The organism is Erythrobacter colymbi, assembly GCF_002155685.1.
GTDB lineage: Bacteria > Pseudomonadota > Alphaproteobacteria > Sphingomonadales > Sphingomonadaceae > Erythrobacter > Erythrobacter colymbi.
Map to the genome: position 1 here is coordinate 55,422 of NZ_MUYK01000007.1, position 45,510 is coordinate 100,931.

The window sequence follows — 45,510 nt, forward strand, 5'->3', positions numbered from 1 at the left end:
CTTCGAATCGGACGATGTCCCCGCGATCCGCCCCGCCGCCATGCCCGCACCCGTCGCCCAGCCGCGCCCGGCCGAGCTCGAAGGTGTGATGCCCGCGGTCGAGCGTGCGCTGCGCGAGATCGCCGCGGCCGACAGCAAGTTCAACCTCGTGCAGTTCCTCGACGGGGCCAAGGGCGCCTATCGCATGATCCTCGAAGCCTTCTGGAAGGGCGACCGCGAGACCCTGCGCGAGCTGTGCGACGATGATGTCTATGCCGGCTTCACCGCCGCGCTCGACGCGCGCGAGGCGGCGGGCGAGACGCTCGAGAACACGCTGATCCGGATCGAGGAAGTGCGCATCCATTCGGCAGTGCTCGATGGCCGCATCGCGCGCATCGCACTGCTGTTCGTGGCCGATATCGCCGCGGTCACCCGCGACAAGGACGGCACCGTCATCGCCGGATCGCTCGACGACGCGATCGAGAGCCGCGACGTGTGGACCTTCTCGCGCAATGTTGGCGCGCGCGATCCCAACTGGCTGCTCGACGAGACTGACGAAGGTTGATCTCGGGGGGCGCTGCCCCTCCGCCGATAAGGAGCTGACCCATGCGCGCGCTGCTTGCTCTGGCGATGCTGCTGGCGCTGGCGGCCTGTGGCCGCGTGATCCCGCCGCCTGCCGTGACCACGCCGGTCGCGCCGGTTGCTGCCAATGCCGCGATGGCGGGCGTGGCGCTCGGCCCGGCGCTGGCAGGGCTGGGCCTCGCCGATCCGGACGCACGCGGCGCGCTGGCGAGTTTCATCGAATCCTGCCCCAAACTCCTCGCCCGCGACGATGCCAGCGGGCTGACGCGGCGCGAGGACTGGCAACCCGCCTGCACCGCCGCGCGCGGCTGGGACGCCGGGCGGGCGCGCGCCTTCTTCGCCGAGCACTTCACCCCCGTGCAGGTGGGTGACGGCAAGGCCTTCGCGACCGGCTATTTCGAGCCCGAGATCGCCGGCAGCCGCACGCGCCGTCCGGGATACGAGGTGCCGGTCTATGGCATGCCTACCGACCTCGTGCGCGGCTGGCCGGACGATGTCGCCGCCTCGGAGCGCACCGGTCGCCCGCCGCTCGGGCGCTATGACGAGAGCGGCAAGTTCGTGCTCTACCACGACCGCGCGGCGATCGAGGACGGGGCGCTCGCGGGCAAGGCGCCGGTGATCGCTTACGCCGCCGATCCGGTCGAATTCTTCTTCCTCCAGATCCAGGGCTCCGGCCGCTTGCGCACGCCCGAGGGCGAGGTGATCCGCATCGGTTATGCCGGGCAGAACGGGCGCGAATATACCGGGATCGGCGGCCTGATGCGCGAGCGCGGGCTTCTGGGGAGCGGGCCGGGGCAATATCCGGGCTCGATGCAGGGCATCATGGCCTATATCCGCGAGAACCCGGCGGAAGGCCGCGCGCTGATGCGCGAGAACAAGAGCTGGGTGTTCTTCGCCGAGCTGAAGGGTGACGGGCCGCTGGGCGCGCTGGGCGTGCCGGTGCGGCGCGAAGCCTCCGTCGCCGCCGACCCCGCCTTCGTGCCGCTCGGCGCGCCGGTGTTCCTCGACCTCGACCGCACGGAAGCTACGGGCTTGTGGATCGCGCAGGACACCGGCGGGGCGATCAAGGGCGCGAACCGCTTCGACACCTTCTGGGGCGCGGGCGAAGACGCGCGCCGCATCGCGGGCGGGATGAGCGGGCGCGGGCGCGCCTTCATTCTGCTGCCCAAGGACGCGGCCGCGCGGCTGACCCGCAGATGAGAACGCCGCGGGGGCTATCGGTGGGTGAACAGGCGGCCTGGGCGCACCTTGCCTCGAGCGTGAAGCCGCTGCCGGGGAAGCGCCGTCCCGATCCTCCCGCTGTCGCCAAGCCTGCGCCGGTCGAGACGGCCAAGCCCGCTCCGCCGAGCAAGTTCGTCAAGCCGGTGAAGACTGCCACCAAACCCTCCACCCCCTTAAGAGAGGGGCAGGGGGTGGGGGCCCGGCGCCCGAAGACCGCACCTGCTCCGCCTCCCGCTCCCGCCCCTCCGGGCCTCGATTCCCACTGGGACCGCCGCGTGAAGGCGGGGCGGCTCGAGCCCGATCTGACGCTCGATCTCCACGGCCACACGCTCGACACCGCCTATGACCGGATCATGGCGGGGATCGATCAGGCCCGGGCGATGAACGCGCGGGTGGTGCTGGTGGTGGCGGGGCGCGAGCGGCCGGTCGATCCCGCCGACCGCATGGCCAAGCGCGGGGCGATCCGCGCCAAGCTGCTCGACTGGCTCGCCGCGAGCCGCCATGCCGATGCCATCACCGCCGTGCGCCGCGCCCATATCCGTCACGGGGGCGAGGGCGCGCTCTACCTGATCCTCAGGCGCCGCTGAGCGCCGCGCGCCATGCCCGGTCGAGCTCGGCGGGGGTGCCGGTGCCGAAGACATGGCGGTCGGGCCGCACCAGCACCGCCTCGACCCCGTGCGCATCGAGCCACCGGGCGATCTGCGCGCCGAAGGGGCCGAGCCGCGCGGTGGAGGTGTCGCGCCGGTCGATCAGCCACACGCCGTCGCCCAGCACATCGTCGAGCCGCGCGCCATCGGCGGCGATGAACTGCGGGAAATAGCTGCCCGCCCCCGGTGCGCCCCTCAGGATCACCCCGCCACCCAGCGGCGGATAGGCGGGCGGGCCGGAAGGCAGCTTGCCGAGCGCCTTCGCCAGACCGAGCTTCGCATCGCGCATCCACGCCCCAATCCGGCTGGTGGTGCACACCATCCGCCCCATCAGACACGCCATGTCGATCGTCGCCCTGAGGTGCGGCGCGCGTTCGGGCTGGTAGCTGTCGAGCAGCGCCTCCCCCGCCTCGCCCCGGCACACCGCCGCGAGCTTCCACGCGAGGTTCGCCGCATCCCTCAGCCCCGAGCACATCCCTTGTCCTGCAAAGGGCGGGGTCTGGTGTGCGGCGTCTCCGGCGAGCAGCACGCGGCCCTTGCGCCATTCCTCGGCAATGCGCGCACGGAAAGTGTAGACGGCGGTGCGCTCGATCCTGACCGCGCCTTCCACACCCCACGGCGCGAGCAGGCGTTCGACATTGGCGGGCGCGCTGACCGCCTCGGGAGTCTCGCCGGGCAGGATCATGAACTCCCAGCGGTGGCGGCCTTCGCCCATCAGCACGCAGGTGGTGGGCCGCGCGGGGTCGCAGATCTGCAAATTGGCGGTGGGGAGCTTCGACGGATCATCCACCAGCACGTCGACCACCAGCCACGGCTCCTCGAAGCCCAGATCCTCGAAGGTGATGCCGCAAGCCTTCCGCACCGGACTGCGCGCCCCGTCCGCGCCGACGAGCCAGCGGGCGCGCAGCGAGCGCTCGCCTTCGGGCGTGGCGAAGGTGGCGGTGACCCCGTCGGGCTCCGCGAAGAAGCCCTGCATGTGCCACCCGCTGCGCAAGGCATCCGGTGCGCGCGCGGCCATTGCCTGCCGCAGCGCCGCCTCGACCGAGGGCTGGTGGATCATGTTGGCGACCGGCCAGCCGCCCGGCCCGATCCCGCTCGCGCCGGTGAAGGCCATCAGCACCTTGCCGCGCGCGTTGCGGAACTCGTAGGCATCGGCGCGGCGGCTGGTCGCCATCACCGCTTCGGCCGCGCCGGCCTCTTGCAGGATGCGCATCCCCTCGTGATCGATATGCGCCGCGCGGGGGAGGGGGAAGATCGCCGCTTCCTTCTCGGCGACGATCACGCTGACTCCGCGCCGCGCGAGCAGCCCCGCGAGCGTCACCCCCGTCGGCCCGCCGCCGACGATCAGGACGTCGCACTCATTTGGGCAGTCGAACTCGCCCCCCGCGCCCACAGGATCAGCCCTCGGCGACCATCGTGCCCTCGATATGGCCGATGCGATCAATCTCGGTCCGCACCACATCGCCCGCTTTCAGGAACCGCTTCGGCTCCATCGCCGCCCCGATCCCGCCCGGGGTGCCGGTGAACAGGCAGTCGCCCGGCTCCAGCGTCATGCCGACCGAGAGGTGCTCGACCTGCTGCCACACATCGTAGACGAGGTGCTGCGTGTTCGAGTTCTGCCGCTCCTCGCCATTCACATAGCAGCGGATGCCCAGATCATGCGGATCGCCGATCTCGTCGGCGGTGACGATCCACGGCCCCATCGGCGCGTGGGTGTCGAAGCTCTTGCCGAGCGCCCATTGCGGCACGGCGTGCTGCCACATCCGCTCGGTCACGTCATTGCCGACGGTATAGCCGAAGATCGCGGCGGGCGCGTCGGCGGCGGCGATATGCTTGCCGCCCTTGCCGATCACGGCGACCAGCTCCGCCTCGTAATCGGGCGTCATGGTGCCGCGGGCGATCAGGATCGGATCATAGGGGCCGTTCACCGAGGTCTGCGCCTTGGTGAACCACACCTGCCGCTCGGGCGTGCCGAGGCCGCTTTCGGCGATGTGGTCGGCATAGTTGAGGCCGATGGCGAAGATCTTGCCCGGGCGCGGGACGGGGGCCTCCAGCTTGACCTCGGCAAGCGGGATGCCTGTGCCGGTGGCGGCCTTGGCTTCGAGGCCGGGCTTCAGCGCATCCCAGTCGCGGATCAGGTCGATCATCGTTCCGGCGACGCCGGTCTCGACGACGCTATCGCCGACAACGATCCCGGTGCGGGTCTTGCCGGCGTGGGTGAAGGTGCAGAGTTTCATCGGTCAGGCTTCCTTGGGGGTGCGGGAGAACAGGCGCTTCAAACGCAGCTGCATGGCGGTGACGAAGGCGACGAGGCCGGGGGGCGGGGCCATGCGCCCTGCAAACATCGGGTGCGGCGCCCCCCATTGCACGGCTAATAGCGCCTGCATGGTCTGCCTGGCGGGCGGATCGGCGGCGGTGAACAGGTCGCCGTCGGTCCAGTGCTCGAGCTCGTTGCCGAAGGGATCTTTCCAGTAGTCGAAAATCTGGCTGCCCATGATGTGACGGCCCACGCCCCATGCGGCCTCGCGTTCGCGCGATTTGAGCCATTCGTGCCCGCACATCAGGTCATCGAGGCTCTCGACCTCGAAGGCGGCGTGGAGCAGCCCGAGCGCGCCGGGAAGCTGGGCGAGGAAGATCGTGTGGTGATCGGAGGGCAGATCGCCCCGGTCGCAGCGCATGAAGGCGCCGAGCGGCACGTCCGGCGCGGCCTCGATCTCGTCGGAGGTGAGGAAGCCGAAGCGGTCCTTCCACCACGCCTCCGACCGGCGGAAATCGCTGACCTTGAGCACAGCGTGGCCGATGCGGCGGACGTGGGCGGGGGCGGGTTCGAGGCGGATCGTGGCGCGCTGGCGGGGCTTGTCGGCAGCCGAGTTGAAGCGGGGCGCGGTGCAGGGGGCGGGAGCCTCGCAGTGCTGGCCCGCGACGACCTCGACCGCGTAGCCGTCAGGATCGGTGAGTCGCACCACCATGCCGCCGCCCGGTTCGCCGAAGGGCTCGACCGGCAGGCCCTCGTGCGCGGCGAGGCGTTCGAGATCGGCGATGCTGCCCGCGCGCAGGCCCACGGCGAGGAACTTCGCCTCGCCCTTTTCGGTGACGTGGACGAAGGGCCGCCCGTCGCTGCCCTTGCCGTAGAGCCGGCCGGCGTCCTCGAAGCATGTGAGGCCGAAATCCTCGAGAAAGCCGCGCATCAGCGCGAGATCGGGCGCGGCGAAGCGGACATGGGCGATGTCCTCGACCCGGATGATGGCCATGATCCCCTCCCCTGCGCGGCGCCCGTGTTTTGCGCCGAATCAATTCTGACTATTTGGTCAATCTGCTTGAAACTGACCAATTGGTCAAGTATGCGTGAGGCATGGCCACTGCCGCTGTCCCTCCACCCAAGGCTTCGCGCCCGTCCCGCACCCGCGCCGCGCTGATCGAGGCCGGGCTCGACCTGCTGGTGGAGCGCCCGATCGATGCCATCGCGATCGACGAGCTGGTGGCGCGCGCAGGCGTCGCCAAGGGGAGCTTCTTCAACCACTTCGCCGACAAGCACGCCTTCGCCGAGGCGGTCGCGGGCGAGGTGCGCGCGGGGCTTGAGGAAGAGGTGACACGCGCCAATGCCGGGCTCGCCGATCCAGTCGCGCGGATCGCGGGGGGGATGGCGGTCGCGGCGGGCTTTGCGCTGAGGGAGCCGCGCCGGGCGGCGGTGCTGCTGCGCCACCAGAGCGTCGCCGCGCAGGCCGACAATCCGCTCAACCGGGGACTGCGTGCGGATCTCGAGGCGGCGATCGCGGCGGGGCTGCTGCGGCCCGAGGCGGCGGCGGCGGGGCTGCCCTACTGGCTCGGCCTGTGCCAGGTGATGATGGTGCTGATGCTCGAAGCGCGCGCGCCCCGCGATGAAGCGGCCGCCCGGCTCGCGGCGATGCTGGCGATGGGGCTGGCAGGGCTGGGGGTGGGCGATGAACACGCCCGCGCGGCGATCGCCGATGCGATGGCGCGGTTCGGGGGCGGTTGAGAGGGCACACGGGTGCAGGGTGGGTCCAGACCCCTGCCAGACCCCCTCCAGACCCCCGCCAGACCCTGCTCGCTCCGTTTCGGCGCGCGTCAGGTGCGCTCTAGCGGGGCGTTTCGGGCGATGTTTCACATGAAACACGCCGGTTCGGTTCATACCCCGCTTCCAGCTGCGATCAGCAACCGTCCGGCCGCATCGGGCGCCTCGCGGGACACCGCCAATGGCCCCGAGGTCTGCCCCGCGGCCTCGGCGCGGTAGGTGCCGAAGGCCAGCCCTTCGAACAGCACGAAGCCCTCGAAGTCCGTCACCGCCCGCGCCGCCTCGCGCCCCGCCGCATCGCGCAGGATCACCCGCACGCCCGAGCGCGGGGCGCGCTGGTCTCCGGCGACCAGGATGACCTGCATCTCGATACTGCCGGTGGGACGCAAGCCTATGGGAACATGGCGGATTTCCCCCGCGCGCAGAGTCACGCGGTCGCCGGCGCGGGGCGGGCGGAGGGTGAAGTCGGTGAGGCTCGACATCTGGGTTTCGATGTCGACCGAGGGCCCCGGCGCGATCCCCCCGATGAGGACCCGGCCCGCGCTGTCGGTCGCCTCGCGCCGCAGCGCCGCGCCGACGATGAAGCGCCCGCCCTCGACCGCCGCTTCGGTAGGATCGCGGGTGCCGTCGCCGTCGTCGTCGACGAACATCTCCATCAACACGGCGCCCGAGCGGGCGATCCCGGCGGGGGCGGTGCGCCAGCGGTCGGGGCCGCGGAACAGGCCGAGGGTGAGGCCGATCCCCGCCCGCCAGCCCCCCTCGCTCCGCCCCGCCGAAGCGCTGAGGCCGAGCGGGCCGAACTGGTGCGCGAAAGTTACGCCGCCGCCGAGCCGCCCGCCCTGCGCCTGCCAGTCGAGATCGAGCGCGACATTGCCGCCTTTGCCGAGCCGCCGCGCGGCGCTGATGGTGGCGCTGTCGATCGCCCATGAACCTGCGTTGTTAGAGGCACTTACGCCGCTCCTCAGGCGCCAGTCGCCGTGCCTTGCGGTGAGCCCGAACGCGGCGGTGCCGGTCCACCCGGTGCCCCCCTCGCGCACCGCGCCGAGCGCGAGGTTGGCCTGCCAGTCGGCCATCGGCAGCACCACCCGCGCCGCGGCGACCTCGCGGGTGCCGCCGCTGCGCCGCTCTCCGCTCTGGAAGCGCGCCTGCCAGGGGAGGCTCAGGCGCCCGAGGCCGATGCGGCCCTGTCCGGCGAGGCCAAGAACCTGTGCGAATTCGCGTACTTGCGGGGGAAGGCCGGGGGCATCGTCGCGGCCGTGGCGGGCAAGGTCGAAGGTCAGATCCTGCGCTCCGATCCGCCGTGCAAAGCGCACCGCGCCGCCCAGGCCGCCCTCGCGGTCGCGCGCGCCGGTGAGCGCCCACAGCCCGCCGCCGAGCGCCCCGTTGAAGCCGAGCGCGACAGCGGGCTGCCCCCGCATCCCCGCGCGGACATCGAGCCGCGCAGTGACGCTGCTCGCCACCCCCCAGTCGAGGCTGGCGAAAGCGGCGGGGCCGGCGGGCTCGCCCGCGAGCGTGGTGCCGATCAGCGGGCGCCCGCCCTCGACGATGCCGAAGCTGTAGCCGATCTCGTTCTCGGCGTTCATCTCGGTGCCCACTAGCCGCGTGAAGACCTGCTCGTCGCTCTCGCCATTGGGGCCGTAGAGGCGCACGGTCCAGCGGTTTTCCCCAATGCGCACAGGGACTTCGCCGAAGCGCCACTGGCCTGCGGCATCGGCCTCGCGGGTGACGGCGACGAGGCGTTCCTCGTGCCACAGCTCGGCCTCCCAGCCCTGCGGGAGCGGGCCGGAGAGGGTAAGGGTGTCGACCAGATCGGCCCGCCACGGCGCGCGGCTGGAGACCACCAGCCCGCGGCCCGAGAGGCTGTCGGCGATCAGCGGCTGCGCGGGCGCGCCGATGTCGCCGAGGGCAAGGCTGCGGGCGGCGAGCGGCCCGAGGAGATCAGGGGTATCGCGCGCCTCGGAGAGGGTGACGCCCGCGGTCATCCGGCCCTCGCTCGAGAAAGCCGCACCGACCCGCCCGGCCAGACCGAACACCCCGCCACTCGTGAGGAGGCTCGCTGAAAGCTGGCGGCCCTGGGGGGCGATGTTTGCCCCCGCGGAAAGGTCGGCGCTCCACAATTCCACCGCGCGTTCGGGGCGGGCGAGGAGGGGGTAGGCCGGGCGCACCGTCTCGGGCCGCAGCTGCGCCTGCCGCTCCTCGCGCGCAAGGCGCATCAGCACCGGCAGCGCGGCGGTGGCAGAAAGAACAAGGCGCTGGCCGGCCTTGTCGTGGGTGAGGGTGAGGGGGAGGAAATCCGGCACATCGCCAAGCGGCAGGCACTCGCCCGAGGGGCTCGGCAGCAGGGCTGCGGCGGGGATCGTCACCGTGCGGCGCGGCTCGGGCAGGGTGAGGGCGATGCCGTCCGCCCCCTCGTCATGCGCCAGCTCCAGCGCATCGAGCAGCGGAAGGATCGCGACGCAGGCCCCGCCGCCCGCGCCCAGATCGTGCAGCGGCAAGGCGTCGACGATCAGCTTGCGCTGGGCAAACAGGGCCGGAAGGGCGAGCCCGTCAGCGGCCTGACCGGCGCGCTCGGCGGCGGGGTCGCTGCCGAACAGCCGGTTGAATACCCCGCCGTCGGCGTCGCCATCCTGCGCCCGAACTGGGGCAGCGACGGCTCCCACCAGACCGGCTGCGCACAGCAGTGCGGCCAGCCAGCGCAGGGGCCTGATCGGTCGGCGGGACATGAGCGATTGCCGGGGCGGGTCATGCGATCAAAGCGCTGCGGTCAGGCTGGCGAGCAGCTTGCCCGCGTTCGCCGGATCGGCCGCATCGGTCGAGGTGTAGTCGATCCGCACCCGCCTGCCGACGAGCTTCGCGCGCACTTCGGCGGGCAGCGGCACGATCACGTCGCGCGCGGTGTTGGGGGTGTAGATCGCGACCCCGCGCACCACCCAGGCGGGCTCCTTCGCGCCTTCCGGGGTGAGACTGACATCGCCATAGACCGAGCGCGTGCCCGCGCGGGTGAGGCGCAGCACCAGCTGGTCAGGCGCATCGCTCGCCATCGCGGCGGCGTCCATCGTGACGCTCGCATCGAGCTTGCCGACGCGCAGGATCACCGGGATGGTGAGCGAACGGATCGCGACGAGTTCGATCGAGAGGCTGTTGTCGGCGGGCTGCTGGCCGGCGACAGTCGCGGCGCCGGCGCTGACGGGCGCCGACATCAGGCGCAGGTGCGAACGGTATTCGCCCGGAGCCAGATCGGCAGGCGCGCTCGCCATGATGCGCACGACCTGGCGCGCGCCGGGCTCGAGCACCAGCTGGCGCGGGGAATAGCGCAGCTTGTCGTCGGCGAAGAGCTCGCCTTCCTGCGCGGTGGGGGCATCGGCGAGGCTGCCGTCCTCGTTCATCCGGCGGTTCTCGATGCTGATGCGGAAGGCGGCGGTTTCGGTGCCCTTGTTGACGAGCACCAGCTCGGAGGCGCGCGTCTCGGGAGTCAGCACGACGCGGGTGGGGGCGACCAGCAGTTCGGCGGCGGCAGGCACAGGGGCGGCAAGCGCCGCGACCAACGCGGCGGCGAGGGGAAAGCGGAGCATGGGAAAGACCTCACATTGGCAGGGAGGGGTCTCGATCGTGACGGGGTAAACGGGGCCGCGCGCCGGGGGAGTGCGCGGCCCCGTCCCCTGCCACGGAGGGCTTACTGGTATTCCACCGCGACGGTGAAGCTACCGGTGTACTTGCCGGCTTCCTGACGGACGCCGACGTCGAGCGTGCCGCCGACGGTGAAGCTGTCTTCACCCTTCAGGAGCTGGCCCTTGCTCTTCGAGCCGGTGAAGTCCGAGACCAGCATGGCGTTGCCGCGCTCGTTGACGATCTTGATCGCCTTGGGCAGCGACACGGTGTAGATCGCGTCCGCCTCGCCGGTCACCTTGAAGGCGGCGGCGGTGTGGTCGGCGGTGAGGCAGGTCAGCGCCGGGCCGCACTTGCGCTCGCCTTCGGCGGTAACGACGACCTTGTCGGCGACCGTGGTCGAGGGGGCGATCGTGCCGAAGTAGAGATCGGTCACGTTGCTGATTTCGAGCGGTGCGATGATCTTCGCGCCGGCGCCAGCGTCAGCCGACTGGGCCTGCGCCGAAGTGGCGGCCGCGAACGAAGCGAGCACGGTGGCGATAGCAAACATCTTGTTCATTTCATTGGTCCTTCTGGTCTCTTGTTCAGTCCAGCGGCAGTCGTGCCGTGGCTGAACCTCAGATGCCGGATCGCCCCGGACCTGTCCTGATCGCGCAAGGCTAATCGCGGGCGCGGAAGGGTTAAGACCGTTCTCCTGCGGGATAGGGTCATCGCCGGAGGGATGTGCTCACCTATACGAAAGGATAAGGTTTCCGCCGTATGGACGGATTGAGCGCACCACGCGCGCGCGTCACCCAGGGCTCCAGTTTGACACCCCATTCCGACCGGACTGCATACCGCCATGCTCGAGCCTGATTTCACCCTTCCGCCGATTCCCCATGACGAGCCCGAGCGGCTCGCCGCGCTGCACCGGCTCAACGTGCTCGACACGCCGCCCGAGGACGAACTCGACGTCATCACGCGGCTTGCGGCGGACCGCTTCGATACGGCGATCGCGCTCGTCAGCCTCGTCGATGCCGACCGGCAGTGGTTCAAGGCGCGCTACGGGCTGGCGGCGGACGAGACCTGCCGGCGGGACTCTTTCTGCGGGCACACGATCTGCGACGACGGGGTGATGGTGGTGACCGACGCCGCCGAAGATCCGCGCTTCGCCCGCAACCCGCTCGTCACCGGCGAGCCCAACATCCGTTTCTATGCGGGCGCGCCGCTGGTGCTGGCCGATGGCTACCGCGTCGGCACGCTGTGCGTCATCGACCCCGCCCCGCGCGAGAGCTTCTCCTCCCGCGAGGCCGAGGTGCTCCAGCTGATGGCGCGGCAGGTCGTCGCGCTGCTCGAGGGGCGGCAGGCGCGGCAGGAGCGGCGCATCGCCCAGCTGATCGCCGAGACCACCACCGATGCCTTCGTCTGCGCCGATGCGATGAGCCGCATCATCCTGTGGAACCGCGCCGCCGAGGCGATGTTCGGGTGGAGCGCCGCCGAGGCGCTCGGCCAGAGCCTCGATCTCATCATCCCCCATGTCCACCGCCAGGGGCACCATGCGGGCGTGGCGCGGCTGCGCGCGAAGGGGCCGGTCAAGCTGGTCGGCCGCACGGTCGAGGTGCCCGCGCTGTGCAAGGCGGGGCACGAGTTTCCGGTCGAACTCTCGCTCGCCATGTGGCCCGACGACACCGACGGCGAGGCCCCGGCGGGCTTTGCCGCGATCATCCGCGACATCTCCGCCCGCAAGCTCGCCGAGGCCGAGCGCGAGGCGACCGAGGCGCGGCTCGCGCGGCAGGTCGCCGCGATCGAGGCTTCGGACGACGGTATCGCGCTGACAGATCCGCAGGGCGTCTTCATCTTCATGAACCGCGCCCATGCCGCGATGTTCGGCTATCCCGATCCGTCGGCGCTGATCGGTCGGCCGTGGAGTGTGCTCTACGCGCCCGACGAGGCGCAGCGCATCAACGAGGAGGCGATGCCGGTTCTGTTCGAACAGGGCCAGTGGCGCGGCGAGACCCAGGGGCGCCGCGCCGAAGGGACGCCGATCGAACAGGAAATCGCGCTCTCGCTTGCGCCGCAGGGCGGGATCATGTGCATCACTCGTGACGTCAGCGACCGGCGGGCGATGGAACGCGAGAAAGGCCGGTTGCGCGAACAGCTGATGCTGGCTCAGCGGCAGGAGGTCGTCGGCCAGCTTGCGAGCGGGATCGCGCATGATTTCAACAATCTGATTGCCGCCATTTCCGGCACAGCCGAGCTGCTGCGGCATATCGAGGACAACCGCGTCCGCCACCATGCACTGCGCATCCAGTCGGCAGCAACCACGGCGGCGGGGCTGACCGAGAAGCTGCTGACGCTCGGCCGCCGTGTGCCGCATCCGCGCCTTGTCGACCTGCGCCGCACGATCTGGGACGTGCGCGATCTGGTTGCGCCGAGCCTCACCGATCCGCTCCACCGGATCGAGCTGGAGCTGCCGCCTGCACCGCTGATGGCGTTGACCGACGATACCGAACTCAACCAGGTGGTGCTCAACCTCGTGCTCAACGCCCGCGATGCGCTGCGCCCGGGCGGGACGGCGCGAATCAAGCTCGAGGTGCTCAAGGCGGACGGCTATCAGCCCACCGGCAAGCTGGTGCTTGGCACGCTGCCACAGGTGCCCGCCGCGCTGATCCGGGTGAGCGACACGGGCATCGGCATCCGTCCGGAAGAACTGGAGCAGGTGTTCGAGCCGTTCTTCACCCACAAGGGCGAGGCCGGGACGGGGCTGGGCCTCGCGGTCGTGGCCGGCATCATCGCCAGCAACAACGGGGCGCTGGCGATCCAGAGCTGGCCCGATTGCGGGACGGTGTTCGAAATCTGGTGGCCGCTCGAACCCGGCACGGCGCCCGATCCGGCCCATGATGGGGAGGCCATCGCACGACCCGGCCCCGGCCTACTCGGCAAGGCGATCCTCGTGATCGATGACAATCCGGCCGTGGTCGATACCGTCACCGCTATGCTCGAACAGGTCGGCGCCGAGGTCGGCCCCTGTCTCGATCCGGCCGACGCGATCGCGGTGCTGCGCGAGGATCCGGCGGCGTGGGATCTCGTCATCACCGATTACGATATGCCGCGCATGAACGGGGCCGGCCTTGCCAAGGCCTTGCGCAAGCTGCGCGCCGATCTGCCGATCCTGCTGCTGACCGCCCTGCCGCGGGTGCACCAGCTGCATCAGGGACCCGATGGCGTGTTCGACGGCGTGCTCGGCAAGCCCACCAGTGCCGCGCGGCTGGCCGGTGCTGCGGCCGCGGCCATCTCCGCCGCCAGACAGAGGAAAGCGTGATGCGTATCCTGATTGCCGACGATCACGAACTGCTGCGCGATGTGCTGCGCTCCTATCTCGAGGCTGAGGGCGGGTTCGCCGTCGATACGGTCGCCGATCTGCCGCAGGCGCTCGCCGCGATTGCCGAGGCCGCGCCGCCCTATGACCTCGTGGTGCTCGATTACGGGATGCCGGGGATGGACGGCTATGCCGGGCTCGACAAGGCGCTGGCGGCGAGCTTCGGGCGGCCGGTCGCGCTGATGAGCGGGCTCGCCCCGCCGGGCGTGACCGAGCGGGTGCTCGACAGCGGCGCGGCGGGCTATCTGCCCAAGACGCTCCCCGCGCGCTCGCTGGTCAACGCGATCCGCTTCATGGCGGCGGGCGAGACCTACATGCCTATCGACCTCCACCGCCCCGCGCAGGCAGCGCCCGCGGACTCCGGCGGGCTCTCCCCGCGCGAACGGCAGGTGCTGGCGGGGCTGTGCGCCGGGCAGGCGAACAAGGAGATCGCCCGCGACCTCGACCTGCGCGAGCCGACGATCAAGCTCCACGTGAAGCTCATCTGCCGCAAGCTCGGCGCCAAGAACCGCACCCACGCCGCGATGATCGCGCGCGAAAGGGCGCTGTGCTGAGACGCCGCGGCGCGATCAGTCGCGGCACTTGAGCTGGATCACCTCCCACGCGAGGCGCGAGGGGTTGCCGCCTTCGCGGCGCACCTCGTCGTCGACGCAGCGCTGGCGGACCGTGCGGGTGTCGAGGTAATCGCCGCGCAGCTGGCGCTCGAAATCGATCACGTCCTGCAATTCCTCCGCAGTAAGATCGCGCACCGCGCGCCGGCCTTCGCGCAGGGCGAGCAGATTGTCTCGGGCGCGGGTGTAGCGGTCGAGGGCAGCCGGCGCCTGCGGATCGACTTGCGCCTGCGGGTCGGGAGCCTTGCGCACCACCGCCACCTGCGCATGCGCGGGCATGGTCAGAGCCATTGCCACCAGAGTTATCGCGATCCGCCGCATTACCACTCTCCCCGTGCCATCGCCTCCTGCCGGGCCGTCTCGCGCGCGCTGTCCATCCGCGGGGGCGAGACCTCGGCCATCGAGGGCAGGGGGCCTCTTTGTTCATAGGTGACAATGAGCGTGCCCTGAACGCTCGCGCGCTGCTCCACCAGCGCCAGCAGGCCGGGCTGCATTCCCTCTCCGAACAGGCGCTTGCCGGGGCCCAGCACCAGCGGGAAGATCATCAGCGTCAGCCGGTCGATCAGCCCGGCGGCAAGCAGCGGCGGGTAGAGCGTGCTCGACCCCTGGATCACCAGATCGGGGCCATCGGTCTGCTTCAATGCCGCGACCTCGTCGATCCCGCGCAGCTGGTGGCTGTTCGCCCAATCGAGCTGAGGCTCCCCGCGCGAAAGGACGTATTTGCGGCAGGCCGTGAAGGCGCGGGCCATGTCGCCGCCATTGGGGTCATCGGCGTCGATAAAGGGCCAGTAGCCCGCGAAGATGTCATAGGTGCGCCGCCCGAGCAGCAGGTCGTAATTGCGCCCGAACAGGCGGTCGACCTCCTCGCCGACGGCCGGGTCCCACAGGCCGAACACCCACCCGCCGGAAGCAAAGCCGCCGGTGGTATCCTCCTCTACCCCGCCGGGGCCCTGAATGACCCCATCGAGCGAGACGAAGGCGGCAGCATGGATCTTGCGCATCACGCCTCTCCCCGCCGGGCCGCGTCGATTGCGGCCACATCGATCTTGTGCATCGTCATCATCGCCGCAAAGGCCCGCGCCGCCTCGTCACCGCCCGCTGCGAGCGCCTCGGTGAGGGTGCGCGGGGTGATCTGCCAGTTGAGGCCCCAGCGATCCTTGCACCATCCGCAGGCGCTCTCCTGCCCGCCATTGCCGGTGATCGCGTTCCAGTAGCGGTCGGTTTCCTCCTGATCCTCGGTCATCACCTGGAAGCTGAAGGCCTCGGTGTGCGGGAAGATCGGTCCGCCATTGAGGCCGAGACAGGGGATGCCGAGCACGGTGAACTGCACGGTCAGCACATCGCCCGCCTTGCCGCCGGGAAAATCTCCCGGCGCGCGGTGGACGGAATCGACGCGGCTGTCGGGGAAGGTTGCGGCATAGAAGCGCGCGGCCTCCTCCGCCGTGCCGTCATACCACAGGCAGATGGTGTTCTTGGCGGTCATGTCTCGTCTCCCATGTCGACCACGGGGACGAAGCCGCCGAAGATCATGCGCTTGCCGTCGAAGGGCATGCGGTTGGTCGCCTGATCGATGCGCGGATCGTTGAAATCCTCGCTCATCATCTTTGCGAAGGCGGCATCGCGGGTCGCCTTGTCGGGCCATTCGACCCAGCTGAAGGCGACCGTCTCCTGCGCGCTCGCATCGACCGCGCGGCGAAAGTCTGTGACCTTGCCTTCGGGCACGTCGTCGCCCCAGCATTCGACAACGCGGAGCGCGCCAAGCTCCATGAACAGACTGTCCGCAGTGGTGGCATGGTCGATGAAGGCCTGCCGGTTCTCCGTCGGCACGGGGATCACGAAACCGTCGACATACATGATGTTTTCCTCTCCTCAGCAGGCTTGATTCGGCCCGCTCCCTTGCGCCTTGTCCGGGCCGAGGTTACTTTCGTCAACGATGATGTTACCAAAAGAAACCAAAAACGGGACGAACCGAGCCGCCGAAGCCGCGACCGGACAGGCTGTCGGGCACGGGCGCTGGTACAACGACGCCTGCGGCACGGCCTTCGGGCTCGAGGTGATCGGCGAGCGCTGGGCGCTGCTGGTGGTGCGCGAGCTGATGCTGGGCGCACGGCGCTTTTCCGACCTGCGCGCGGCGCTCCCGGGCATTTCTGCCAAGGTGCTGACCGAGCGGCTGATCGCGCTCGAGGGGGCCGGCGTGCTTGCGCGCCGCACCCTGCCGCCGCCGGGCAAGGCGCAGGTCTATGAGCTTACCCCCTGGGGTCTCGCCGCCGAGCCGCTGATCCAGGAGCTGGGTCGCTGGGCCGCGCAGTCGAGCGCCCACGACCCCCGCCTGCCGCTCTCGGCGGTGTCGCTGATGCTCAGCTTGCGCTCCATGCTCGACCGCGAGGCCTGCGCGGCCTTCACCGGCCAGATCGGCTTCGTCATCGGCGAGGATAGCTTCATCGCCGAGCCGCAGGGCCGCGAACTGCCGATCCGGCGCGGGGAGGTGGACGGGGCGGACGCAGTGTTTCGCGCGCCCTCTGCCGATGTAATCGCGGGCGGCATCTATGCGGGCGTTCCGTGGGACGAGCTCGAAGCCTCGGGGGCGCTCGTCATCGAAGGAGATCGCACCCGCGCGCTGGCCTTTGCGGCGATGTTCGGACTGCCCCCGCCGCTCGTCTGACCCCGCAGCAACACGGCCCAAGGCTGTGTTGCATCTCCTACAACATAGGTGAGGGTGAAAACCGCTCACCCTGCCACGCATGGGCCTGTCGAAGCCATCCTCCAACGGCCGCGAAGCGGTCGGGGCGGGTGGCAGATCCTTTCGACAAAGGAGAAAGCTCATGAATCTCGTCCTGATAATCATCATCGGCGGCATCCTCGGATGGTTGGCCAGCATGGTGATGCGCACCGATGCCCAGCAGGGCATTTTCCTCAACATCGTCGTCGGCATCGTCGGCGCGCTGCTGGCCGGCTTCCTCCTCAATCCGCTGATCGGCGGGGGCAACATCACGGCGGGCGATTTCTCGATCAGCGCGCTGTTCGTCTCGTTCCTCGGTGCGCTGGTGCTGCTGGCGATCGTGAACCTCTTCCGTCGCGGCTCGGTCCGCTAAGAAACTCCAAGGAGATCAATCCATGAAGAAATTCGTCACTCTCGCCGCGATCGCCGTCGCATTCCCGGGTCTCGTCGCGTGCGATTCGGCCGCTGAGGAGCAGCGCGAAGAGCAGGCCGACGCGATCCGCGCCGACGCTGATGCCACCGCCGATGCGATGGAAGACCGCGCCGACACGCTCGACAAGACTGTCGACGGGGTGGATTCGACCGCCGAACAGAACCTCGAGAACAAGGCTGACGACGTGCGCGAGAAGGCCGAAGCGACTGCCGATGCCGTCGAGGACGGCACCAAGAAGCCGCAGTAAGACTTGCGAAATCCGGGCAGCGCGAAGGAAGAGGCACACCCTTCGCGCTGCCTGCATGCGGGCCTGTCATCGCGACAGGCCCGCATGGCTCCTGCGACGATCAGGCTTCCGGCAGAGCCTCGCCGCTTTCGATGATGGCGCGCATCGCCGCGCGGCCGCGATTGATCCGGCTCTTGACCGTGCCGAGCTTGCAGTCCGCCGCCACCGCCGCTTCCTCATAGCTCAGACCCGCCCCTGCGATCAGCAGCAGCATCTCGCGCTGGTTGTCGGGCAGCTGGCCGAGCGCGCCTTCGATGTCGGCGACATGGATGCGCGTTTCCTGTTCGGGCTCCTGCACCAGCAGCCGCTCGGCCGCCTCTGGCTCCCACGCGACCAGCCGGCCCTGCTTCCTCACCGCATTGTAGAACTGGTTGCGCAGGATCGTGAACAGCCACGGGCGGAAATTGCTGCCCGGCAGGAAGGTGTGGCGCGACGACCAGGCGCGCACCATCGTCTCCTGCACCAGATCGTCGACCATATCGCGCTGGCGGCACAGCGAGCGGGCGAAACTGCGCAGCGCGGGGAGCGAGGCGGTCATCTCGGCAGAGAAGCAGGGGGGCGGGGTTTCGCGGGCTGGGATCGGGGCTTGGTCTGGCATTGCACCTTGTCCGTTGGATTCCTCCCCCGGTCTGTCATCCCCCCTTTGAGACCCGCGTTCCCTATACTCGGCAAGGATTTGCGCGGTGCGGGCGCTGTCCGGCTCACCGCTAAAACGGGTCAGTGGCCTATGTGAATTCGCCCCCCGCGAGCCGCTCCTACCATCGCGCGCACTACGCCCTCCCGGGTGCTGATGCGAAAGGAAAGACGATGCGGATTGCACTCCTTATGGCGGCGAGCCTGCTGGCGACCACCGCCTGCGACAACCGCGACACGCCCGAGGGGCAGGCGGGGGCGGGCGCGACTGCCGCCGCCGGAAGCGATGCGGCCGGCGCCTTTGCCGAGGCAGCGCCCAGTGCGCAGGATTTCGCCCAGACCGTCGCCATCTCCGACATGTACGAAATCGCCGCGGCCAACATCGCGCTGAAGCGTGCAGCGGGCGCGCCGACCAAGGAATTCGCGCGGATGATGATCGCCGATCACACCAAGTCTTCGCAGGCGCTCAAGGACGCGATTGCCGCGTCGGGCCAGAGCCTTGCCATTCCGACCGAGCTCGACACCGAGCATCAGGCGCAGGTAGATATCCTGAACAGCCTCAACGGTCCGGATTTCGACCGCGAATACATGAGCCAGCAGCTGGCCGCGCACCGCAAGGCACTCGGCCTGCTCAAGAGCTATGGCGGCAGCGGCGATGTCGCCGAGCTGCGCCAGTTCGCGCAGGTGACCATTCCCACGGTGCAGAAGCATCACGACTGGCTCGATAAGAATTCGCCGAGCCCGGGCGCGACAGGCGAAACTCCGGGTGCGGGCGTGGAGGCGACTCCCGCGCCATAGGCGGGCGATCGTCTCCTCCGCGAACAGGCCCCGCACGCATGCCCCTGCGTGCGGGGCCTGTTTCGTCAGGGCCTAGTGTTTACTCCCGGTAGCCTCGGCAAGGCGCAGCACGGTGCGGGCCTCGGGCTCGCCCGTCAGTGCTTGCAGAAACACTTCCGACCACCAGCGCACGTCCTGCGTGTTGACGCAATCCAGCAGCGCGCGGTGCCGCTCGATGCGCTCGGCCAGCGGCATGGCGAGCGCGCGGGCGATCCCGTCGGCGACATCCTCGGCCGAATGCGGGTTGACGATCACCGCCTCCTTGAGCTGCGCGGCGGCTCCGGCGAAGCACGAAAGTACCAGCACGCCCGGGTCTTCGGGGTTTTGCGCTGCGACGTATTCCTTGGCGACGAGGTTCATCCCGTCGCGCAGCGGCGTGACCAGTCCGACCTTAGCGGCGCGATAAATCCCGAACAGCTCGTCGCGCGAATAGCCCTGGTTGACGTAGCGGATCGGTACCCAGTCGACCGAGGCGAATTCGCCGTTGATCCGGCCCGAGATGGCGCCCAGATCGGCGCGGATCTGCTGGTAGCTCGGCACGTCGCCGCGGGTCGGCGGGGCGATCTGGAGCAGGAACACTTTCTCGCGCAGCTCGGGCCGGTTGGCGAGCAGCAGCTCATAGGCGGCAAAGCGTTCGGCGAGCCCCTTGGAATAGTCGAGCCGGTCGACGCCGACGATCATGTCGCGCCCCACCGCGCTCACCGCGAGGCGCGTTTCGGCCTGCCTGGCCGCGATGGTGTGGACCGCGCCGCCGAAGTCGGCCGCATCGAGCCCGATGGGGCACACCAGCAGCCGCGTGCGCCGCTCGCCAAGGCACAGGCAGTCGCCGTCGATCACAGCCTCGAACTGGACGGTGACGTAATCGAGGAAGGCCTGCCGCCATTCCTCCGTCTGGAAACCGATCACGTCGTAATCGAGCATGCTGCAGGCAAGCTCCCTGTGCCCGGGGAGCGACATCAGCAGGCTCGGCGGGGGCCAGGGGATGTGGAGGAAGAACCCGATCCGGTTGCCAATGCCGCGCGCCCGCAGGTGCGAGCTCAGCGGCATCAGGTGGTAGTCATGCACCCAGATAAGGTCGTCCGAGGCGATCAGCGGCTCCAGCGTCTCGGCAAAGCGGCGGTTGACCCGCGCATAGCCACCGGCGAAATCGCGCGCGATCTCGGTCAGGTCGAGCCGGTAATGGAACAGCGGCCACAGGGTGCGATTGGCATAGCCGTTGTAGTATTCGTCGATGTCCTGCGCTTCGAGATCGATGGTCGCCGTCGCCACCCCGTCGGTGCGGCGGAAGCTGATCTGGCCGGAGAATTCGTCGGTCGCCTCGCCTGACCAGCCGAACCACATGCCTTTGCTGGCGCGGAGCGCAGCGGCGAGCGCGACCGCCAGTCCGCCGCGGTTGGCGTTTTCTCCATCGGTGTCCACCTGGACGCGGTTCGATACAGCAATGAGGCGGGGCATCGTGGCCCTCCAGTTTGGCGGGCAACGGCATGGGGCACCGGCGCGCGCGAGGTGCCGCCGCTGTTGCCCAGACAGGCGCGACAAAAAACCGCCTATGTCATGAATGCGCCGGTCGAGCCGCCGATCAGCGCGCGGATGCGGCGGAGGAGATCGGCGGGGTCATCCAGCACCCCGTCCGCATGTTCCGCGATCCGCGGGCCCACCGCGATCCCGCGCCCGCCGAGATCACGCGCGGCGGCGATTGCGGCGATGTCGGTCAGATCGTCACCGACATAGACGGGCGTGCTGCCTGCAAACGGCGCGCGTTGCATGATCGCGCGCACGGCATCGCCCTTGTCCGCGCCGGGCATCCGCAGTTCGAACACCATGTCGCCCTGCTGAATGACGAGATCATGCTCGGCCGCACATTCCTCCGCCCAGTCGCGCACCGCTGCGGACAGGCGCGGGGCGAGGCGGTAGTGCATGCCGAGGCCAAAGCTCTTGAGTTCGATCACCACGCCCTGCGCGGCGCCGAAGCGGGCGTTTGTCGCGCGGGCGAGGTGGGGGAAGATGCCGGTCTCGGGCGGTGCGCGCAGGCGGCCGTCGTGGCGCAGTTCCTGCCCGTGGCTGGCCGCGATCGTGACGTGCCACAGGCTCCGCCCCCACAGCGCATCGAGCTGTTCGAGCGAGCGACCGCTGACGATCGCCAGCCGCCCGTCCAGATGCCGGAGCGCCGCCGCGACCAGCGCCCGCAGATCATCGCTCACCGCCACCGCATCGGGCGTGGCAGCGGTGGGCACCAGCGTCCCGTCGAAATCGAGCAGCAGGGCGAGGAGGGCGGGTGAGGTCATCGGGCCGGCTCTGGCTGCGCATTGCCGTCGGCCCGGATATGCGAGAGCACCGCCCCTGCGGTGAGGCCGTGGACTACGGCGGACATCGCGATCGTCACCAGCACCACCATCCACAGCTCCGCCACCGCCGGGATCGACGCCAGCCCTGCGGCAAAGGCGAGGTAGTAGATGCTCCCGATCCCGCGCACGCCGAAGGCGGCGGTAACGAAGCGTTCGCGCGGGGAAAGACCAGTGCCCGCCAGCGTCACCCAGCCGATCAGCGGGCGGATCACGAAGACCAGCGCGGCGGCGATCGCGGCATGCTCCCAGCGCACCCAGCCCGCATAGGTGCCGAGCGCCGCGCCCACCATCAGCAGCAGCACCGCCGTCAATGCGTGTTCGATCGCGAGGTTGAACAGGTGGAGATTGCCATGAAAATCATGCTCCACCTCGATCCGGCGGAACACCAGGCCGCCGACGAAACAGGCGATGAAGCCATAGCCGTGGATCAATTCCGCCGCGCCATAGCACACCAGCACGCCCGCCAGCGCCAGCACCCCTGAGCCCGTGGCGGCGAGGATGTTTCTGGCTGGCCAGCGGAACACCACCTGCCCCAGCAGCCAGCCGACCACCCCTCCGGCGAGCGTGCCCGCGACGATGCGATACACCAGATCGCGCAGCAGCCAGTCGCTCGCCTCGGTCATCGTCAGCCCCGCAACTGCGGCCAACGCCAGATAAACGAAGGGAAAGGCGAGGCCATCGTTGAGCCCCGCCTCGGTCGTCAGGGCGAAGCGGACGGGATGCTCGCCGCCTTCGGTGGGCGGGCCGACCTGCACATCGCCCGCCAGCACCGGATCGGTGGGTGCCAGCACCGCGCCCAGCAGCAACGCGCTCGCCAGCGGCCAGCCCGCCGCGAGGCCCACCAGCATCATCGCCCCGATGGTGAGCGGCATCGCCACCACCAGCAGCCGCCAGGTCGCCCGCCAGCGCGAGAGCGGGCCCACCACATCGAGCCGCATGCCGGTGGCGAACAGGGCCACGATCACGGTCAGCTCGCTGAGGATCTCCCACCATTCGGGATCGGCAATCGGCATGAACAGCGGCGGCGGTTCGGCGATCGCTAGGGCGCAGACCAGCCCTGCGAGGATCAGCAGGGCCGACGCCGCCGGCTCTCGGCCCGAGACGAAGCGGGGCAGCCAGAAGGCCAGCACGATCGCGAGACCGGCGAACAGCAGGAACTGGTGATAGGACATTGCGGAGGCCTGCTGCTGGATCGGAACAAGGGCGAGCGCCCGCATCGCGTCCGCGCGGAGGGGCGGCACTAAAGACGGTTAGGAACGCAGGCAAAGGCTCCCCCGCGGCGCCGCTCTAGACTGCCCGGACCCACATCCTTCCCCCCTTCAAGGAGAGGTCACCATGTCGTTTCTCGACCGCATCGCCGCCGCCATTGCACCCGCCGCCACCGACCAGCAGCGGGCCGAGGCGCGCGCGCAGCTCGAACAGCTCGCCGCAAACGAGCCCTTTGCCGAGGATATCCTCGCGCAGCACCGCCGGATCGAGGCGCTGTTTGCCGAAGCGCGCGAAGGCAATGGCGCGGGTGCGCAGGCGACCATCACCGAGCTGGCCATGCTGCTCAACGCGCATTCGATGGCCGAAGAGGCGGTGGTCTACCCGGAAGTCTCCGCCCACAGCGGCAAGGCCCATGCCGGCATGGCCTACGAGGAACACGCCATGACCAAGGTGCAGCTCGCCGAACTCCAGAAGCTCGCCCCCGGCACGCAGGAATGGCGCGAGAAGCTCGACCACATCGAGAGCGCGGTGCAGCAGCACGTCTATCAGGAAGAAGGCAGCTGGCTGCCCGATGTGATCCGCTATGCTCCTGTCGATGCCCGCCAGCGGATGAGCGCCGAGTTCAAGGCCTATTTCGAGCGCTTCGACCGCAGCTGACCCGGATACCGGCAGACGCGGCTCGCGATCCGCCGCAAGGCTGCCGGACAACGCCCGCAGGACTCCCGCGCCGATCCCTCCTCGCAAACGGAGCCGCGCGAGGTCTTGCGGGCGTTTTTGTGTCTGTCGCCCGCAGATCGGAGCCGAGGTGCTGCCTCCAACAAAAAACCCCGCCCGTCACCGGGCGGGGAGTTGTTGGGGCAATGACCGAACGAAAGTGGAAACCTAACGCGCGTCCGGTCACCGAGTCACCAGGGGGATCGGGATACCCCGAGGTTGCCTAATTCTGCCTGACTGATTCCCCGCACGCCCTAACCTGAATTATATCTGCTGCTATTGTAAGATACTGGTATCGGTGGGCCGGCAGGCGCAGAAAACCGCGCCCCGGCCGGGGAGGCCGGAGCGCGGCAAGGGGGCGGCAGCAGAGGGGGGCGTGTCCGGTGCCGCTACCGATCAGCTGGCGGACGACCCCGATTTTCCGGTGGCCTGGCTGCCCGCGCTGCTCGAGGACGACTGGCCTTCGCTGCCACGCTTCTTGCGCCATTCGTCGAACTTGCTGTCGAACTCGTCCTGCTGGGTCTGGCGGAACTCGTGGTAGTCGTTGTCGAACTGGTCCATCTGGCGCTGGCGCCACTGGCTGTAGCTGTGGTCATGGTGATGACCCGGCTGGCCCTGTCCGTAGGAGCCCTGGCCCTGCTGGCTCTGCCCGGACTGGCCCTGACCATACTGGCCCTGACCATATTGGCTCTGTCCGTGCTGCGAGCTGCCCATCAGGGCATCCTGCCCGCCCTGACCGCTGAAGCCGTAGCCACCCTGACCGCCTCCGCCGCTCTGGCCGCCATAGCCGCCATAATTGCTCTGGTTGCCGTAGCCGCCCTGCGAGCCCGACGGACCCTGACCCTGCCCGAAATTGCCCTGCTGGCTCTGGCCATAGCGGCTGTCGCTGTCCTGCTGGCGGTTCCAGTCCGATCCGTTCTGGCCCTCGCCCTGTCCATAGCCGCTCTTGCTGCGCTGGCTGTCGCTGCCCTGCTGCATCTGGCCGTCGCGGCTGTTGTCCTGACCGTGGCTCTCGCGGTTCTGATTGCGCTCGTTCGCCATGTTTCATTCCTTTCCGGTTGAAGAACGCCGGCCGGCGGCTGGCCCGCCTCCCGGGTTCGAACCTGATAGTGGCAGGGGGCCAGCCAAGACCCCTTATCCTGTATTACCCACGCCTCGCGTCCCGTCTGCCCGCTGTGCCGTCCCGTCGCGCCGACCGAGGCGCATATTTCTCGCCTGCACGCGAAGGGAACCGGCGGCCCTGGCGTTGCGAAAAGTGCGGCGAAACGCCCGCGTTATCGGACGTTGCTGCGCTGCCCGGAGCGTGCTGCGATTGATTCGCGGAACCAATCGTTCGACAGTGCGCTGCATATACAGGATGAGCCGTCTGTGATTCGTCAGGCGGTACAACTTTTGATCAAGAGTTGGCGGAGTTGATCGGGGAAAGTGCAAATCCCGCAACACTCCAAAGGAGCAAGTCAGTGTCCAATGCCTTCCTGATGCGACTGATGCATGCTGCCGAACTGGGTGAAGATGAAATCCAGGCGATCGAGGAACTGTGCCGCCAGCCCAGGGAAATCGGCGCGAAGAAGTACCTGTCGCGTGACGGGGACGAGATGCACTCCTTCCCGGTGGTGCTGAGCGGCTGGGCCGCGCGGTACCAGATCCTGCGCAACGGCGCGCGCCAGATCACCCGCCTGCTGCTGCCGGGCGATGCCTTCTATTTCGATTGCTCGCCCAACGGGATCGCGATCGAGGAAGTGATCACGCTCAGCCCCTGCAAGATCGTCAACATCCTGCATTCCGACATGCGCCGCCTGATCGACCGCTTCCCGGCGATCGGCGAGGCAATGCGCAGCTATGGCTGCATGGAAAATGCGGTGCTGGCCTCGTGGGTCGTCAATGTCGGTCGCCGCGACGCACTGGAGCGGATGGCGCACCTCGTGTGCGAGGCGCATTACCGCCTCTCGCTGGTCGATGCGAACCAGAACAACCAGATCTATTTCCCGCTGACGCAGGATGATCTGGCCGACGTGCTCGGCCTCACGCCGGTGCACATCAACCGCAAGCTCCAGCAACTGCGGCAGGACGGGCTGATCACGCTGCGCTCCAAACAGCTGACGATCCACGACCTGCGCACGCTCCAGCAGATTGCTGGCTTCGACAGCGCCTATCTCGCCCCGCGGGTCCAGACCGCACCGGAAAGGCTGTGGGTGATCGCCGCCTGATCCGCCGTCAGACGGCACCCTTCGTCATCTCGGCCAGCATGGCCACGATGCGGGTGCCGTCGGCCGGCTTGCTCAGATAGGCGCTACCCGCGAGATCATCGGGCAGCATCGCCGCATCGTAGCCGGTCAGGAAGACGAAGGGGATCGCCTGGCCCTTCAGCTCGCGGGCGAAATCGAACGACAATCCGTAGCCGAGGTTGATGTCGATCAGCACGACATCGATCCGCCCCTGCGCAAGCAGTGCCGAGAGATCCGGAATACGCGAGGTGACCGCGACCACATGCGCGCCTTCCTGTTCGAGGATGAAGCGGCAATCGGAGGCCTGGTAGTAATCATCCTCGAGGATGACGATGCGGCAGCCGGAAAGCGTTCTGTCGGTCATGGCGATGGCTCGTTTGTCAGGATCGGGTGTCGAGGATGCTGCCCGCATCGGACAGCGGGAATTCGAGTTCGACGAGGACGCCGGTGTCGTGCAGGGCAAAGCGCCCCTCGCCCTGCAATTCGTAGGGCACGCGTTCCTCGATCAGCTTGCGGCCGAAGCCCTTGCGGGTCTGCTTGGTCTTGCGCACGGGCGCGGTTTCCTGCCAGCGCAGGCTGACCCACGGCTTTCCGTCCTTGCGGCCGCGCGTCCAGACGATGCGGATGTGTCCGGTATCCCCCAGCGCGCCGTACTTGATCGAATTGGTCGCGAGCTCGTGGATCGCGAGCGTCACGATTTCCGCCGCGTGGGGGGACAGCGCGACCTCCGGCCCGTCGACGTGGCATTTGTCGTCCTGCACGGCGTGGACCAGCAGTTCCTCGCGGACCAGCTCCGACAGGTCGACGCTGCGCCCGGGGGAACGGGTGAGGGTGCTCTGGGTGCGCCCCATCGCCTGAAGGCGGCCGATCAGATGATCGACATATTCGTCGACGTGGCGGTGGCTCGGTGCCGATAGCCGCGCGACCGACCGCACCATGCCGATGAGGTTCCTCACGCGGTGCTGCAATTCTGCGACCAGCAGCTTCTGCCATTCCTCCTCGCGCCGGCGCTGGGTGGTGTCGATCATCGCGCCGAGCATCCGCACCGGCTGGCCGCGCTCGTCATAGAGGAAGCGCCCGCGCGCCGAGACCCACACGATCTCGCCGTCGGGATGGCGCACGCGGTATTCGTTGACGTAATCCTCGCCGCTTTCCATCGCCTTGGCGATCTTGGCTTCCGCGTCGGCGCGGTCATCGGGGTGGACGCGTTCGGCCCAGACGTCGAAGTTCGGGACGACCTCGCCCGGCTCGTAGCCTTCCATGCGATAATGCTCGTCCGACCAGTAGATCTCGCCGGTCTCGACATTCCAGTCCCACAGCCCGACCTTGCCGATCTCGCTCGCGACGCGCAGCATCTGGGCGCCGTGCACCAGCTGGCGCTCGGTCAGGCGGCGGTTGGTGATGTCGGTCGACATGCCGAACCATTCGGTGATGGTACGGTTCTCGTCGAACACCGGCACGGCGCGCGAATAGAGCCAGCCGACCTTGCCGTCGGGCCGGACATAGCCGTGCTCGATCTCGATCGGCGTGCGCGCGGCGACCGCCGCATCGACCGCCTCGCGCACCGCGGCGCGGTCGGCGGCGACGACGAAGCCCTCGATCCAGTCGCTCTCGCCTTCCACATCGCCCAAGAGGTCGTTCCCGCCGACCTGCTCCATCAGCGTGCCTTCCGGGTTCATGCGGAAGATCAGGTCCGAGGTCGCCTCGATCAGCGAATGCAGGCGGTTCTCGCTGTGGCGCAGGGCGAGCTCCATCACTTTGCGCTTGCCGATGTCCTCGAACAGGATGCCGACCTGATAGGGGCGGCGTCGCCGACGGGGAAAGCGAAGACGTCGAACCAGCGGTCCATCGCCGCGGATTCGCTCTCGAACCTTTCGGGCACGCCGGTCAGAGCGACGCGGCCATAGGCGGCGATCCACTTGTCCTCGATGTCGGGCTGGAGCGAGCGCATCGTCTTGCCGAGCGGTTTGTCGAGCCCGGACTGCTCCAGAAAGGCCTCGTTGCCCTCGAGGAAAAGGTAGTCGACTGCCGTGCCGTCGGCGCCAAACAGCACCTCGACGATGCAGAAGCCCTCGTCGATCGCTTCGAACAGCAGTTTGTAGCGCGCGTCAGCCTCGCGCCGTTTCTCGCGGGCGAGATGCTCGCCGCTGACATCGCGCACGCGGGCCATGATCGCTGACCGCCCGCCAAAATGGAGCGGCGAGAGGACAACCTCGAAAATCTGGTCGCTCTGCGAGCCCTTGCGCACCAGCACCTCGGGCGTGCCGCGCGCGAGGACCCGTTCGAAATCCTGCGACCATACCTCTGCCGCTTCGGGAAAGCGCTGGCCGAGGGTCTTGCCGGTCGGATCCTCGACATCGAGCAGGCGGCACAGCGCCGCATTGGCCGCAAGATAGCGCCAGTCGCGCAGGGCTTCGCCCGGCTCGCCGACGGGCTCTGCAATGCAGGCGGCATCCGGCAGCGCCTGGAAGGCGGCGCCGAACAGTGTTTCTTCGGGATCGAGTGGAAAATCCGCCATGCGCTCATCTTTGTGAAGCCACCACCATAGAGATCACGGCGGCAATTCCGCTTAACATAAGTTGCCGCAGGCGGGCAGTCCCGTTGCGGCGTAACGCAGGATAGGGACGCGAGGGTTCCGGGCGCGCAGGTTCGGGCCTGCCTGCCACAACAATGCGGCGATCAATGGAGCCTTCCGCCATGCGCATGATCCTCACCCTCTTCGCCATCGGAGCGGGCGCCTATGTGCTCTCGCGCCGGACATCGCAGCCGCGCGCCGCGGGCCGCGCCGCCTTTGCCGAGGGGCAGCCGGACAGCGGACACAGCCCCGTGCGCGATGCCGGGCCTGACGCGATGCGCGATCCGCCCAAGGGCCACTGGTCGCCGGTCGACGAGGCCAGCGACCAGAGCTTCCCCGCCAGCGATCCGCCCGCCACCTATTGACCCCTCGGGCGTGCGCATTTTGACGCAAATGCTCGCAATATCGGTATTTTTACCCGCATAGTCGCAGGTTGGCTGTGCATGAGGGTGCCACAGGTTAGTGTCCCACTTCGCGTGTTCGCCTTCACCCTGGTCAAGGACCAAACAGGGAGCCACGACCATGCCGACACTGACCGCCGGGGGTATCGAACCCCTGTTCCGATTGCTTGCGCGCTACATGCCGCTGGAGGAAGCCGATCGCGAGGCTCTCCTGCGCCTGGAGACGGGGCCGCCCTGCACCGCCGAAGCGCGCACCGATATCGCACGCGAGGGCGAAAATCCGACTGTGATCCGTCTGCTCGTGTCGGGCTGGGCGTGCCGCTACAAGGATCTGCCTGACGGCCGCCGCCAGATCGTGGGCTTCTTCCTGCCCGGCGATTTCTGCGATCTCAACGTCTACATCCTGTCCGAGCTCGACCATTCCATCGGCGCGCTAACGGCAGTGCGGTATTACGAGATCGAGCCGCACCAGTTCCACGAGGTGATCGAACAGCGCCCGCACCTGCTGCGCGCGCTGTTGTGGCACGAGATGGTTTCGGCCGGGATCCAGCGCGAATGGCTGCTGTCGATCGGCCAGCGCTCTCCGCTGGAGCGGCTCGGCCACCTGTTCATCGAACTCTATTATCGCCTCAAGGCAGTGGGGCTGACGACGGGGACGAGTTTCGATCTGCCCATCACCCAGAACCATCTGGCCGAGGCCAACGGGCTGAGCCTCGTTCACCTCAACCGCACGATCCAGGAAATGCGGCGCGAGGCGCTGATCGAACTGTCCGACCGCCAGCTGCGGATCGTCGATCTCGACCGGCTGAAGCGGGTGACGATGTTCAACGACAACTACCTGCACTTCAACCGCTGACCCCGGGGTGAGCGGGGTGTGACCTTGTTGCGGCCGTTCCCCGAGGGGCGGGCCGAGTGCCCCGCGCGCTGTGCCGCGACCGGGGGCAGTCCCCTCTAACATAGGCGTGTGCCCCTACGGCGGGCGGGGCCGACAAGGGTGTGGCGGCCACGAGTGACTCGTGAAGCCGCCCCACAAGGAGAGACCCCATGACCCGCTCCCACGCCCGCCGGACGCACCAGACCGACCACGGCAGCGTCCTCGGCTCCGCCGCCAGAAGCGTGCTGGTGACCGCCGGTGTCGTCGCGCTCGCCAATATCGGGCGCAAGGTCGCCAGCCAGGCCCCGACCGCGATGGCGAGCGACTGGTGCGAGGGCCTCGCGCGCGAACACGACGCCGTGCTCACCGCGATCGACAAGCTCGCCGCCACCCCTGCCGAACACCCCCAGCGCCGCACGGTGCAGCTTGGCATGATCAAGCAGATGATCGGCAAGCACGCACTGGAGGAAGAGAACGTGATCTACCCGATGCTCCGCCGCGGCGGGGAAGGGGATGCGTTCGGCAAGCTCCACAAGGAGCACGGCGAGGTCAAGGCGATGCTCTACGAGCTGACCCAGATGGACAAGGCCGATCCCGGCTTCGACGTCACGCTCGAGCAACTGCGTGAAGCCCTCGAGACGCACATGCGCGAAGAGGAGGACGTGCTGTTCCCGGCCCTGCGCGAGCGGCTTTCGGCCGAAGAGAACCGCAAGCTTACCCGCACCATGAACCTTGCCGGCGTGATGGTCGCCTGACCGCCTGCCCCCTCCCGCCAGCCCCGCAGAAAGGAACACCCCATGGCCAAGCAGCCCCAGCCCAGACGTGATGCCATCCAGATGCTCGCCGACGATCACCGCACGGTCGAGGATCTGTTCGAGAAATACGACAACGCCCGAAGCACCTCGGTTCAGGCTAAGATCGTGCGCCAGATCTGCGAGGAGCTGACGATCCATGCGATGGTCGAGGAGCAGGTCTTCTACCCCGCCGTACGCGACATCGTGGAGCACGACATGATGGACGAGGCTCAGGTCGAACACGACAGCGCCAAGGCCCTGATCCTCTCGCTTCAGCAGGCCGAGCCGGGCGATCCCTATTACGACGCCAAGGTCAGCGTGCTGAAGGAGCAGATCGAGCACCACGTCTACGAGGAGGAGCGCCAGCGCGGCAGCATCTTCGCGCAGGTGCGCAAGGCCGATATCGACCTCGAGACGCTGGGCGAGGAGATGCTCGCGCTCAAGCAGCAGTTGCAGGAACAGGCAAAGGCCGGCGGCCTGCCCAAGCCCGAGAAGGTCGCGATCAAGGCCTGATACACGACGTCCGGAATGGGCATGGTGCGCCGTTCCGGACATCAACTCGCTACGCCGGACGTGGCGAGACGCGCGCTAGCAGGCGTCGGGCGCGGGGGTGATCGCGATGGCGAGATCCTGCCCGGCGCACATGGCCAGCACCACCAGAGTCCCGTCCTGATGGGTGTGCACCGCGCTTTCTTCGCGCGCGCCGGTGACGGTGTTGACCTGGATGACGCTGTAGCAGCCGTGCTCCAGCCCCGCGATCTCGATCCGGCTCGCGGTCGGCCCTTGGGTCTCGTGCGGCATCAGGGCGATCACCGCCTGGCGCGCGTCCCCGCAGCCGCAGGCTAGGCCCGAGAAGTCGTGGACCGTCAGGCGCTCCTCCAGCGCAGCGCGGTCGAAATGGCGCCAGTCGATCAGCGGCAGGAACGATGCGAGCACGCGCTGCGCCACGTGCATCGCAGGCAGCAGCACATGCGGGTGGCGATAGGGCCAGCGCATCCCGCCGCCCGCACCGCCGCTCGCCAGATGCGCCCATTGGGTGCGGCGGAAGCAGGCGGTGTCGAAGCTTTCGGGCAGGGTCGTGCCGCGATCGGCGAAGGTGTGGACGGGGCCGTGCTCGCTGTCCATCAGCGGCCGCCCCGGCGGGCATTGTGCCGCTGCCTCGCGCATCAGCCTCGCCGTGGCTTCGGCAGGCGCAAGCGAGTGTCCGGGCGCGTCGATCGTCTCCGGCTCGTAGAGGTGGATGCTGGCGAAATCGAGCGCAGGGTGGCGGAAGATCACCTCGCCAAGCGACGGATCGGCGAGCAGATTGGGGTGGAACACCGAGACCGTCTGCAAGTGCGATCGGCCATGCAGCCGCAGCTCCTCGGCGCGCAGAGTCTCCGATACCTCGGTGACGAAAGCGTGGGTCACGGCCATGTCGCGCCCGGCGTAGAAGCTGTCGATCTCGTTCCACAGGTCCCACGCGAAGACCGCGGGGCTATGCCCCCAGCGGCGGGTGGCGAACAGCAGGCGGTTGATGATCGCCGCGCGGGTCTGCGGGCAGGTGAACATCGTCTCCGGCGAGGTGGCAGGCCCGCCGGTGTGGTGCGAATAGGGGTGCCACTTCCAGCGCAGCGCCATGAAGAAGGTATCGAAGGGGGTGAGCAGATAGCGAATGCCATACTGCTCCCCCAAGGTGATCAGATCGTCCCACAGCCGCACCATCGCCGGGCTGAAGCCGCCGACACGGTGTTCGAGGTGGCGGTGGCGCACCTGACTGTAATCGAGCATCAGCCTGAGGCAGGTGACGCCATGCGCGGCAAGCTCGGCGAAATGGCGCTCCACAGCTTCCGGATCGCGGCGGCGGTAGAGCGGGGCGATGTTAGGCCAGGTGATCGCCTCGTTATGGCCGACAGGCGTCCACACCTCGCCCGCTCCGGTGACGAAGTACGGCGCACCCTCGGCGCAGCGGATCCAGTCGCTGCCGGGCGGGGCAGCGGGCGGACCGACACGGCGCAGGGTCTCGCCCTGCCGCATGACGGCGCCGCTGTTCATTCCGCCGCCACCGCTCCCGGCCCCGCCAGCGCCTCGCTGCGCCAGCGCGCATCGAGCCGCCGCCAGGTCGCGAGGGCCTGTCCGACGATCTGGTCCATGTTGTAGTAGCGGTAGGTCGCTAGCCGCCCGACGAAGGTGACATCCTGCGCCGTCCGCGCCAGCGCGTCATAGCGCTTGTACATCGCCTGCGCCTGCGGATTGGGGATGGGGTAGTACGGATCGCCCTCGTCCGCCGGAAACTCGCGGGTGATGCTGGTGACGGGGGCGTGCTGGCCGGTGAGGTGCTTGTATTCGGTGATCCGGGTATAGGGCACGGCTACATCCGGATAGTTCACCACCGCCACCGGCTGCGCACGCTCGCACGGCAGGGTCTGGTGCTCGAACCTGAGCGAGCGGTAGGGGAGCTTGCCCAGCCGGTATCCGAAATATTCGTCCACCGGCCCCGTCCATACGAGGTGATCCCAGGTGATGTCGGCGGGCAGATCCGTGAAGGACTGGCCGGTCAGCACCGTGATGCGCGGCTCGTCGAGCATCGCGGCGAACATCGCGGTGTAGCCCGCTGCCGGCATGCACTGGTAGGTGTCAGTGAAGTAGCGGTCGTCGGTGTTGGTCCGCGCAGGCACCCGCGCGGCGACGGACTTGTCGAGCGCGCTCGGATCGACGCCCCATTGCTTGGTGGTGTAGCCTTCGAAGAACTTCTCGTAGAGGTCCTCGCCCACCTGCGCGACGACCTGATCGCGCGAGCTGCGCACCTCGGGCACATCGACCGCGACCGACTTCAGATAGGCCTCGGCCTCGGCATCGGTGGCGAGATCGAGTCCGTAGAGCACGTTCAGCGTCGTACGGTTGATCGGCATCGGCACCAGCTTGCCATCGACCTGCGCGAGCACACGGTGCTCGTAGGGCCGCCAGCGGGTGAAGCGCGACAGGTAATCGAGGATGTCGCGGCTGTTGGTGTGGAAGATGTGCGGCCCGTATTTGTGCACGAGGATGCCGGCGGCGTCATTGTGGTCATAGGCATTGCCCGCGATGTGCGGGCGCTTGTCGATCACGAGGACCGAGCGGCCCGATCCGGCGGCGATGCGTTCGGCCATGACCGATCCGGCAAAGCCAGCGCCGACGACCAGCACATCGTAATGGCGCGGGGCTGTGCGCGGGCCGTTGGCGACGATCCGCGCGACCTGACGCGTGGCGAGCGCATTGTCGAGCTTGCGGGCGATGCGCGCGGCGATTCCGTCCCAGCTCTTGTCGGCAAGGCAATCGCGCGCCTCGGCCCGCCATACGGCGCGCACGGTGTCGGGCGCGGCGAGGAGGTCTTCGCAGGCCTCGATGAAGGCGGGGGCATCGGCGGCAATCCGGATCGCGCCAAGCCCGCCATAGCCGCTCACCACATCGCGCACCGGGGTCGAGACCACGGGCAAACCGCTCGCCATGTATTCGGGCGTCTTGGTGGGGCTGATGAACTCGGTCGAGGCGTTGAGCGCGAAGGGCATCAGCGCGATGTCCCACCCGGCGGCATAGGCGGGCAGCTCGGCATAGTCCTTGCGGCCGAGCCAGTGGATGTTGTCGGCGCGCGGGAGATCATCGGCGGCGATCTTCACCACCGGGCCGACCATCACGAACTGCCAGTCGGGCCGCGCGGCGGCGACGGCGGAGAGCAGGGCTAAGTCCATCCGCTCGTCGATCACGCCGTAGAAGCCGAGGCGCGGGCGGGGGAGCGCGGCCTGATCGGCAGGATCGGGGTGGCCGTCCGCCCCGCGCGCGAAGTGCGCGACATCGACGCCCGAGGGGACGCAGTGGATGTTGTGGTGGCGGTGACTGCGCGCCTCGTAGAGGCTCTTGCCGCCGCACAGCACGATGTCGGCGCGCGCCATCAGCGCGGCCTCGCGCGCGGCGATGTCTGCGGGGGCGAAGGCGAAATTGGCGAGCTCGTCCATGCAGTCATAGACGACAAGGTCGGCGGCGCTCGCGGCGGCTGCGGCGGTGAAGCCGAGCATCATCGGGGTGTAGTACCAGAACACCCGCGGCCCCGATCCGCGCGCCAGCACGTCATCGAGCAGCGTGCCCAGCATGATGTCGCGCGCCGCTTCACCGAGGCCTTCCGGCAGCACCGGGACAAGCCGCTCGAGCCCGCGGGCGAGCGTCTCGCGCTCCAAGCGCGGCTCGGTGCAACCCGCTTCCTCGCGCGGTTCCTCCCAGTAGAGAACATCGAAGCTGTCGGCGAGGCGGGTCATGATGTGCTGCGGCCGCTGGAAGACGAGGTTCCAGCGCAGATGCGCAAAGCAGAGGATCGCCGGGCGGGCGGTGGTGGGGCGGTGCATGGCGTTTTGCCTTCGGTTCGGAGTGGCCAAGCCCTGAGAACCGGGCTGAGGCATCGCCACGGGGCGACCTGATCCGCCTAGCCTGTGAAACACTTTTCATTTTTTACTTATGTGAAGTTCTCCGGAGTTCATCGTGAATCCGTGTCGTTTGGAACCCATGTTATGGAGTAACATGCATACTTCACGCAGTCATACCGAAAAGCGACAATCAAAACTCAAGAAGCACTTTCAATATTTTTTATAAGCATACATTCACTCTGAGCGACGTGACGTTCGGATTGGCCGATATGTCGATTGCTCATAACATCATTAGTTATATTCACCTGAACAAAGGGCGTCATCCTTGCCAGTGAACACTCGCGACCCTTGTGCGCCCCGAAGAAGAGGATCCCCAATGTCCAGCACCGTCTCGCCGCTTGAAGACACTCAGCAGCCCGGCCTTGAAGCGGAGCTCGAGCCCAAGCCCGATTACGAGCCCCGCTATCCAGGCTCCGGGCGGCTCCAAGGCAAAGTCGCGATCGTCACCGGCGGCGACAGCGGCATCGGCCGCGCGGTCGCGGTGCTGTTCGCGCGCGAGGGCGCGGACGTTGTGATTTCGCATCTCGATGAAGAGGAAGATGCGATGGCCACCGCCGAAATGGTCGAGGACGAAGGCGCGCGCGCCGTCACCATCGCGGGCGACATCGGCGAGCGCGATCATTGCAAGGAGATCGTCGACCTCGCGATCCGCAAGTTCGGCCGCATCGACATTCTGGTGAACAACGCGGGCGAACAGCACCCCGAAAAGGACGTGACCGGGATCAGCAAGAAGCAGCTCAAGCGCACCTTCCAGACCAATGTCTTCGGCATGTTCTACATGGTGCAGGCGGCGATGCCCTACCTCGGCAAGGGCGCGGCGATCATCAACTGCACCTCGGTGACGATGTACCAGGGCGCCGAGGAGCTGCTGGACTATTCCGCGACCAAGGGGGCGATCACCGCCTTCACCCGCTCGCTCTCGCAGAACCTTGCGGGCAAGGGCATCCGCGTGAACGGCGTCGCGCCCGGGCCGATTTGGACGCCGCTCAACCCGATGGGCGGGGCGAGCAAAGAGAAGCTCGCGACCTTCGGCGAGGACACCCCGATGGGCCGCCCCGGCCAGCCGAACGAGGTCGCGCCCAGCTTCCTGTTCCTTGCCTGCGAGGATTCGAGCTACATGACCGGGCAGGTGCTGCATCCCAATGGCGGGATCATCACGGGCAGCTGAGGCATGGCGATCGACTGGATCACCGTCGTGGGCACCATCGGTGCCTGCGCCTCGGTTGCGAGCTTCACGCCGCAGGCCTGGAAGATCATCCGCGGACGCTCGACCGAGGGGCTCTCGCTCGCCATGTTCGCGCTGACCTGCCTCGCCTTCGCGGCGTGGACGACCTTCGGGCTGCTGCAGGGGGAATGGACACTGATCGTGCCCAACGCGATCTGCCTCGTCTTCGCGCTGTTCATCCTCGGGATGATTGCCTTGCCTTCGCGCAAGACGGCGGAGGTCGCCGAGGCGCTCGATCCGGAAAGCTGAGAGGAAGAGAAAGGGCGGCCCCGCCACGGGGGCGGAGCGGGGCCGCCTACGCCGTGCCTCAGTAGGCGACGCCGTAATAGGAATAGACCTGGCTGTTGTAGGCCTGGTCATATTCGGGTTCGTTGTTGTTGTCGGCGTAGCGCGGGGCGTCCTCGAGAATATCCTTGTCGAGATCGACCACATAGCCGCCATGATCGGTGCTGTAGGTCAGCATCGACCACGGGATCGGGTAGTAATCGGCGCCGATGCCGAGAAACCCGCCGAACTGCATCACGGCGTATTCTGCCTTGCCCGAACGCTTGTCGACCATGAAGTTGGTGATCGAGCCAAGCCGTTCGCCATCCATGTCGTAGACGGCGGTGCCTTCGACCTTGTTCGAGGCGATCAGCTCGCTCGTTTCGTCAGTGTTGATTGCGTCAGCCATCGCTTGTTCCTCCTGTGATGGGCGAGGAGGAGGCTGGGGGAGGGCGGCCCTTGCGGCCCTCACATAGGTCAGACGCCGCCCGGCAGGGGGGCGAGCCGCCCCGCATCTGCGGTGGAGCCGCCTCAGCCCTTCCGCTCGGGCAGTGTCTTGCGTTTGGTCGCGGCAAGCTCCTCAAGCTCGCTTTCGGTCATAGAGGCTTCCATGTCCTTCGATGCGCCCTTGAGCATCGACTTGGGTTGCTCCCCGCGCTTGGCGGCGAGCGCGGCGCCGGCGGCTTTCTGCTGGGCTTTGGATCGGGCGGGCATGGCGCGGCTCCTGCTGCGGCGGGGCTGAAGTGCCCTCGTCGCAACCTGAGCCGCGCGCGGCTGCCTTGCCATAACGCAAGTCAGCCACCTGCGGGGCGGGCGTGCCCCGTCAGATGTTGATGCTGGTCGGGATCTGGCTCGGCTGGAGATAGGGGTAGGGCCGCAGCCGGTTGGCGTTGCGCGCGGCGATGCGCGCATCGATGCTGGCAAGGTGCGTCTGGAACTGCACCAGCGGGCCTTCCGGCCCCGTCACCTGCGGATCGGCGAACCACGGCGCATAGGGCTCATTGGTGCTGCGATAGTCGCCGAGCGGCCGGTAATGCAGCGAGCCGAGCAGCTCGAGCACGTTCAACTGCTCCAGCGCCAGCGCCATCGGCGGCATCATAGCGAGCCACCCGGCCTTGTCCTGCCCGCCCTGCGAGGCAGGCGCGCTCTGCCAGCCCGCACCGGTCACCGCCGGGGCAAAGGCCATGATGTCCTTCTGCGGGAAGTTGACCGCCGCGTGCTGCGCGCTCGCGGTGAACATGATCATGGTGCAGGCATCGACCAGCGCCTTGACGCTGTCGATCGGGCCGAAGCCCTTGATCTTCGCCTCGCCCGACACGCAGGCCGCCCATGCGGCGAGCTCGGTATCGCCGCGCACATCGGCATCGCTGGCGTAGTAGAGGCCGATGTAGCTCTTCGCCCAGGCGTGGATCGCGTCCCACACCAGCAGGCCATCGTCGCGATAGGGGAAGTCTGCGAGGGCCGAGCCCGGCCCGACCCCGCGCGCGGCGAGGTCGTGGGGGAGCATCTTGGCGGTGAAATCGAAATCGAGCCGCGCCGCCGCCGCCAGTTCCTGCGTCGAATGGATCGTGCCGGCAAAGATGTGGTCGATTGGCCCGTTGCTGGCGATCAGCGAGGTCGCCGCGGCCTCGTTAATGAACAGCGTGCCCTCGAAATGCGGCACCAGCAGCGCCCAGACCGGGTGGACGGTCGCGAGGTGGCGGTGGGTCGCCATCGCCACGCCCTCGATCACCAGATGGGTGCGCGCAAGGTGGGCGACGAGTTCGTGGTAATTGCCGTCGGCCACCTGCACGACGAGCTTCGCCATCTCCCAGCCCCACAGATCGTCGGCGACCGGGGAGGGGGTGAAGATCGGCCATTCCTCGGGATCCTGTCCGCACTGGATCGCGACCGGCACAAGGCTCGATCCGCCCGGCGGCACCGCGAAAAGCGCCAGCGGCTGCCACGAATACTTGGCGAGCCCGCCCCAGCTGCCGTCTTCCAACGCGGCGAGCACGGCATAGTCGAGCATGAAGAGCCGCCCTTCCGCCAGCGCATCGGCGAGCGTGTCGCCATTCACGACCGCGCCATATTGGGCCTCGGTCAGCGGGAAGTTGGCGGGCAGCGTGTCGCCCACGGCCGCGATCAGCATCGCGTTCGGCCCCTGCACCCGCAGCGCCGCGAACAGCGCGTCGTCCTGGAAGGTCCACGCGATCCCCGGCAACGGCAGGGTGTCGAACAGCGCGCGGTAAGCGTCGAGGCTCGCAGGCAGCGCCGAGCCGAGGCCGTGCGCGTCATCGATCTTCATCAGCTCCTCGAGCCGCGCCTTGTGCGCCTTGAGCGTCGCGATGCGGGTGTCGTATTCGGCCCGCGCGACCGCCGTTTCCAGATCCTGAACCAGGTGGCCGAGGAAGCTCTCGTGCGGCTGGGCCGGCACGGCAGCGGGCGCGACCAGCGCGGCGGTCGAGGCTTCGATCGCGTCGCACTCTGCCAGCATCGCCTCATACTTGGCGCGCGGGGAATCGAGTTCGCCGCGATCCACCCCGCCAAGCTTCACGGCGAGCGCATTGCGAACGATCTTGAGGCTGATCCCGATCAGGAGGCCCCACCACTGGAGCGTCGGCAGATTGTCGAGCGGGACCGACTTTGCGAGCGGCACACCCGGCAAGGTCGCGACATTGTCGTCCCACACATAGGTCAGCTGGCTCGCCGCCAGCTGCGCCGCACGCGCGGCCTGCTGCGCGGGCGTATCGTTCTGCGGCAGGCTCGGGTCCGCCGGCGGCACCGGAGCGCACAGGGTTTCGGCGTGGGGGACGACGGGGTTCAGAAAGCTCATGACAGGCGCTCCTCGGGGATGTCCCGGGGGCATATCGCAAGAGCGGTTAAAACTCCGTCAGCCGTGGTTAACGCGGGGCGCGGTGCTCCACGCGAACAGCGATCCTGCATCGAAGCCGTCCCTGTGACGATCAGTCGTGGGTCGCACGGTTTGTCGGGTCGGCCAAATTGGCCTGACCCCATCACCATCAGGGCGATCAAACCCTTTCAGGTGTACCACCTTGTGTACCACTGGGGCGCACAGGAGACAGACATGAGCACTAGGTACTGGATATTCCCGTGTTTTACGGGAGTTTTGGCGGAGACGGAGGGATTCGAACCCTCGGTACCCTGATAGAGTACGGTTCCTTAGCAGGGAACTGGTTTCAGCCACTCACCCACGTCTCCGGGTCTCAGCTTGGGCTGTAGGGGCGGCGCTATAGTCGGCCCTTGGGCGGGCGGCAAGGTGGGTTGGCGAAAAAACCGCGCGGCCCCCGTTCCTGTCCCGGTTCGGGAGGCGTTCAGGCTCGGACCGATAGCTCTGCCACGGTTCGTCGCAAATCGGATTCGCCTCGGCGACGGGGAGTTGCCCGAAGCGCGCGAAGGGATTCTCCTCCCATCCGCAGAAATGCGGGGGCTGACACGAGGCTGCGAAAGGTCGCATGATGAGCACTATGATCGCCCGTTTCCCTGATCTCGGCCGCCGCATGGCGGGCCTGGCGCTGGGCGTCCTGGCCGCGCTGTCGCTGAGCGCGCCGGCCTTCGCGCAGTCGCAGGACCTCGAGACCTTCGACCCCGATTCCTACAACCAGCAGAGCGGCGGGATCGATGCCGATCTCGCCACCCCGCAGGCACCTCCGGCCAATGCCCCCGCCGAGGCGCCGCCCGCCGAGGCCACGGTCGATGCGACCTTCGGCGACTACGCCGCGCCGCCCGCGGCCGAGACCGCACCGCCGGTTGCCACTACCACAACGACGACCACGCCCGTTGCCACCGCCGAGACCTATGGCGAGGACGACCTCATCGGCGCGGCCGAGGGCGTGTTCGGCAAGGGCGCGGAAGGCCTCGCCAAGCTGATCGAGGATCTCCTCAAGAAGCAGGGCGAGCCCAACGGCTACATCGTCGGGCGCGAGGCGGGTGGGGCGTTCATCGTCGGTGCGCGCTATGGCTCGGGCACGCTGCACCACAAGGTCGAAGGCGAGCAGAAGGTCTACTGGACCGGCCCTTCGATCGGCTTCGATGCGGGCGCGAACGCGGGCAACACCTTCGTGCTGGTCTACAATCTCTACGACACCGAGGACCTGTTCAAGCGCTTCCCCGCGGGCGAGGGGCAGGCGTACTTCGTCGGCGGCCTGACCGCGAGCTACCTGCGCCGCGGCGATGTGGTGCTGATCCCGATCCGGGTCGGCGCGGGGCTGCGGCTCGGGATCAACGCGGGCTACATGAAGTTCTCCAAGGAACAGAAGTGGGTTCCGTTCTGAGGCTTTGCGCCTGAACCTGCCGATTTTCGCAGGCTGCATACGAAAAGCCGGTTGCGATAAGCGCGGGTCGGGGCCATGCGCTCGCGCATGCTTGAACGACTCAGCCAGCAGGCGCCTGACGCCCTTCTCGCCCTGATCCGCCTCCACGCCGCCGATCCACGCGAGGACAAGATCGACCTCGGCGTCGGCGTCTACCGCACCGAGGACGGCGCGACCCCCGTATTCGCGGCGATCAAAGCGGCCGAGCAGGTGCTGCTCGATACGCAGGAGAGCAAGTCCTACCTCGGCCCCGAAGGCGACATGGGCTTCGTCAACGCGCTGATGCCTTATGTGTTCGGCGCGGGTGATCCCACGTTTGGAGGCCGCATCCAGGGGATGCAGACCCCGGGCGGCACCGGCGCGGTGCGTCTCGCGCTCGGCATGGCGCAGAAGGCGGGCGTGAAGCGCGTCCACATGGGCGTGCCGAGCTGGCCGAACCACGCGCAGATCCTCGCCGATCTCGGCATGGAGCTGGCGGCCTTCGATCACGCCAAGGCGGACGGCACCGCCGATCTCGACGCTGTTCTGGCCGCCATCAACGGCGCGGCGGCGGACGAGGCGGTGCTGCTCCACGCCTGCTGCCACAACCCGACTGGGATCGACTACACCGCCGACCAGTGGGCCGCGATCGCCGATGCCTTTGCCGCCTCCGGCACCTTCCCGATCATCGATGCCGCCTATCAGGGCCTCGGCCACGGGATGGAGGAGGACGCCGCCGGCATGCGCGGGGTTCTGGCCAAGGTGCCCGAGGCCTTCATCGCCTATTCCTGCGACAAGAACTTCGGCCAGTACCGCGACCGCGTCGGCGCCTTCTACGTGCTCGCCGCGGAGGCCGGCGCGCTCGACACCGCCTTCTCCAACGCCAATGCGCTGGCCCGCGCGGCGTGGTCGATGCCGCCCGATCACGGCGGCGCGGCGGTGCGGATCGTCCTGCGCGATGCGGGCATGACGAAGCAGTGGCTGGCCGAGCTCGACACCATGCGCGCGCGGATGCGGCAGGTGCGCGATGCACTCGCCGCGGCGGGTAGTGCGGGCCGCATCGACCTGACCCCGCTCGGCCACCAGAACGGCCTGTTCTCGATGCTGCCGGTCACCAAGGAGGAGGTTGCCCAGCTGCGCGAGGATCACGGCATCTACATGGCCGCCTCGGGCCGCATCAACATCGCCGGGCTGACGCCGGGCAACCTGCCCAAGTTCATCGCCGCGCTGGCGGCGGTGGCGCAGTAAGGCCGCTCCCGTGCTCAACCGCCAGCCCATGCTGGAGGGCGAGCACGTCCGCCTGCGCCCCCTGCGCGCAGACGATTGGGACGCGCTCTTCGCGGTCGCCTCCGATCCGCTGATCTGGGCGCAGCACCCCGCGCATGACCGCTGGCAGGAGCCGGTGTTCCGCGCCTTCTTCGACGATGCCCTTGCCAACAGGGGCGCGCTGGCGGTGATCGACCGGGCGAGCGGGGCGATCATCGGCTCCTCGCGCTTTCAGGGGCTGGAGGAGGCGGGCGGCGGCTCGGTCGAGATCGGCTGGACGTTTCTTGCGCGCTCGCACTGGGGCGGGCGCTACAACCACGAGATGAAGCGTCTGATGCTCGCCCATGCGCTGGCGAGCGTTGCCGAGGTGCGCTTCCTCGTCGGCGAAACAAACACCCGCTCGCGCACCGCGCTTGAGCGGATCGGCGCGATGCTGACCGACCGGCGCGAGGAGCGCATCATGGCGGGCGGCGAAATCATCCCGCACCTCACCTACGCGATCACCCGCGAAAGCTTTGCGCGCGGGCCGTTGGCGGTTTGAAGCCTTTGGGGCCAAAACCGGAACAAACCCCGCTTATTCTCCCCGTCGCTGGCCCGCGATAATTCTCGCCCGAATCGCAAACGGGAGAGCCGCCATGGCCAAGCGCAAATCCGCCATCGATCACCTCAACAACGGGCGCGAGCCGCATATCGTCCACATGATCCCGCCCGGTGCACCCGGCTTCCGCGAGGCGGCGGGCGGCGCGATGGTCGTCTCCTCCCCCGCCGAGGTCGACGCGCTGGTGCGCCGCTTGCGGGAGGGCGAGGTGGCGACGCTCGACGTGGTGCGCGCGGCGCTCGCGCGGCGGCATGGCGTTGCGGTCGCCTGCCCGGTCTCGACCGCGATCTTCCTCAATATGGCCGCCCGCGCCGCCGAGGAACGCCGCATCATGGGCGTGCCCGAAGAGGAGCTTACCCCGTGGTGGCGGGTGTTGAAGAAGGGCGGCTTCCTCAACCCCAAGTTCCCCGGCGGCACCGAAGCGCAGCAGGCGCTGCTCGAGGCCGAAGGCGTGCGCGTCTCGCCGCTCAGGCGCCAACCCGCGGTGTTCGACTTCGCCGAGCGCGCGCCGGCCGATCCGTTCGAGGAGCGGGCCTGAGACTTGGTCATTCGGCGGCGACGCGCGGCAAGAGCGATGCGACAGAGCAGGCCGAAATCATCGGCACGCGCGCCGCTAGGGAGGCGCGGAGCCCATTCGCTTTCGGGAAAATGGGCGAGGCAAGGGATTGGCAGAAAGTGGGTGGATTGCTGCGCCAGCCCTCTCCGTCTCCCCGGACTTGATCCGGGGCCCCGCTGCCTTTTTCTCGGTCGGCAAGCAAAGAAAGCGGGGTCCCGGGTCAAGCCCGGGAAGACGATGTAGAGATGTCCGTATCGGGATCGATGCACGAACCCGCTTCGCGGGAGTGTCGCTGGCGGCGAGGGTGATGTAGAACGACAGGCGTAGCGCCTGATCCGAGAGAGGCAGACGATTGTGGCTCCTTCAACCAAGGAGTCGAACGATGAACGAGATTATTCCGATTGGGCCGGTCAGCCCGCTTCGCCAGCGGCTGATCGAGGATATGTCACTGCGCCGGTTCGGGCCGGAGACGCAACGCAACTACCAGCGCGATGTGGGACGGTTCGCGACCTGGCTGGGGCGCTCGCCGCATACCGCGACCGCCGAGGATGTCCGCCGGTTCCAGATTGAGCAACGGGAAGCCGGGGTGCCGGCGCCGACCATGAACAGCATCGTGGCGGCGCTGCGGTTCCTCTTCACCCACACCCTCGACCGGCCCGATCTTGCACGCAAGCTGGTCCGCACCGCGCACGCTCGCAAGATCCCGGTGGTGCTGACCCAGAGCGAGGTGAAGCGCCTGCTCGATGCGACCACCAGCCTCAAGCATCAGGCCGCATTGTCGGTCGCCTATGGTGCGGGTCTGCGCGTCGGCGAGGTCGCGGCGCTCAAGGTGCGCGATATCGACAGCAAGCGCATGCTGCTCAGGATCGAGCGTGGCAAAGGCGGGCGATACCGCAATGCCATGCTGCCAGAGGGCTTGCTCGTGCTGCTGCGTGACTGGTGGCGCGCGGGGCGTCAGCAGGGTGTGCTCCACGCTGATGGCTGGCTCTTCCCGGGACGAGGCGCCATGCTGCCGATCAGCACACGCCAGCTCCACCGTGTCGTCGTCGAAGCTGCCGAGGCAGCCGACATCGCCAAGCGGGTAGGACCGCACACGCTGCGTCACAGTTTTGCTACGCACCTCCTCGAGGACGGGGTCGATATCCGCGTCATTCAGGCGCTGCTCGGTCATGCCAAGCTGAACACCACCGCCTTTTACACGCAAGTGGCAACCAAGACGGTGCGCGCCGTGGTCAGCCCGCTTGACCGGCTCGCACTGGCGGCACCGGACAAGGAGGCGCCGAGCGGCTGAGGACCGGTGCGCGCCGCACTCGAGGTCGCCGACGTTTTCTGCGCTGCCGGGCCAGCCTATCGGCTCGCCCATGCCGGGCACCTGAGCCTGCATCAGCTCAAGGTCATGTCGGCGATCGAGCACTGCCGCACCGCCGCGCTGGGCGGGCATGTCGAGGCCTGCACCGACTGCGGACATTGGCGGATCGCCTACAACTCCTGCCGCAACCGCCATTGCCCCAAGTGCCAGGGCACCGCCGCGCGCACCTGGCTCGCCTCGCGCGAGGCCGACCTGCTGCCGGTGGGATACTTCCATGTCGTCTTCACGCTGCCTGCCGAGATCGCGGATATCGCGTTCCACAACAAGGCGCTGCTCTACGACCTGCTGTTCAAGACTGCGTCCGAGACCACGCTCACCATCGCCGCCGACCCGAAGCATCTCGGTGCCCGCATCGGCATCACCGCCGTGCTCCACACCTGGGGCTCGGCCATGACCCACCACCCGCATATCCACATGATCGTGCCGGGCGGCGGTATCGCGCCGGATGGGGAGCGATGGATATCATCCCGCCCGGCCTTCCTCCTGCCGGTGCGCGTGCTGGGCGCCTTGTTCCGCCGCCTGTTCCTCACTCGGCTGCTGGCGCTTTACGATGCCGGCAAGCTCGCCTTCTTCGGTCGGCTCGCTCATCTCGCCGATCGTCGCGCATTCCTGCGCCACCTCGCGCCGGTGCGCAAAAAGCGCTGGGTGGTCTACGCCAAGCCGCCCTTCGCCGGTCCCGAGGCCGTGCTCGCCTATCTCTCGCGCTACACCCACCGGGTCGCCATCTCGAACAGTCGCCTCCTGCGGCTCGACGAGCATGGGGTCACGTTCCGCTACAAGGACTATCGCCGTTCTACGCCAGACCGGCAGCAGGTCATGACGCTCAGCGCCGACGAGTTCATCCGCCGCTTCCTGCTGCACTGCCTGCCACGCGGGTTCCACCGCATCCGCCACTATGGCCTGCTCGCCAGCGGCACCCGCAAGGCCCACCTCGAGCGCGCCCGCCGCCTGCTCGCCCTCGCGCCGCCCACCGCGGTCGAGCCACCCACCGAGCCCCCCGATCCGCGCCCGCCATGCCCTTGCTGCGGCGGGACCATGATCATCATCGAGACCATCGAACGCCGCTATCTGCCGCGCGGCCCGCCATGTCCGATCGCACCATCCGGGAACCTTGCGTCGTGACCCGGCACGGCCCCACACCGCCAGACCTCACCGCAACCGCGCTCCCGGGGATGAGGATGTCTGCATATCATCCGCCCAGGAGCAGTCGTCCCATCGCCAAAATCGGACGGACGAGCTCCCCACAGCCGCCCTGTCACTCCAAAATCGGACGGGCTGCTCTCAAACCCGTCCGCTTATCGACACCGTCTGCAGACGCCCAGATCGGCCGTAAATCGAAATCCCCATAGCTCACCGCATGCGGCCCGCGGGTTCGGGCACCGTCGACTTTCCGACGCCTATCGGCGTCCGAAACTCTAAACGATT

At 68.2% G+C, this 45,510-nt stretch carries 47 protein-coding genes and 1 tRNA gene (1 of these 48 cut by a window edge); 24 read left to right on the plus strand and 24 right to left on the minus strand.

Annotation, left to right across the window (positions count from 1 at the left end; all coding sequences use genetic code 11):
• The 3 genes in view from BZF57_RS14145 to BZF57_RS14155 are tightly spaced (at most 41 nt apart) and all read left to right on the plus strand, a layout consistent with a single transcriptional unit that may run on beyond the window.
• Positions 1-544, plus strand: the 3' portion of a protein-coding gene (locus BZF57_RS14145) for a Tim44/TimA family putative adaptor protein (RefSeq protein WP_206073277.1). Its footprint begins 110 nt before the window's first position; the window shows 544 of its 654 coding nt (coding positions 111-654); its start codon lies beyond the left edge, outside the window; the stop codon is at positions 542-544.
• 41 nt (positions 545-585) lie between these two features.
• Positions 586-1,761 carry a murein transglycosylase A gene (gene mltA / locus BZF57_RS14150; protein ID WP_086739089.1) on the plus strand — a complete coding sequence of 392 codons (1,176 nt, stop codon included), beginning with the start codon at positions 586-588 and terminating at the stop codon, positions 1,759-1,761.
• A gap of 20 nt (positions 1,762-1,781) precedes the next feature.
• On the plus strand, positions 1,782-2,369 hold the full coding sequence (locus tag BZF57_RS14155) for a Smr/MutS family protein (RefSeq protein ID WP_420810217.1): 588 nt from the start codon (positions 1,782-1,784) through the stop codon (positions 2,367-2,369).
• On the opposite strand, the gene mhpA is transcribed toward BZF57_RS14155, so the two are convergent.
• Genes mhpA through BZF57_RS14170 form a run of 3 tightly spaced genes read right to left on the minus strand, consistent with a single transcriptional unit; the run spans position 2,356 to position 5,680 of the window.
• Positions 2,356-3,822, minus strand: a complete 1,467-nt coding sequence (gene mhpA, locus BZF57_RS14160; protein ID WP_162291017.1) for a bifunctional 3-(3-hydroxy-phenyl)propionate/3-hydroxycinnamic acid hydroxylase MhpA — start codon at positions 3,820-3,822, stop codon at positions 2,356-2,358. The two genes, BZF57_RS14155 and mhpA, sit on opposite strands and share 14 nt — an antisense overlap.
• 4 nt (positions 3,823-3,826) lie before the next feature.
• Positions 3,827-4,666 (minus strand): fumarylacetoacetate hydrolase family protein, encoded by an 840-nt coding sequence (locus tag BZF57_RS14165; RefSeq protein ID WP_086739095.1) that lies wholly within the window; start codon positions 4,664-4,666, stop codon positions 3,827-3,829.
• Positions 4,667-4,669: 3 nt separating this feature from the next.
• Positions 4,670-5,680 carry a VOC family protein gene (locus BZF57_RS14170; RefSeq protein ID WP_086739097.1) on the minus strand — a complete coding sequence of 337 codons (1,011 nt, stop codon included), beginning with the start codon at positions 5,678-5,680 and terminating at the stop codon, positions 4,670-4,672.
• Positions 5,681-5,781: 101 nt separating this feature from the next.
• Here BZF57_RS14170 and BZF57_RS14175 point away from each other — a divergent pair, with 101 nt between their 5' ends.
• Positions 5,782-6,426, plus strand: a complete 645-nt coding sequence (locus BZF57_RS14175; protein ID WP_086739100.1) for a TetR/AcrR family transcriptional regulator — start codon at positions 5,782-5,784, stop codon at positions 6,424-6,426.
• Positions 6,427-6,575: 149 nt separating this feature from the next.
• Here the strand turns inward: BZF57_RS14175 and BZF57_RS14180 are convergent, their stop codons facing one another.
• The 3 genes from BZF57_RS14180 to BZF57_RS14190 form a co-directional block, all read right to left on the minus strand.
• A complete protein-coding gene (locus BZF57_RS14180; RefSeq protein ID WP_086739103.1) occupies positions 6,576-9,185 on the minus strand; it encodes a hypothetical protein in 2,610 nt (869 codons plus the stop codon).
• 27 nt (positions 9,186-9,212) lie between these two features.
• On the minus strand, positions 9,213-10,034 hold the full coding sequence (locus BZF57_RS14185; RefSeq protein ID WP_086739105.1) for a fimbrial biogenesis chaperone: 822 nt from the start codon (positions 10,032-10,034) through the stop codon (positions 9,213-9,215).
• 101 nt (positions 10,035-10,135) lie between these two features.
• Positions 10,136-10,627 (minus strand): DUF4402 domain-containing protein, encoded by a 492-nt coding sequence (locus BZF57_RS14190; protein ID WP_086739107.1) that lies wholly within the window; start codon positions 10,625-10,627, stop codon positions 10,136-10,138.
• Positions 10,628-10,909: 282 nt separating this feature from the next.
• Between BZF57_RS14190 and BZF57_RS14195 the strand changes: the two genes are divergently transcribed.
• Both BZF57_RS14195 and BZF57_RS14200 read left to right on the plus strand, forming a co-directional pair.
• Positions 10,910-13,369, plus strand: a complete 2,460-nt coding sequence (locus BZF57_RS14195) for a hybrid sensor histidine kinase/response regulator (protein ID WP_086739109.1) — start codon at positions 10,910-10,912, stop codon at positions 13,367-13,369.
• Entirely contained in the window at positions 13,369-13,980 is a 612-nt protein-coding gene (locus BZF57_RS14200) for a response regulator (protein ID WP_086739111.1), read from the plus strand. The genes BZF57_RS14195 and BZF57_RS14200 overlap by 1 nt, the downstream gene beginning before the upstream one ends.
• Positions 13,981-13,995: 15 nt before the next feature.
• Here BZF57_RS14200 and BZF57_RS14205 read toward each other — a convergent pair whose 3' ends face one another.
• Genes BZF57_RS14205 through BZF57_RS14220 form a run of 4 tightly spaced genes read right to left on the minus strand, consistent with a single transcriptional unit; the run spans position 13,996 to position 15,894 of the window.
• Positions 13,996-14,358: a hypothetical protein gene (locus tag BZF57_RS14205; protein WP_086739113.1), complete on the minus strand. Its 363-nt coding sequence runs from the start codon at positions 14,356-14,358 to the stop codon at positions 13,996-13,998.
• Positions 14,358-15,038 (minus strand): dihydrofolate reductase family protein, encoded by a 681-nt coding sequence (locus tag BZF57_RS14210; RefSeq protein WP_086739115.1) that lies wholly within the window; start codon positions 15,036-15,038, stop codon positions 14,358-14,360. Before BZF57_RS14210 ends, BZF57_RS14205 begins: the two co-directional genes overlap by 1 nt.
• Positions 15,038-15,520, minus strand: a complete 483-nt coding sequence (locus BZF57_RS14215) for a VOC family protein (protein WP_086739117.1) — start codon at positions 15,518-15,520, stop codon at positions 15,038-15,040. The genes BZF57_RS14210 and BZF57_RS14215 overlap by 1 nt, the downstream gene beginning before the upstream one ends.
• Positions 15,517-15,894 carry a DUF1428 domain-containing protein gene (locus BZF57_RS14220; RefSeq protein WP_086739119.1) on the minus strand — a complete coding sequence of 126 codons (378 nt, stop codon included), beginning with the start codon at positions 15,892-15,894 and terminating at the stop codon, positions 15,517-15,519. Before BZF57_RS14220 ends, BZF57_RS14215 begins: the two co-directional genes overlap by 4 nt.
• Positions 15,895-15,970: 76 nt before the next feature.
• Here BZF57_RS14220 and BZF57_RS14225 point away from each other — a divergent pair, with 76 nt between their 5' ends.
• The 3 genes from BZF57_RS14225 (at position 15,971) to BZF57_RS14235 (ending at position 17,436) form a co-directional block, all read left to right on the plus strand.
• The gene (locus tag BZF57_RS14225) at positions 15,971-16,699 is read left to right on the plus strand and encodes a winged helix-turn-helix transcriptional regulator (RefSeq protein WP_086739121.1); all 729 of its coding nucleotides are present in this window, start codon (positions 15,971-15,973) and stop codon (positions 16,697-16,699) included.
• A gap of 160 nt (positions 16,700-16,859) precedes the next feature.
• Positions 16,860-17,129, plus strand: a complete 270-nt coding sequence (locus BZF57_RS14230; RefSeq protein WP_086739123.1) for a GlsB/YeaQ/YmgE family stress response membrane protein — start codon at positions 16,860-16,862, stop codon at positions 17,127-17,129.
• Positions 17,130-17,151: 22 nt separating this feature from the next.
• Positions 17,152-17,436 carry a hypothetical protein gene (locus tag BZF57_RS14235; RefSeq protein WP_086739125.1) on the plus strand — a complete coding sequence of 95 codons (285 nt, stop codon included), beginning with the start codon at positions 17,152-17,154 and terminating at the stop codon, positions 17,434-17,436.
• Positions 17,437-17,536: 100 nt separating this feature from the next.
• Here the strand turns inward: BZF57_RS14235 and BZF57_RS14240 are convergent, their stop codons facing one another.
• Positions 17,537-18,073: a sigma-70 family RNA polymerase sigma factor gene (locus BZF57_RS14240; RefSeq protein WP_086739127.1), complete on the minus strand. Its 537-nt coding sequence runs from the start codon at positions 18,071-18,073 to the stop codon at positions 17,537-17,539.
• Between the two features lie 209 nt (positions 18,074-18,282).
• Here BZF57_RS14240 and BZF57_RS14245 point away from each other — a divergent pair, with 209 nt between their 5' ends.
• On the plus strand, positions 18,283-18,906 hold the full coding sequence (locus BZF57_RS14245) for a DUF4142 domain-containing protein (protein ID WP_086739129.1): 624 nt from the start codon (positions 18,283-18,285) through the stop codon (positions 18,904-18,906).
• A gap of 72 nt (positions 18,907-18,978) precedes the next feature.
• On the opposite strand, the gene BZF57_RS14250 is transcribed toward BZF57_RS14245, so the two are convergent.
• From BZF57_RS14250 to BZF57_RS14260, 3 genes are all read right to left on the minus strand, one after another.
• The gene (locus tag BZF57_RS14250) at positions 18,979-20,400 is read right to left on the minus strand and encodes an alpha,alpha-trehalose-phosphate synthase (UDP-forming) (RefSeq protein WP_086739131.1); all 1,422 of its coding nucleotides are present in this window, start codon (positions 20,398-20,400) and stop codon (positions 18,979-18,981) included.
• Between the two features lie 92 nt (positions 20,401-20,492).
• On the minus strand, positions 20,493-21,230 hold the full coding sequence (otsB, locus tag BZF57_RS14255) for a trehalose-phosphatase (RefSeq protein ID WP_086739133.1): 738 nt from the start codon (positions 21,228-21,230) through the stop codon (positions 20,493-20,495).
• Complete coding sequence (locus BZF57_RS14260) at positions 21,227-22,531, minus strand: cation:proton antiporter (RefSeq protein WP_240505998.1); 1,305 nt, start codon at positions 22,529-22,531, stop codon at positions 21,227-21,229. Before BZF57_RS14260 ends, otsB begins: the two co-directional genes overlap by 4 nt.
• 94 nt (positions 22,532-22,625) lie before the next feature.
• Between BZF57_RS14260 and BZF57_RS14265 the strand changes: the two genes are divergently transcribed.
• Positions 22,626-23,156 (plus strand): hemerythrin domain-containing protein, encoded by a 531-nt coding sequence (locus BZF57_RS14265; RefSeq protein ID WP_086739138.1) that lies wholly within the window; start codon positions 22,626-22,628, stop codon positions 23,154-23,156.
• 453 nt (positions 23,157-23,609) lie between these two features.
• Here BZF57_RS14265 and BZF57_RS14270 read toward each other — a convergent pair whose 3' ends face one another.
• Positions 23,610-24,254 (minus strand): hypothetical protein, encoded by a 645-nt coding sequence (locus BZF57_RS14270; protein ID WP_086739140.1) that lies wholly within the window; start codon positions 24,252-24,254, stop codon positions 23,610-23,612.
• Positions 24,255-24,673: 419 nt separating this feature from the next.
• Here BZF57_RS14270 and BZF57_RS14275 point away from each other — a divergent pair, with 419 nt between their 5' ends.
• Positions 24,674-25,420 carry a Crp/Fnr family transcriptional regulator gene (locus BZF57_RS14275; RefSeq protein ID WP_086739143.1) on the plus strand — a complete coding sequence of 249 codons (747 nt, stop codon included), beginning with the start codon at positions 24,674-24,676 and terminating at the stop codon, positions 25,418-25,420.
• Between the two features lie 7 nt (positions 25,421-25,427).
• Here BZF57_RS14275 and BZF57_RS14280 read toward each other — a convergent pair whose 3' ends face one another.
• The 3 genes from BZF57_RS14280 to BZF57_RS14290 are packed head-to-tail and all read right to left on the minus strand — an operon-like array spanning position 25,428 to position 27,956.
• Entirely contained in the window at positions 25,428-25,802 is a 375-nt protein-coding gene (locus tag BZF57_RS14280; protein ID WP_162291018.1) for a response regulator, read from the minus strand.
• Between the two features lie 16 nt (positions 25,803-25,818).
• On the minus strand, positions 25,819-27,192 hold the full coding sequence (locus BZF57_RS14285; RefSeq protein WP_086739147.1) for a sensor histidine kinase: 1,374 nt from the start codon (positions 27,190-27,192) through the stop codon (positions 25,819-25,821).
• Entirely contained in the window at positions 27,192-27,956 is a 765-nt protein-coding gene (locus BZF57_RS14290) for a PAS domain-containing protein (protein WP_086739149.1), read from the minus strand. Before BZF57_RS14290 ends, BZF57_RS14285 begins: the two co-directional genes overlap by 1 nt.
• A 179-nt stretch (positions 27,957-28,135) precedes the next feature.
• On the opposite strand from BZF57_RS14290, the gene BZF57_RS14295 reads away from it, so the two are divergent.
• The 4 genes from BZF57_RS14295 to BZF57_RS14310 all read left to right on the plus strand — a co-directional run bounded on the left by BZF57_RS14295 (position 28,136) and on the right by BZF57_RS14310 (position 30,595).
• Positions 28,136-28,378, plus strand: a complete 243-nt coding sequence (locus tag BZF57_RS14295; protein ID WP_086739151.1) for a hypothetical protein — start codon at positions 28,136-28,138, stop codon at positions 28,376-28,378.
• A 157-nt stretch (positions 28,379-28,535) separates the two neighbouring features.
• Positions 28,536-29,270 carry a Crp/Fnr family transcriptional regulator gene (locus tag BZF57_RS14300; RefSeq protein ID WP_206073276.1) on the plus strand — a complete coding sequence of 245 codons (735 nt, stop codon included), beginning with the start codon at positions 28,536-28,538 and terminating at the stop codon, positions 29,268-29,270.
• Between the two features lie 188 nt (positions 29,271-29,458).
• Positions 29,459-30,043, plus strand: a complete 585-nt coding sequence (locus BZF57_RS14305) for a hemerythrin domain-containing protein (protein ID WP_086739153.1) — start codon at positions 29,459-29,461, stop codon at positions 30,041-30,043.
• Positions 30,044-30,085: 42 nt separating this feature from the next.
• Positions 30,086-30,595: a hemerythrin domain-containing protein gene (locus tag BZF57_RS14310; RefSeq protein ID WP_086739155.1), complete on the plus strand. Its 510-nt coding sequence runs from the start codon at positions 30,086-30,088 to the stop codon at positions 30,593-30,595.
• 75 nt (positions 30,596-30,670) lie between these two features.
• On the opposite strand, the gene BZF57_RS14315 is transcribed toward BZF57_RS14310, so the two are convergent.
• Both BZF57_RS14315 and glf read right to left on the minus strand, forming a co-directional pair.
• Positions 30,671-32,116, minus strand: coding sequence for a glycoside hydrolase 5 family protein (locus BZF57_RS14315; protein WP_086739157.1), 1,446 nt, complete (start codon positions 32,114-32,116; stop codon positions 30,671-30,673).
• Positions 32,113-34,437, minus strand: coding sequence for a UDP-galactopyranose mutase (gene glf / locus BZF57_RS14320; protein WP_240505999.1), 2,325 nt, complete (start codon positions 34,435-34,437; stop codon positions 32,113-32,115). Before glf ends, BZF57_RS14315 begins: the two co-directional genes overlap by 4 nt.
• Before the next feature lie 394 nt (positions 34,438-34,831).
• Between glf and BZF57_RS14325 the strand changes: the two genes are divergently transcribed.
• The gene (locus tag BZF57_RS14325) at positions 34,832-35,683 is read left to right on the plus strand and encodes a glucose 1-dehydrogenase (protein ID WP_086739159.1); all 852 of its coding nucleotides are present in this window, start codon (positions 34,832-34,834) and stop codon (positions 35,681-35,683) included.
• Positions 35,684-35,686: 3 nt separating this feature from the next.
• Positions 35,687-35,989, plus strand: coding sequence for a SemiSWEET family sugar transporter (locus BZF57_RS14330; RefSeq protein WP_086739161.1), 303 nt, complete (start codon positions 35,687-35,689; stop codon positions 35,987-35,989).
• Between the two features lie 58 nt (positions 35,990-36,047).
• Here the strand turns inward: BZF57_RS14330 and BZF57_RS14335 are convergent, their stop codons facing one another.
• The 4 genes from BZF57_RS14335 to BZF57_RS14350 form a co-directional block, all read right to left on the minus strand.
• Positions 36,048-36,413: a PRC-barrel domain-containing protein gene (locus tag BZF57_RS14335; protein ID WP_086739163.1), complete on the minus strand. Its 366-nt coding sequence runs from the start codon at positions 36,411-36,413 to the stop codon at positions 36,048-36,050.
• 122 nt (positions 36,414-36,535) lie between these two features.
• Positions 36,536-36,718: a DUF3008 family protein gene (locus tag BZF57_RS14340; RefSeq protein WP_086739165.1), complete on the minus strand. Its 183-nt coding sequence runs from the start codon at positions 36,716-36,718 to the stop codon at positions 36,536-36,538.
• A gap of 109 nt (positions 36,719-36,827) precedes the next feature.
• A complete protein-coding gene (locus tag BZF57_RS14345; protein WP_086739168.1) occupies positions 36,828-38,819 on the minus strand; it encodes a lipoxygenase family protein in 1,992 nt (663 codons plus the stop codon).
• 295 nt (positions 38,820-39,114) lie between these two features.
• Positions 39,115-39,205 (minus strand) — tRNA-Ser (locus tag BZF57_RS14350).
• A 257-nt stretch (positions 39,206-39,462) separates the two neighbouring features.
• Between BZF57_RS14350 and BZF57_RS14355 the strand changes: the two genes are divergently transcribed.
• The 6 genes from BZF57_RS14355 to BZF57_RS14380 all read left to right on the plus strand — a co-directional run bounded on the left by BZF57_RS14355 (position 39,463) and on the right by BZF57_RS14380 (position 45,207).
• Positions 39,463-40,278: a DUF1134 domain-containing protein gene (locus BZF57_RS14355; RefSeq protein WP_086739193.1), complete on the plus strand. Its 816-nt coding sequence runs from the start codon at positions 39,463-39,465 to the stop codon at positions 40,276-40,278.
• An 87-nt stretch (positions 40,279-40,365) separates the two neighbouring features.
• Complete coding sequence (locus BZF57_RS14360) at positions 40,366-41,544, plus strand: amino acid aminotransferase (RefSeq protein ID WP_086739195.1); 1,179 nt, start codon at positions 40,366-40,368, stop codon at positions 41,542-41,544.
• Between the two features lie 10 nt (positions 41,545-41,554).
• Positions 41,555-42,103, plus strand: a complete 549-nt coding sequence (locus tag BZF57_RS14365) for a GNAT family N-acetyltransferase (protein WP_240506000.1) — start codon at positions 41,555-41,557, stop codon at positions 42,101-42,103.
• Positions 42,104-42,197: 94 nt separating this feature from the next.
• A complete protein-coding gene (locus tag BZF57_RS14370; RefSeq protein WP_086739170.1) occupies positions 42,198-42,698 on the plus strand; it encodes an MGMT family protein in 501 nt (166 codons plus the stop codon).
• Between the two features lie 400 nt (positions 42,699-43,098).
• Complete coding sequence (locus BZF57_RS14375) at positions 43,099-44,007, plus strand: tyrosine-type recombinase/integrase (RefSeq protein WP_067402726.1); 909 nt, start codon at positions 43,099-43,101, stop codon at positions 44,005-44,007.
• Positions 44,008-44,013: 6 nt separating this feature from the next.
• A complete protein-coding gene (locus tag BZF57_RS14380) occupies positions 44,014-45,207 on the plus strand; it encodes an IS91 family transposase (RefSeq protein WP_067489996.1) in 1,194 nt (397 codons plus the stop codon).
• The last annotated feature ends 303 nt before the right edge of the window (positions 45,208-45,510 follow it).

Excerpts from the sequence above, each read along its gene's own strand:
- glf (WP_240505999.1), bottom strand. The coding sequence starts at position 34,437 with ATGCACCGCCCCACCACCGCCCGCCCGGCGATCCTCTGCTTTGCGCAT.
- BZF57_RS14300 (WP_206073276.1), top strand. The coding sequence starts at position 28,536 with ATGCCGACACTGACCGCCGGGGGTATCGAACCCCTGTTCCGATTGCTT.
- BZF57_RS14360 (WP_086739195.1), top strand. The coding sequence starts at position 40,366 with ATGCTTGAACGACTCAGCCAGCAGGCGCCTGACGCCCTTCTCGCCCTG.
- BZF57_RS14355 (WP_086739193.1), top strand. The coding sequence starts at position 39,463 with ATGAGCACTATGATCGCCCGTTTCCCTGATCTCGGCCGCCGCATGGCG.
- BZF57_RS14195 (WP_086739109.1), top strand. The coding sequence starts at position 10,910 with ATGCTCGAGCCTGATTTCACCCTTCCGCCGATTCCCCATGACGAGCCC.
- BZF57_RS14225 (WP_086739121.1), top strand. The coding sequence starts at position 15,971 with ATGATGTTACCAAAAGAAACCAAAAACGGGACGAACCGAGCCGCCGAA.
- BZF57_RS14200 (WP_086739111.1), top strand. The coding sequence starts at position 13,369 with ATGCGTATCCTGATTGCCGACGATCACGAACTGCTGCGCGATGTGCTG.
- BZF57_RS14340 (WP_086739165.1), bottom strand. The coding sequence starts at position 36,718 with ATGCCCGCCCGATCCAAAGCCCAGCAGAAAGCCGCCGGCGCCGCGCTC.
- BZF57_RS14205 (WP_086739113.1), bottom strand. The coding sequence starts at position 14,358 with ATGCGGCGGATCGCGATAACTCTGGTGGCAATGGCTCTGACCATGCCC.
- BZF57_RS14180 (WP_086739103.1), bottom strand. The coding sequence starts at position 9,185 with ATGTCCCGCCGACCGATCAGGCCCCTGCGCTGGCTGGCCGCACTGCTG.
- BZF57_RS14265 (WP_086739138.1), top strand. The coding sequence starts at position 22,626 with ATGTCGTTTCTCGACCGCATCGCCGCCGCCATTGCACCCGCCGCCACC.
- BZF57_RS14170 (WP_086739097.1), bottom strand. The coding sequence starts at position 5,680 with ATGGCCATCATCCGGGTCGAGGACATCGCCCATGTCCGCTTCGCCGCG.
- BZF57_RS14285 (WP_086739147.1), bottom strand. The coding sequence starts at position 27,192 with ATGGAGCTCGCCCTGCGCCACAGCGAGAACCGCCTGCATTCGCTGATC.
- BZF57_RS14190 (WP_086739107.1), bottom strand. The coding sequence starts at position 10,627 with ATGAACAAGATGTTTGCTATCGCCACCGTGCTCGCTTCGTTCGCGGCC.
- BZF57_RS14175 (WP_086739100.1), top strand. The coding sequence starts at position 5,782 with ATGGCCACTGCCGCTGTCCCTCCACCCAAGGCTTCGCGCCCGTCCCGC.
- BZF57_RS14325 (WP_086739159.1), top strand. The coding sequence starts at position 34,832 with ATGTCCAGCACCGTCTCGCCGCTTGAAGACACTCAGCAGCCCGGCCTT.
- BZF57_RS14315 (WP_086739157.1), bottom strand. The coding sequence starts at position 32,116 with ATGAACAGCGGCGCCGTCATGCGGCAGGGCGAGACCCTGCGCCGTGTC.
- BZF57_RS14185 (WP_086739105.1), bottom strand. The coding sequence starts at position 10,034 with ATGCTCCGCTTTCCCCTCGCCGCCGCGTTGGTCGCGGCGCTTGCCGCC.
- BZF57_RS14280 (WP_162291018.1), bottom strand. The coding sequence starts at position 25,802 with ATGACCGACAGAACGCTTTCCGGCTGCCGCATCGTCATCCTCGAGGAT.
- BZF57_RS14270 (WP_086739140.1), bottom strand. The coding sequence starts at position 24,254 with ATGGCGAACGAGCGCAATCAGAACCGCGAGAGCCACGGTCAGGACAAC.
- BZF57_RS14240 (WP_086739127.1), bottom strand. The coding sequence starts at position 18,073 with ATGCCAGACCAAGCCCCGATCCCAGCCCGCGAAACCCCGCCCCCCTGC.
- BZF57_RS14335 (WP_086739163.1), bottom strand. The coding sequence starts at position 36,413 with ATGGCTGACGCAATCAACACTGACGAAACGAGCGAGCTGATCGCCTCG.
- BZF57_RS14235 (WP_086739125.1), top strand. The coding sequence starts at position 17,152 with ATGAAGAAATTCGTCACTCTCGCCGCGATCGCCGTCGCATTCCCGGGT.
- BZF57_RS14305 (WP_086739153.1), top strand. The coding sequence starts at position 29,459 with ATGACCCGCTCCCACGCCCGCCGGACGCACCAGACCGACCACGGCAGC.
- otsB (WP_086739133.1), bottom strand. The coding sequence starts at position 21,230 with ATGACCTCACCCGCCCTCCTCGCCCTGCTGCTCGATTTCGACGGGACG.
- BZF57_RS14330 (WP_086739161.1), top strand. The coding sequence starts at position 35,687 with ATGGCGATCGACTGGATCACCGTCGTGGGCACCATCGGTGCCTGCGCC.
- BZF57_RS14230 (WP_086739123.1), top strand. The coding sequence starts at position 16,860 with ATGAATCTCGTCCTGATAATCATCATCGGCGGCATCCTCGGATGGTTG.
- BZF57_RS14375 (WP_067402726.1), top strand. The coding sequence starts at position 43,099 with ATGAACGAGATTATTCCGATTGGGCCGGTCAGCCCGCTTCGCCAGCGG.
- BZF57_RS14295 (WP_086739151.1), top strand. The coding sequence starts at position 28,136 with ATGCGCATGATCCTCACCCTCTTCGCCATCGGAGCGGGCGCCTATGTG.
- BZF57_RS14245 (WP_086739129.1), top strand. The coding sequence starts at position 18,283 with ATGCGGATTGCACTCCTTATGGCGGCGAGCCTGCTGGCGACCACCGCC.
- BZF57_RS14165 (WP_086739095.1), bottom strand. The coding sequence starts at position 4,666 with ATGAAACTCTGCACCTTCACCCACGCCGGCAAGACCCGCACCGGGATC.
- BZF57_RS14345 (WP_086739168.1), bottom strand. The coding sequence starts at position 38,819 with ATGAGCTTTCTGAACCCCGTCGTCCCCCACGCCGAAACCCTGTGCGCT.
- BZF57_RS14210 (WP_086739115.1), bottom strand. The coding sequence starts at position 15,038 with ATGCGCAAGATCCATGCTGCCGCCTTCGTCTCGCTCGATGGGGTCATT.
- BZF57_RS14370 (WP_086739170.1), top strand. The coding sequence starts at position 42,198 with ATGGCCAAGCGCAAATCCGCCATCGATCACCTCAACAACGGGCGCGAG.
- BZF57_RS14250 (WP_086739131.1), bottom strand. The coding sequence starts at position 20,400 with ATGCCCCGCCTCATTGCTGTATCGAACCGCGTCCAGGTGGACACCGAT.
- BZF57_RS14215 (WP_086739117.1), bottom strand. The coding sequence starts at position 15,520 with ATGACCGCCAAGAACACCATCTGCCTGTGGTATGACGGCACGGCGGAG.
- BZF57_RS14290 (WP_086739149.1), bottom strand. The coding sequence starts at position 27,956 with ATGGCGGATTTTCCACTCGATCCCGAAGAAACACTGTTCGGCGCCGCC.
- BZF57_RS14310 (WP_086739155.1), top strand. The coding sequence starts at position 30,086 with ATGGCCAAGCAGCCCCAGCCCAGACGTGATGCCATCCAGATGCTCGCC.
- mltA (WP_086739089.1), top strand. The coding sequence starts at position 586 with ATGCGCGCGCTGCTTGCTCTGGCGATGCTGCTGGCGCTGGCGGCCTGT.